The 57,671-nt window shown below is 64.6% G+C and carries 41 protein-coding genes (1 of these 41 only partly in view); 30 read left to right on the top strand and 11 right to left on the bottom strand.

Annotation, left to right across the window (positions count from 1 at the left end; genetic code table 11):
- The 4 genes in view from ACZYX4_RS06355 to ACZYX4_RS06340 are tightly spaced (at most 1 nt apart) and all read right to left on the bottom strand, a layout consistent with a single transcriptional unit that may run on beyond the window.
- A protein-coding gene (locus tag ACZYX4_RS06355; protein ID WP_463874569.1) for a 3'-5' exonuclease crosses the window boundary here: on the bottom strand, window positions 1-142 show its start. The gene continues 2,156 nt to the left of window position 1, outside the view; only the first 142 of its 2,298 coding nucleotides appear in the window; its start codon is at window positions 140-142; its stop codon lies beyond the left edge, outside the window.
- Window position 143: 1 nt separating this feature from the next.
- Window positions 144-6,509: a DEAD/DEAH box helicase gene (locus ACZYX4_RS06350; protein ID WP_463874568.1), complete on the bottom strand. Its 6,366-nt coding sequence runs from the start codon at window positions 6,507-6,509 to the stop codon at window positions 144-146.
- Complete coding sequence (locus tag ACZYX4_RS06345) at window positions 6,509-11,128, bottom strand: Eco57I restriction-modification methylase domain-containing protein (RefSeq protein ID WP_463874566.1); 4,620 nt, start codon at window positions 11,126-11,128, stop codon at window positions 6,509-6,511. The genes ACZYX4_RS06350 and ACZYX4_RS06345 overlap by 1 nt, the downstream gene beginning before the upstream one ends.
- Window positions 11,128-13,989, bottom strand: a complete 2,862-nt coding sequence (locus ACZYX4_RS06340) for a helicase-related protein (RefSeq protein WP_463874564.1) — start codon at window positions 13,987-13,989, stop codon at window positions 11,128-11,130. The genes ACZYX4_RS06345 and ACZYX4_RS06340 overlap by 1 nt, the downstream gene beginning before the upstream one ends.
- A 394-nt stretch (window positions 13,990-14,383) precedes the next feature.
- Between ACZYX4_RS06340 and ACZYX4_RS06335 the strand changes: the two genes are divergently transcribed.
- The 4 genes from ACZYX4_RS06335 to ACZYX4_RS06320 all read left to right on the top strand — a co-directional run bounded on the left by ACZYX4_RS06335 (window position 14,384) and on the right by ACZYX4_RS06320 (window position 16,723).
- Complete coding sequence (locus tag ACZYX4_RS06335; protein ID WP_463874562.1) at window positions 14,384-15,499, top strand: hypothetical protein; 1,116 nt, start codon at window positions 14,384-14,386, stop codon at window positions 15,497-15,499.
- A gap of 77 nt (window positions 15,500-15,576) precedes the next feature.
- On the top strand, window positions 15,577-16,026 hold the full coding sequence (locus ACZYX4_RS06330) for a hypothetical protein (protein ID WP_463874560.1): 450 nt from the start codon (window positions 15,577-15,579) through the stop codon (window positions 16,024-16,026).
- A 172-nt stretch (window positions 16,027-16,198) separates the two neighbouring features.
- Complete coding sequence (locus tag ACZYX4_RS06325; protein WP_463874558.1) at window positions 16,199-16,327, top strand: SIR2 family protein; 129 nt, start codon at window positions 16,199-16,201, stop codon at window positions 16,325-16,327.
- Between the two features lie 48 nt (window positions 16,328-16,375).
- On the top strand, window positions 16,376-16,723 hold the full coding sequence (locus ACZYX4_RS06320; RefSeq protein WP_463874557.1) for a hypothetical protein: 348 nt from the start codon (window positions 16,376-16,378) through the stop codon (window positions 16,721-16,723).
- Between the two features lie 84 nt (window positions 16,724-16,807).
- Here the strand turns inward: ACZYX4_RS06320 and ACZYX4_RS06315 are convergent, their stop codons facing one another.
- Window positions 16,808-17,488: an NUDIX hydrolase gene (locus ACZYX4_RS06315; protein ID WP_463874555.1), complete on the bottom strand. Its 681-nt coding sequence runs from the start codon at window positions 17,486-17,488 to the stop codon at window positions 16,808-16,810.
- Between the two features lie 95 nt (window positions 17,489-17,583).
- On the opposite strand from ACZYX4_RS06315, the gene ACZYX4_RS06310 reads away from it, so the two are divergent.
- From ACZYX4_RS06310 to ACZYX4_RS06295, 4 genes are all read left to right on the top strand, one after another.
- Window positions 17,584-18,549: an ARPP-1 family domain-containing protein gene (locus ACZYX4_RS06310; protein WP_463874554.1), complete on the top strand. Its 966-nt coding sequence runs from the start codon at window positions 17,584-17,586 to the stop codon at window positions 18,547-18,549.
- Window positions 18,546-20,042 (top strand): ADP-ribosylglycohydrolase family protein, encoded by a 1,497-nt coding sequence (locus ACZYX4_RS06305; protein ID WP_463874552.1) that lies wholly within the window; start codon window positions 18,546-18,548, stop codon window positions 20,040-20,042. The genes ACZYX4_RS06310 and ACZYX4_RS06305 overlap by 4 nt, the downstream gene beginning before the upstream one ends.
- A 64-nt stretch (window positions 20,043-20,106) precedes the next feature.
- Complete coding sequence (locus ACZYX4_RS06300; RefSeq protein ID WP_463874550.1) at window positions 20,107-21,108, top strand: sigma factor-like helix-turn-helix DNA-binding protein; 1,002 nt, start codon at window positions 20,107-20,109, stop codon at window positions 21,106-21,108.
- 120 nt (window positions 21,109-21,228) lie between these two features.
- The gene (locus ACZYX4_RS06295) at window positions 21,229-22,932 is read left to right on the top strand and encodes a nuclease-related domain-containing DEAD/DEAH box helicase (RefSeq protein WP_463874548.1); all 1,704 of its coding nucleotides are present in this window, start codon (window positions 21,229-21,231) and stop codon (window positions 22,930-22,932) included.
- A gap of 351 nt (window positions 22,933-23,283) precedes the next feature.
- Here ACZYX4_RS06295 and ACZYX4_RS06290 read toward each other — a convergent pair whose 3' ends face one another.
- Together ACZYX4_RS06290 and ACZYX4_RS06285 are read right to left on the bottom strand one after the other, a co-directional pair.
- A complete protein-coding gene (locus ACZYX4_RS06290; RefSeq protein ID WP_463874547.1) occupies window positions 23,284-26,817 on the bottom strand; it encodes a hypothetical protein in 3,534 nt (1,177 codons plus the stop codon).
- A complete protein-coding gene (locus ACZYX4_RS06285) occupies window positions 26,814-27,428 on the bottom strand; it encodes a hypothetical protein (RefSeq protein WP_463874545.1) in 615 nt (204 codons plus the stop codon). Before ACZYX4_RS06285 ends, ACZYX4_RS06290 begins: the two co-directional genes overlap by 4 nt.
- A 320-nt stretch (window positions 27,429-27,748) precedes the next feature.
- Between ACZYX4_RS06285 and ACZYX4_RS06280 the strand changes: the two genes are divergently transcribed.
- The 5 genes from ACZYX4_RS06280 to ACZYX4_RS06260 all read left to right on the top strand — a co-directional run bounded on the left by ACZYX4_RS06280 (window position 27,749) and on the right by ACZYX4_RS06260 (window position 36,698).
- Window positions 27,749-28,495: a hypothetical protein gene (locus ACZYX4_RS06280; RefSeq protein ID WP_463874543.1), complete on the top strand. Its 747-nt coding sequence runs from the start codon at window positions 27,749-27,751 to the stop codon at window positions 28,493-28,495.
- A gap of 78 nt (window positions 28,496-28,573) precedes the next feature.
- The gene (locus ACZYX4_RS06275) at window positions 28,574-29,599 is read left to right on the top strand and encodes a DUF808 domain-containing protein (protein WP_463874541.1); all 1,026 of its coding nucleotides are present in this window, start codon (window positions 28,574-28,576) and stop codon (window positions 29,597-29,599) included.
- 84 nt (window positions 29,600-29,683) lie between these two features.
- The gene (locus ACZYX4_RS06270; protein WP_463874540.1) at window positions 29,684-32,350 is read left to right on the top strand and encodes a PD-(D/E)XK nuclease family protein; all 2,667 of its coding nucleotides are present in this window, start codon (window positions 29,684-29,686) and stop codon (window positions 32,348-32,350) included.
- Window positions 32,347-35,496, top strand: a complete 3,150-nt coding sequence (locus tag ACZYX4_RS06265; RefSeq protein ID WP_463874539.1) for a UvrD-helicase domain-containing protein — start codon at window positions 32,347-32,349, stop codon at window positions 35,494-35,496. The genes ACZYX4_RS06270 and ACZYX4_RS06265 overlap by 4 nt, the downstream gene beginning before the upstream one ends.
- A gap of 200 nt (window positions 35,497-35,696) precedes the next feature.
- Window positions 35,697-36,698: a bile acid:sodium symporter family protein gene (locus ACZYX4_RS06260; protein ID WP_463874538.1), complete on the top strand. Its 1,002-nt coding sequence runs from the start codon at window positions 35,697-35,699 to the stop codon at window positions 36,696-36,698.
- A gap of 212 nt (window positions 36,699-36,910) precedes the next feature.
- Here ACZYX4_RS06260 and ACZYX4_RS06255 read toward each other — a convergent pair whose 3' ends face one another.
- The gene (locus ACZYX4_RS06255) at window positions 36,911-37,453 is read right to left on the bottom strand and encodes a TM2 domain-containing protein (protein WP_463874537.1); all 543 of its coding nucleotides are present in this window, start codon (window positions 37,451-37,453) and stop codon (window positions 36,911-36,913) included.
- 193 nt (window positions 37,454-37,646) lie between these two features.
- Here ACZYX4_RS06255 and ACZYX4_RS06250 point away from each other — a divergent pair, with 193 nt between their 5' ends.
- The gene (locus tag ACZYX4_RS06250) at window positions 37,647-37,802 is read left to right on the top strand and encodes a hypothetical protein (protein WP_463874536.1); all 156 of its coding nucleotides are present in this window, start codon (window positions 37,647-37,649) and stop codon (window positions 37,800-37,802) included.
- Here ACZYX4_RS06250 and ACZYX4_RS06245 read toward each other — a convergent pair.
- Window positions 37,799-38,119: a hypothetical protein gene (locus ACZYX4_RS06245; protein ID WP_463874534.1), complete on the bottom strand. Its 321-nt coding sequence runs from the start codon at window positions 38,117-38,119 to the stop codon at window positions 37,799-37,801. The two genes, ACZYX4_RS06250 and ACZYX4_RS06245, sit on opposite strands and share 4 nt — an antisense overlap.
- Before the next feature lie 384 nt (window positions 38,120-38,503).
- Between ACZYX4_RS06245 and ACZYX4_RS06240 the strand changes: the two genes are divergently transcribed.
- The 15 genes from ACZYX4_RS06240 (at window position 38,504) to ACZYX4_RS06170 (ending at window position 54,231) form a co-directional block, all read left to right on the top strand.
- Window positions 38,504-39,814, top strand: coding sequence for a GmrSD restriction endonuclease domain-containing protein (locus tag ACZYX4_RS06240; protein WP_463874589.1), 1,311 nt, complete (start codon window positions 38,504-38,506; stop codon window positions 39,812-39,814).
- A gap of 276 nt (window positions 39,815-40,090) precedes the next feature.
- Complete coding sequence (locus tag ACZYX4_RS06235; protein WP_463874532.1) at window positions 40,091-41,203, top strand: DUF475 domain-containing protein; 1,113 nt, start codon at window positions 40,091-40,093, stop codon at window positions 41,201-41,203.
- Between the two features lie 53 nt (window positions 41,204-41,256).
- Window positions 41,257-41,847: a TerD family protein gene (locus ACZYX4_RS06230; RefSeq protein ID WP_463874529.1), complete on the top strand. Its 591-nt coding sequence runs from the start codon at window positions 41,257-41,259 to the stop codon at window positions 41,845-41,847.
- Window positions 41,848-41,907: 60 nt separating this feature from the next.
- A complete protein-coding gene (locus tag ACZYX4_RS06225) occupies window positions 41,908-42,489 on the top strand; it encodes a TerD family protein (RefSeq protein WP_463874527.1) in 582 nt (193 codons plus the stop codon).
- Between the two features lie 70 nt (window positions 42,490-42,559).
- On the top strand, window positions 42,560-43,141 hold the full coding sequence (locus ACZYX4_RS06220; RefSeq protein ID WP_463874524.1) for a TerD family protein: 582 nt from the start codon (window positions 42,560-42,562) through the stop codon (window positions 43,139-43,141).
- A 32-nt stretch (window positions 43,142-43,173) separates the two neighbouring features.
- Complete coding sequence (locus tag ACZYX4_RS06215) at window positions 43,174-44,370, top strand: toxic anion resistance protein (RefSeq protein WP_463874522.1); 1,197 nt, start codon at window positions 43,174-43,176, stop codon at window positions 44,368-44,370.
- Window positions 44,371-44,404: 34 nt separating this feature from the next.
- Complete coding sequence (locus tag ACZYX4_RS06210; protein ID WP_463874520.1) at window positions 44,405-44,923, top strand: hypothetical protein; 519 nt, start codon at window positions 44,405-44,407, stop codon at window positions 44,921-44,923.
- Between the two features lie 8 nt (window positions 44,924-44,931).
- Entirely contained in the window at window positions 44,932-45,474 is a 543-nt protein-coding gene (locus ACZYX4_RS06205) for a TerD family protein (RefSeq protein ID WP_463874587.1), read from the top strand.
- A gap of 2 nt (window positions 45,475-45,476) precedes the next feature.
- The gene (locus tag ACZYX4_RS06200) at window positions 45,477-46,361 is read left to right on the top strand and encodes a hypothetical protein (protein WP_463874518.1); all 885 of its coding nucleotides are present in this window, start codon (window positions 45,477-45,479) and stop codon (window positions 46,359-46,361) included.
- A gap of 35 nt (window positions 46,362-46,396) precedes the next feature.
- A complete protein-coding gene (locus tag ACZYX4_RS06195) occupies window positions 46,397-47,578 on the top strand; it encodes an HpcH/HpaI aldolase/citrate lyase family protein (protein ID WP_463874517.1) in 1,182 nt (393 codons plus the stop codon).
- Window positions 47,575-50,256, top strand: a complete 2,682-nt coding sequence (locus ACZYX4_RS06190; protein WP_463874514.1) for a phosphoribosyltransferase domain-containing protein — start codon at window positions 47,575-47,577, stop codon at window positions 50,254-50,256. Before ACZYX4_RS06195 ends, ACZYX4_RS06190 begins: the two co-directional genes overlap by 4 nt.
- Window positions 50,253-51,128, top strand: coding sequence for an HAD family hydrolase (locus ACZYX4_RS06185; RefSeq protein WP_463874511.1), 876 nt, complete (start codon window positions 50,253-50,255; stop codon window positions 51,126-51,128). The genes ACZYX4_RS06190 and ACZYX4_RS06185 overlap by 4 nt, the downstream gene beginning before the upstream one ends.
- A 138-nt stretch (window positions 51,129-51,266) precedes the next feature.
- Complete coding sequence (locus ACZYX4_RS06180) at window positions 51,267-52,334, top strand: glycerophosphodiester phosphodiesterase family protein (protein WP_463874510.1); 1,068 nt, start codon at window positions 51,267-51,269, stop codon at window positions 52,332-52,334.
- Between the two features lie 124 nt (window positions 52,335-52,458).
- Window positions 52,459-53,262, top strand: a complete 804-nt coding sequence (gene heR / locus ACZYX4_RS06175; RefSeq protein WP_463874508.1) for a heliorhodopsin HeR — start codon at window positions 52,459-52,461, stop codon at window positions 53,260-53,262.
- Window positions 53,263-53,337: 75 nt separating this feature from the next.
- On the top strand, window positions 53,338-54,231 hold the full coding sequence (locus ACZYX4_RS06170; RefSeq protein WP_463874506.1) for a potassium channel family protein: 894 nt from the start codon (window positions 53,338-53,340) through the stop codon (window positions 54,229-54,231).
- 168 nt (window positions 54,232-54,399) lie between these two features.
- Here the strand turns inward: ACZYX4_RS06170 and ACZYX4_RS06165 are convergent, their stop codons facing one another.
- Window positions 54,400-54,819: an ester cyclase gene (locus ACZYX4_RS06165; RefSeq protein ID WP_463874503.1), complete on the bottom strand. Its 420-nt coding sequence runs from the start codon at window positions 54,817-54,819 to the stop codon at window positions 54,400-54,402.
- 306 nt (window positions 54,820-55,125) lie between these two features.
- On the opposite strand from ACZYX4_RS06165, the gene ACZYX4_RS06160 reads away from it, so the two are divergent.
- The gene (locus tag ACZYX4_RS06160) at window positions 55,126-56,220 is read left to right on the top strand and encodes a sigma-70 family RNA polymerase sigma factor (protein WP_463874501.1); all 1,095 of its coding nucleotides are present in this window, start codon (window positions 55,126-55,128) and stop codon (window positions 56,218-56,220) included.
- Here ACZYX4_RS06160 and ACZYX4_RS06155 read toward each other — a convergent pair.
- Window positions 56,156-57,517 (bottom strand): MFS transporter, encoded by a 1,362-nt coding sequence (locus tag ACZYX4_RS06155; protein WP_463874498.1) that lies wholly within the window; start codon window positions 57,515-57,517, stop codon window positions 56,156-56,158. The two genes, ACZYX4_RS06160 and ACZYX4_RS06155, sit on opposite strands and share 65 nt — an antisense overlap.
- Window positions 57,518-57,671: the final 154 nt, after the last annotated feature.

Genomic DNA, 57,671 nt, shown 5'->3' with positions numbered 1-57,671 from the left:
GGTCCGCGGGCGTATGCATGGGTTCGATGTGGAGCCCGGGCGCGGTGTCATCCTTCTGGAGCTTCTCGAAGAAGGAGTACACCTTGTTCTTCATGGTGCCGTCGATCTTGTCTTTCTGCTTGATCCATGTCACCAGCGCCATATCAAGCTCCCTTCGTCTTCAGCAGTTCACGAATATCGTCGACGTCTGTTCCCACGGTGGCCCAGCCGGCGGCTTCAAGTTCAGCGCGCCCGTCGTCGCCGTCGAGCATGACGGCGATCCGGTAGTCCGGCCAGGCGATCGAGACCGGTAGGCCGTCCACCTCGAAGCCGAGTTCCGGCAGGACACTGATGTCCGCATTGGCGATCGCCAGCAGAAGGGTCTTTTCGAACACTGTGGCCTGTCCCAGCAGTTCGTTCCAGGCCGGGCTGAGCCCGTCTGACATCTCCAGCCGCGCGGACTCTTCCTCCACGGATCCGCCGGCGCTGACCGTAGACATCACCGACCCGATCGTCAAGCCGATCGGCTTGAACGCCAGGAGGTTGGAGAGCCGAAGCCAATCGCGCCAGGATGCTTCGTGTGAGGGAGAACCGACCGCTGCGGCTCTGTCGTCCAGACACAGCCCGACGGCGATCGTGGACAGACTCTTGGGCGACCCGGCCGCCGCGAACCCCAGACTCCCCGAGCTGTGCGTCCAGGCCGTCACGGTGCCCGCAGGCAGGGACGGCTTAGTGCCCTGGGAGAGCGCCGCCGCGTGCGCGTACATCGCGTCCGCGTCGCCGGGCTCGGGCCGCTGCGCCATCAGCATGAGCGGCACCAGCTCCGAGAAGTTAGCCCAGGCCTCGGGATCCGGCCGGTTGACCCATTCCCAGAGCATTGCCATCGCGTCCCGGCCCAGCAGATCCATGATCCCGGCATTCACGGGATAGTTGGCCATGAGCTGCGCGTTGAGCTTGGCATTGGCCCAGGAAGGCAGCACCACCGGCGCCGAGGGACCGGCTTCGAATGCTTCCACGTCCTGCCACGTCACGGCCCACGGCACTACGGCCCCGGATAGCTCAGAGCTGTGCCGGAGTTTGTCGCGCTTGTTAGCGTCGTCCGCGATTCTGTTGTGTTCCGGGGACGCATGGAAGGTGAAGCCGTCCGTGTAGATCGCCAGCACGGGGAAGTTCGGGTCCGGCGGTCCCTTAAGCAGGAAGTCGGGGCGGGTTCCGGCGACGTCCACCTGCGGGATGAGCTGCCATTGGAATTGCTGCCCGGGGATCCGGAAGGTGATGGTGTCCGCCAGCGCTCCGGGGGTCACCTTCGTGTGTGCGCCCACCGCTTTCAGCCGGTCCATCCAGGCCTTCCGGAACCGCTTTTCCAGCAGCGACTCGATCGAGGTCTCGGCGTCGGGCGCCTCTTCGGTGACAGCCCAGTCGGAGAACGACGGCGGGACGGCGCCATCTATGGCCGCCTCGCCGGAGCGCAAGAGCAGGCCAAGCAGGCGTTCGGCGCTGGCCCGCGCCACCTTATCCACCGTCCACGGATCGGCGAAGGGAAGCAGGCAGTGCTGGCACGCCAGCCGCTCCTCGAAGCGGCAGCTGCAGTCCCGCACGGTCTGCCACGCGGCGTGCAGCAGTTCCCACACACGCTCGGCATTGGCGAACTCGGCCAGGTAGCCGGTGCCGCCGGGGACTTTGTCGTGCAGCATGAGGGCAATCCGGTTCCCGCCGTGCGACGGATCGTTGATCCGCAGCACACCAAGGTGGTCCGGGGCTCCGCCCAGGACTTTCTGGAGACCCAGCAGCAAGGCTGCCTGGAGACTGGGGACGGAGAAGTCGTCGCCGTAGGTCACGTCGAGGGGCAGATGCAGTACTACGCCCTGGGTGTTCAGTTCTCGGGCCAGCACAACTTCCCTGACGCTTTCTTGGGCTGCCTTGCGGTATTTGCACCAGAACCGGTGCTCGGTGGGCAGATTCTCCTTGGAGGACTGGTCCAGCTGGCCGCAGTAGGAGCATAGCCGGAACATGGGTGTCCGGACGTCGTCGCCGGCGATGGTCCGCACTCCGCCGTTGGAGGCGGTCCGGCCTGTGTTGAGCCACCGGATGTCCACCCGGTTAAAATATTCGGCGCCGAAGTCGTAGCCCTCCACAAACCAGCGCTTCTGCAGGTGCTGCGGGTCGATGTCTGCCGCGGCAACAATCGTGAAGCGTTCCCGCACTCGGTTGTCCCGCCGGTCATTGATCGCGGCCTCGTCCCGGCGGACCTCGGCGGAGACCTTCTTCATGACCACGACGTCGAGGACCTGGCCCAGGTCCGCGATGGCCGAGGTGCCGCAGCGCAGACAGTTCTGCACGGCCGCGGCGGCACCGAGGTTAGTCTTGATCCAGCCGCATTGCGGACATACCTGCCATTTTTGGATATGGCTCTGCTGCGGGCCCAGGTCCACGGCGTCGATCAGGATTTCCATGCCCTGCGCGTAAAACGTGGCGCCGGGCGCAAATTCGCTCAAGGCCACCGAAGCGCCACGGTTGTACGACACAGTGTCCGTAACGAACTCCTGCGTGTCCGCGTCCTTCCAGGACATCCCAACGTCCAGGCTGACCGAGTCATCCAGGAGCGTGTAGTTCGGCAGCACCCCGTAGGCCTCCAGGACCGAAATCCAGTACTGACCGCGGAGCTGCTTGAGCTGGTCCCGGATCATCTTGAGCGTGGCTTTGGCCGTCCGAAGGGCCTGGTGCGCGTCGGAGGTTTTGTCGTCCAACCGTTCCGCCTGGGCGGCCGCTGCCTCCAGCTCGGGCAGGGCGTTGCCGATTTCCTTGCGGCGGGCGTCCAGTTCGTCGACGTCGGCCTTCCACTCCCCCGCCGCCCGGACCAGACGACGGCCGAGGCCGCTGGGCTCGCCGTCGTCGTGCCGTGACGCCCACGCTGCAAGGCGGGCGGCGCTGTCGGGGGAAATCCGTTCGCCGAACTGGTCCAGGAAATCGGTGAGATACCCGGTAGCATTCCCCGTGGCGTCCTCGATCAGGTCCCCGATGAACGATCCAGGCGCAACGCTCCCGAGGGCCTGGATGGCGTCAACCGGGTGCGGCCGGCCCACAGCCCGGGCGAAGCGGTCCGCGACGTGGGCTACATACTGGCGTCCCAGGATTTCTTCGGCGTCCAGGTAGGTCGCGGGCGGCCGGACCTCGCCGTTGATGACGGAGAGCGGTTCGTGGAGTTTGGGCAGGTGCTCGCCGCGGCCACGCACGAAAGCGAGGACGAGGGAGTTGCCGGTCAGACGGCCGGCCCGGCCGACCCGTTGCAGGTAGGAGGCTACGGATGTCGGCAGCGAGGCCAGCATCACGCAGGACAGGTCCCCGATGTCGATGCCCATCTCCAGCGTCGGAGTGGCTACCAGGACATTGGGGGCCTGCGGGTTGTCGGCGCCAGACTTGAACTGCGTTTCGTAGAGGATCCTTGTTGCATCGTCAAGCAGCGACGTGTGTTCCCGGGCCACCACCCGCTTGCTTTCGCGTGAGGAGTACAGGTCCCGGTAGAAGTTCCGGGCGTCGGCGGCGTGCCGCTGCAAGGTTCCGCTGCAGCGGACCAGGGTGCAGGGGCCTCCGACCAGCTGGTCGATGACAGTGAGGCTTCCGGGGGTTATGGCCTGGCAGACCCTGCACTGAACGGTGTGCCGCCCTGCGGCCAGATCCTCGGCGTCCGGGACGGAGAGCACGATCTTCTCCGGGTCGAGCCAGTAGACATCGGCGCCGGAGTTTGTCTTGGAGCTGCCGAGGGTTCCGTCGTCTGCAAGTGCCGTGATGAGGGCCTTGGCAAGGTAGCCGCTGTCGGCGGGGGCGACGCCGAGGCAGCGGGCTGTCCATCGTGCGTACCAGGATGCCGAGGATGTAACGCCGTCCAGGTTGTCGGTGGCTGCGGCGGCGTTGCCGATCCGAGGGAAGGCCGGGGCCGGCCGGCCGGAGGGGAACGCGGGCATGCCTTCGCCCTTGGGCCGTCCGCCCCAGATTTGCCAGCGTTTGCCGTCGGTCGCGATGTAGCCCTTGAGCCATTCGTGGTGGACGCCGCCCTGGAGACGGACTCTTTCCACGGTGCCGCGGATCCACTGCAGGAGCTGCTGCTGCGTGGGCACGGCCTCCCCGACCATGGTCTGGTGAAGGGCCGAGTCATAGGCCTTCCGGGCCACGGAGAGCATGCGGGTGGGGTTGCCGGCGTCGGTTTCGACGGCCAGGGACCCGGTGAGCTCCAGGGTCCGGCCGGTCCGGGACTGGAGGCCGAGCTCCAGGAGGGCGTCGAACTGCAGCCGGCGTTTGGCGAAGCGCCGGGCCCGGACGCGTTCCGCCGGGGAAGCCTTTGGGTCCCAGAACGGGCGGAAGCTTTGCCGGTCCACGAATTCGGGGGCGATCAGCTGGTAGCGCGCCCCGGGTGTATCCGCGCGGGAAATCGCGGCGTCAACGAGTTCCGTTAGCGTAGCCGGCTGCTCGCCGAGGGCGCGCCGCAGGGCGGTGCGGAGCGTCATGGTGTGGGATCGGGACTGGACATACCCCGCCCGGTGCGCGGCGTCCTGGACGCTGTCGGTGAAGACGAGGGCTTTCTTTTCCTCGTCGTTCAGGCCCTCGGCGCCGAACAGGTTGGAGATGCTTACGGAGAGCATGGTGGCGATGGCGCTGCCCATAAAGGCTATGCCGTCCTTGGCCAGGCAGGACGGGCAGACGTCCTTCTTGGACTGGTCGTCCGCGTCCTGCCCGGTGAGCATCAGAACGGGAATGACCCGCCCTTCGGCGAGGTCGGCGCTGTCTGCTTTTGGCGGCGTGGTGGAGAGGCCACGGTTGACAGTGTGCAGCCAGTGCAAGCCCTGCACCTGCTCCGAGCCGTCCTGGTGGAATTCGATGATGTCCGCCTCAGCGGCGGCCGAGATGAGAGTCCGGAAGCGCGGGTTGTTGGTGACGCGTGCTTCCCGGATCTTGGAGTCGTCCAGCTCCAGGTCCAGGCCGGTGGGCGCCAGGACGGCGCCCCAGCCGGAACGGCCACAGTGCCGGCAATAGAGCGCTGGCAGGAACATGTCATGAGACTGGTCCACACCGTCGTCCGCCCAGCGGAAGCGCGGGGACGTGTCCACGGCGGCGTCCACGCGGGACATCTCGCGGATCCACAGGTGCGTTTCCACGGTGAGGGCGGCCCTGCCGTAGCGGGCGCGGATGTGGCTGAGCAGTGCGATGACGTGGGAGATGAATTCCTCCGCGGCGTCCGGCCTCACGCCAGCGGGCAGTGAATGGGACGGGAAGACGGCGTTGGTCAGGTCCGAGAGTGCGACGGCGGTACTCGCATGCGTCAGCAGGGCCGCGGTCAGCGGATGCGTGCGCATCGCGTCCAGAAGGTCTAAGGGACGTTCGTCGAAGAGCGCGTCCAGGACGGGCCCGACGACGACTTCCGGGCCGCCGCCGGCCTCGCGCAGCTTCTCGACGGCTTTGTTGGTGGCGGTGATGCCGCCGGCGACGGCATGCAGGTCCCGGCACTGAACGGTTCCGGTGCCGAGCTGGGTCCAGGCCTCCTGAGTGAGCCGGGATTCGGTGACGACGGAGTCGGGTGGGAAGACCTCGCCGAAGACAGTCTCTGCGAAGCGGAGCATCGCATTTGGGTCGCCTTTGCTGCCCAGCGTTGCGGATGTGGCGACGGGCGTGGCCCGGCCAAGGGGCCGGGCACGGTCTTCTTCGCCCAGCCCGTGGGGACGGTCCGTCAGGTCGTCCGACCAATAACTCTTGAGCGTCAGGCCGAGCCGGCGCAGCAGCATGGCCACGTCGGTGCCCTGGGCGCCGTCGTAGGTGTGGAATTCGTCCAGGACCACGTATTGCAGGCTGGTCGCGGACTTCTGCCACAGCGGTGCGTCGGTGTGGCGGAGCAGGAGCATGTCCAGCATTTTGTAGTTGGTCAGCAGAATGTCCGGCGGGTCCTGGTGGAACACGTCGCGGTCGTTAATCAGTCCGTCCCGGGCCACCTTGGTGCGGTTGGTGTCCTTCTGGCCGGTGTAGATGCCGGCGGTGATCCCAGACAGCTCGGAGTGGGTGGTCAGCAGCTCGGCCAGGCGTTTGGCCTGATCATTGGCCAGGGCGTTCATCGGGTAGAGGATGAGCGCCTTGATCCCGGTGATGCCGTCCCGTTTGGAGCGCAGCACGTGGTCCAGGATCGGGTACAGGAACGCCTCGGTCTTTCCGGAACCGGTACCGGTGGTGACCAGCGTGGGCTCCGGGCGACGGCGTGCCCCACCAGTGCCTTTGCTGCTGAGCCGCTGGAAGGCCTCGGCCTGGTGGCCGTAGGGTTCGAAGCCCTCGTACCAGTCCAGGCAGTCTCGCCAGCCGGGCTCGGCGGTTTCGAACGGAAGTCGCAGCCGGACGTAGGCGCCCTTGAAGAGCCCCTGATCCGGATCCGCGAGGAAGTCCTTGATAGCGGACCGCGCGTTCCCGTCCGTCAGAGCGAACGTGGTGGCGAGGTAGTCGGAGAGCCCGCGGCGCAGATCCCCGGCCTGGGTGGTGGGCAGAAGCTCAGACATCAGGGTTTCTCCTCCAGCATGCTCGAGAAGTGCGCGTAAGCCTTCCGCATGTCTTCCTCGCGGTCAAAACTCTGGAACGGGAACTCGAAGACGTAATCGACGCCGCTCTGCGGGTGGGTCCAGGTCCGTTCCTCGAGATTCAAGTTCTCGCCATCCTTCCGGAATCGCCTATTCAAATCACCAGGAATTTTACGACCGTTTGCGTCATATAGATCCGTGTTCTCATACCCAACAAGAACGGGAAAGTAGACCCGGTAGATCGAGCACAACTGCTCAATATCAATTCCGAGCATCAGGGCGGCCAATGCATCCAACTCGACCAACAGGTTACGGCGACTGGAAGCGATTCGTGCCGCTAACTGTAGCTCGAACGGACTTCCCTGAGTGCTGTTCCAGAGGTCCCGGTAATCTTCGGTTAGGAAGTTCAACTCCGCCGCGCGTCGTCCCTGTTCGTTCCTCAGCCGGAAATTTGGATCGAACGGTAGCTTCTCCAGAGAGTCAGGGTTGATCTTTGACGCCCCCGTCACGCGAATCAGGAAGTCTGCCACAAGAGACGAGAGATACCCTGCTATCTGCAGAAGCAGGCCATCACTTCCCTCCGTTGCAAACCCCAACGCGTTGACGTTGTCAACGTGAGTCGGGCCAGGTGGGATGATTGCGGGCTGGAGACTTCGGGCATTACTAACCCCGGCCATTCGGCGCCACACAAGCCGATAGCGGTCCTGAGCGTTTACGGACCGGGCATCCCCCCATTTCGTGTATTCGTTACGAAATTCGGCGAGGTCGCCGACGGGTTGATAACTGGTACGAGGGATAAAGTGCGGCAGTAGCTCTTCTAGATCGATTTCTGTCCAATCTTGGTTGCTACGCATCGAAGGGTTTGGCTGCTTCACAAACGGGTTAGCCAGCGTGAAATGGGGGCCCATAAGGATCGCCTGGCTCCAGCTCTCGACCACCGCGGATCCCACGTCAAATCGACCGCGACGCCGGTCTGCGCCCTCATCCCACCCCCGCGAAATCTCGAAACCTGCCAGCGCTAGTCTTGGTACGACTGCCACCTGCTTGAGCAACTGTGAGCTCGCACGATTAACTGGGTAAAGCATGCGGGCTTCAATAGGGGGCGTTCCTGAGTCGTCAACCATGTCAGCCCACACAGCGAGGACTGATTCGTCGACGTCAATAATCCGTTCCGCGTGAGGCCGGGTATCCCATTTACCTTCTCCATCTTTAAGACCAGGTAAATCGCCGACACCGCTGTGCATTTCCGATCGTGAGACAGTGTCGGGATGATATAGGGAAGCGGCCATACGGAATTTTGCAGCCGCCTGCTCGATTCCGTACACGTGGACGCCGAAGCTGACACCATCATGGATTTCGGGGAACAGGAACATCGCATTCCTAAATTGCCAGTGTCGACGAAGTCGCCGGTAGCTGGCTGCTCGCAAATCCCCTGCGCGCTTTTCGCTGAAGTGAGATTCGGGGTGGATAAGCGATACAACCCCCTTCTCGGACGCAGACCTCCAGGTCCGCTCCATGAACGATCGGTAGAGGTCTGGCCGAAGACCTGACACGATCGGATACACGCAGGAAGACGAGAGCATCACCCGTAAGCCGATTATTGTTGCCGCTTGGCTACACATGTAGTCGCGTTGGTAGGGGTTGGCCTTGGCTTCGGCCTGCTTCTTGCTCACAAGTGCCTGCGACTGCCGGGCGTTCAACTGCCACCAGGGATCGTACTCCGCGTATATCGCACGCTCATCCCAGTCGGGTCTTACCCAGGGCGGGTTACCCACCTGAAGATCAAATCCTCCGCGTCCAAATACAGGTGCGAAGTCCAGCTCCCAGTGGAAGAACCCCTGATCGGCGGCGATGTTCTCGCACACCTGCAGCCATCCGTGTTGTTTCTTGGCGATGTCAATGTCGGACGCCAGGGCGAAGCCGAGGTCGGACCGTTCGGCGTCGTTCAGTTCTTCCCAGGACGAGGAGGCACCAAAGGTCTGCTGCCCTGCCATCTTGGACTCTTTGCCCTGCAGACCAAGAATCGCTTCCAGCGCGGCGAGCCATTCGTCCAGGGTCGGCGGTGTTGCCCCGCCTGTCGCCCGCTCGGTCAGTGGCCAGAACCACAGCGCATTCCAGGCATCCATGACACGGCGGAGTCGCTGATAGGCGCCGTTCGGGTCGTTGAGGGTCTGCTCAATCTGCTCGCGGGTGACGGCCTGGGCCCGAGTGCCTGCATCGCCGGGCTCGACAACCGAGGGGTGTTTGCCGAAGTAGTCGATGTTCCGGCGGGCCTCGGCCTCGGCGACCTGGAGCCGGCGCAGCGTGAGCTTCCACAGCGATTCCGCGCGGCGGCCGAGGCCGACAAGCCGTTCGACCTGGGTCTTGCTGGGTTTGGACTTGATTTTGGTACGCCAGGCTTTGAGCTCCCGCTGGGCTTCCCCTGCCAGGTCCTTGACCTCCTTGGCGTCGGCGGCCGCGCCCCAGCCCTCGGCCGGGAGCAGGAAGTGGTGGACGCGGCCCACTGCGTTGGGATCGTCAGTCTCGGCGGTCATGGCCTCGACGAGCCCGGTCAAGGGCGCGTCCTGCGGTGGAGTCTTCAGCCACGACTTGTCGTTGACTGACTGCCGTGAGTAGGTGGCCCGGCGGGCGCCGATCAGGGAGTTGCCGCGGCGAAGGCGCAGCCCGAACCACGGCGCCTGGAGGTCCTTCACCATGGTGTCGAGCCAGAGCGAGACTTCGGCGAGTTCCACCGCTGTCGAGTTCAGGTCCACGCCGTGGACCTGGTGCAGGGCGATCTGAGCCTTGACCTTCTGGAGCTCCTGTGGGTATTCGTCCGCGGGGATCCGGACGTCCAGCTCATCCTGCTTGCGCTTCAGGTACTCGTCGGCGAGCTGTCGGACAGCTTCCAGGGCGAACGCGCCGGACCCCAGGGCCGGCTCGCAGACCGTCAGGTTCAGGATGTCGTCGGCTGCGGTCTTTTGCTCGTTCTGGTCCAGCAGTTCTTCGAGGGCCTGGGACACGACGAACTTGGTCAGCACTTCGGGGGTGTAATAGGAGGCGGATTGCTGGCGTTCGCGGCCGGCGAGTCGGAAAACAAAGGAACCCGCGGGGTGCAGCACCGGGCGCCGTTCCCCCGTTCGTTCGTCCACTTCCACCACGAAGTGCTTGGCGTCAATGGACTCGGAACGGTCCACCGGGACTACCCAGGAACCCTTGTCCGGGTTCCCGTCTTTGGCCACCTCGTGCAGGGGCTCGGCAGCGATGAACCCCGTATAGGACATCAGGCCCTCGTAGACGGCCCCGAGCTGGTTGATGCCCAGTTCCGCGTATGAAATGAAGCCGCGATCTTTGCCCTTGGTTTCCTTGCTGAGCAAGAGGTGTTGCAGGACTCGCTGTAGCTCTGCGTTGCTGAGCCTGGTGTCGTTGATGAGGGACGTTGCGGCGTCGTGGAAGAGGTCGGCCTTGAGCGGCTGGAAGACCAGGCCTTCGTTCTCGCCGGAGGCATCCTCGGAGGGGCTTGCCCCTCCCGGAGCGTGGCCGTTGTCCACCAAGTGAAAAAGCTGCGCTAGCGATTCGTAAATGTGGGTGCCGCGACGGGACTCCGGGGACTGGATGTTGACCAGGGTCAGTTCCCGCAGTCGGTCGAGACCGTAGCCCTCGTTGTATTCGCCGGCTCCGACCGGGAGGACGCCCATCTCCGGGGAGGCCTCCGCGTAGAGCAGAAAGAGGATCCGGTAGAGGAAACGCAGGGACTGGCGGGCCAAGACCTGACCGTCCACGTCTTCGACACCCAGACCCGCTGCACGGCGGCGGTCCAGGACATCGTTGGCGATGATTTCGATGGAGCGGCGGATGCCTTCACGCAGGTCCTGGGAGACGCCCACGGTGTGTTTGACGGAGGCCTCGAGAACACCGTCCCACCAGATGGAGCCGTCCGGCGTCGGCATGAGGGAGTCGCGGCCGAAGATCGCCACGAAACGGTCCGTCTCGGCGTCCTTCTTGGTGTCGTTGCGGTCCGCGACCAGAAGCGCGTCCGCGGCCAGGTAGCGGCCCTCGGCCCAGCGTTCCTGTTCCGTCAGCACCAGCCAGCGGCCGGCCATAATCACCACGAACTTCGGGGCTTTGTCCGAAAGGTAGGCCTCGGACACGGCCTTCGCCACCGAGAGCGCTGGGGACGGCTCCTTGCCGTCCACCAGAACGCGCCCGAGCGGAAGCACAGTGGAGAGCACGTCTTCTAGCGCGTCAGCGGGAGCGGCCTCGACGAGCAGGACCTCGGAGCTCTCCGTCGTCCACACGCCGGGGACGAGCGTCTCGGTACCGCTGCGCTCGAAGGTGACGGACGCCGTCGGGCCCTTAAAACCGAGGGCGCCGCGCAGGATTGCGTAGGCCTCGGACGCAGCCGCCGGGTCTTCCGAGAGCCCGGCCAGCACGATCTGGAGGCGTCCGCGGACCTCGGCGAAGCGGGTCGGGGTGGTGGAGTGGCCATCCTTGGCTGCCTGGTCCCAGTTCTTGCGGAGTTTGACGACTTCGGCCTGGAAGGATTCCTTGGTGGAGGCCGTGGTGAAGAAGTGTTCGCTAATCCAGTCTTCGCCTACAACGATTGAATCAAAGGACGGCATTACTGGTCAGCACCTTCCGGGACGGCGGCAGGGGTTGCGCGGGGAACGACGATCAGGAGGGGGCGGACCAGGCGTTGGGCGGGGGCGAGCGACTCCGCGATGCGCTGCTCCTCGCTGACACGCTCGCGTTGCTTTTTCACTTCCGCCCGCTGAGCGAAGTCGAAGGACAGCTGGGTCCAGCCCGTGGCCCGGTCCTTCCAGGCCTGCAGGCGCTGGTTGGCAGAGTTGGCGGCTGCCTCGAACGTTAGCTGCATGGTCTGCCGGGCGCTCTCCACCGCCTGCGGCAACAGTGCCTGCAGCCCGTTAACCGTGACCGGTCCAGGGTTGGTCGCCTTGGCGTCGACGCCGATGCTGCTCAGGTGCGCACCCAGATCCTCGAGGGGTTCGGAGAGACAAAACGTCGGGTTGGCGGGGTCGGGGAAGTCCACCGCGATGAAGGCTTTGGAGACCACCTGCCCGCGGCGGTTCATCAACGTTCCCATGAGCAGGACTTGGGCGGCGTCCACGTCGCCGCGTACCACGAGGACTTCGCTGCGTGACATCGAGGACAGGGCCCGGTCGCTGGCCCAGTCCAGGACGGGGTGGAGCGGGCCCAGGTAGTGGGCCTCGGGCCAGCTCATGTCATCGGATTCGCGGGCGCGGTTCAGTTCCCGGGTGCCAGCGTCGACGGTCGTGGCGAGTTTAAGGCGCTCGGTGACGCGCCGCTCCGACAGGTAGTCCTGCGGGAGGTAGCCGAGGCGGTGCTGGAGGTCGACCGGCGGGTTGAGCTCGGCGAGGCCGTGGCCGGCGTGGACCGTCCAGCCGAGGACCTTGTGCGGGTCACCGAAGGCCTCGTTGAGGGCCTCGTCAAGGAAATCCAGGTCCGTGGAGTAGAGACCGAGCGGTTTCTCCACCGGGATGGCCTCCGTTTCCCCAGCTTCCTGCAAGGCCTCGAAGTCGAGGAAGTCCCAGAGGTCGCCCGAGTCCGGATCGGCGTCGGGCACTCCGACAACGTCCTCGAAGTTCTTCTTGCCGAGCAGGACGTCGCGGATGGCGTCTTCCTCTTGCTTGACGCTGTATTGCCCCATTAGGGAGGCGACGTCGTTGAGGACGGCGTGGGCCTCGTACTCGCGTTCCATCAGGCGCGTCAGGACCTTGATGTCGCCGGAAAAACGGGTGTTGTGCGGGTTCAGGAGCAGTGTAGTGATCTGCGGCTTCTGGCGCTGGCCGAACCGGTCAATGCGGCCGTTCCGCTGTTCGATCCGGATCAGGCTCCAGGGGATGTCGAAGTGGATCAGGTGATGGCATTCGGAGTGCAGGTTCACGCCCTCGGATGCGACGTCGCCGGTGACCAGGACGCGCAGCGGGCTGTTTCCGCGCTTGAACTGGTCCACGATGCTTTGCTGCTCGACGTCGCTGAGGCCGCCGTGCAGGAGGCCGAGGTTTTCCGGCTTGAGGCCGAGGGCCTTGGGCAGTGCTTCCTGGAGCCATTTGAGGGTGGCGACGCGCTCGGCGAAGACAACTGCCCGCATCGGGGAGCCTTTGCCGACGCCGATCTTCTTCAGGTAGCTGACGAGCTCGGTGTACTTGGCGGAGTCGCCGGTGTTGGCGGACTCGGTGAGCTTGGTGAGGCGTTTGAGGGCTCCGGTTTCCTTGGCCTCGGACGGTGAATCGGCGTCGAGCTTCCTGAGTCGCTCGGTGACGGTTTCGAGAAGCGCAGCGGGGCTGGAGAGGAACGCCTTGGCAAGGATCCAGGAGAACAACGCACCGTTCTGGCCCGAATACGGTGCCGGCTTGCCTTCCGGGTAGAGCCAGACGTCGGAGAGCTCCTCGGCGATAGCGTTCTCCGCGGCGGAGGCGGAGACGAGCCTGTTGTCCGGTTCTTCGCGCTCGGCCCAATCCGCGCCGACTTCCTGAGCGACCTCGGGGCTGTGCCGGTGCCGGCGGATGATGAGGTTCTCCACGTGATTGGGGTCGAAGGTGCCGTCCGGGCGGACAGCGGTGGGGTCCAGCAGACGCAGGATTTCCGCGAACGATTTGTTGCGTCCGTTGTGCGGGGTGGCGGAGGCCAGGATGAGGGCTTCGGTGTTCGGAGCGAGTACTTGCGCGAGCTCCCCTGCCAGCGCCTGGGTGTTGGTGACGTTATGGGCCTCGTCGATGACCACAGCGTCCCAGTGCAGTTTGCCGAGTTGGGCCCGGTAGCGGGGGCTCTTCAACGTGTCCATCGAGATGATGGCCCGCTTGTAATAGGTGAAGGGGTTGCGCGTGGCCGGGAGCTTCTGCCGGACCTTCTGGATGCCGGCAGAGTCGAGGCGGACGAACGGCAGAGCGAAGCGGCACCAGAGCTCGTGCTGCATCTGCTCCAGCACGTGGCGCGGGGTGACGATCAGGATGCGTTCGCCGCGGCCGCGCTTGACCAGCTCGCTGAGGATCATGCCGATCTCGAGGGTCTTGCCTAGGCCGACGGCGTCGGCGATCAGGATGCGCGGGCGGATGTTCTTGGTGTCCAGGGCCTTCGCGACGGCGATCTGCTGGTACTTGAGGTTCCGCGACAGCATGCGGGTGGAGACAGTCAGGTACTCCGCCGACTGCGGCGTCGGCGTCTTGCGGAGGGTGGTCTCCAGGAACAGGCGGGCCCGGCGGTAGTTGGGGGTGTCATCGGCCACAACCTTGGACTTGGCTGGGTCCACAACTTCGATGGTGTCCAGCGCGGAGTAAAAGGCGGCCGTAGTGTCCCTGACAAGCTCGCTGAGGCCCTGGACCCTTATGAGGGTGCCATCTACCGATTTCTCGACGCTGGTGACGAGCCAGTCCTCGTCCCGGACACGGACCACCGAACCGGGTGCGACGTTGAGTTCCCGGTGTGTGGCTGTAACTGTCAAGACCTGCTCCTGTACTTCGTGGTTCCCCAATACCATCAACAGAGCTTATGCGGGCCGCTAAGAGGCTGGTGGTCAACCAAACATACTAGAGGCACGGCAACCGCTTGCCTGCCCTGCCGTGATTCGCGATCGGGCTGTCCGCACGATGTCATCCCTGCATGGGACACTTTTCTCAATTCGATAACGAAAGCAGGTCTAGGTGCAGCACGGAGGTAACGACTTTGTGCCGGAAACCAATGCAGGTGCGGAAAACGATCAGAAGTGGCAACTTCAATTTGTCAAGTGCCCTCGCCCCGACGGGGATGACGAGCTCTTTCTCGTCCGCTACATCATTGGTGGGTCCGCTAGCTGCCAGTACCGTACAGACGGCCAGTGGCTCAACACTTCTCAGCCCATGGATGAGGACGCCTGGTTCTTTCTAAACGCACCGGGCGACGAATGGTCTCTATTCGATTTATCTCAATCTGATGAGTCCGGCATCGGCGTAGAGGTAGGCTACCTAACCGAACAAGCCGTGGCGTGGTACGACCATGAAGGCGAAAGATCTGCTATCGCCTACGAGATTTTTGGCACGAAAGAACAGCAGTTGTTCGTTCGCCGCCTGGCTGGGAGCTCTTATCTCGAAGTTGAGCTCGCTACTCAAGGCCTCCTGTGGAACCGCAGTTCGGAAGGCCAATGGACGCTCAAGGACGACCTCGCGTTGGGTAAGCGTTTCCAGCGATCTGTCCTAGTCGAACACGCCCGAAATTTACTTCAAGAGTCTTCGTCTCACTTTCCACGGGCCAGTGAAGGAGCGGCCCGCGACTTTCGAATTGCGGCCGCCCTAGCTCTTGGCGCTCCCTTTCGGGTTATCCCAACTTTTGATGCACTGCTGTTTCGCTTGGTTGACGAGAGCAAGCTCACCTGGGAATCTGTTCGTCCAATTCTGACCTGCTCTGCTGAAGCTTCGCTGATAAGTAATGAAAAAAATGACGAGGTTAGCGGAATCGCACTGCAGTCCGGCTCCCGCACGTGGCTTCGACACAGAGAATCTTGGGTGCGAGTCGAAGGGAGGCCCTCTTTCGGACGACTCCTCCTGCCGCTTGCCATCGATAATCTAGCTGAAGCGGTCGACTGGTGGGACTGCGTTGAAAGCGTTGATGGAACGCGGTCCACGCCACCACACTTCTCCAGTTCTTCAGTCCAGTTCGTCTCAGACGACGATCCCGGTCGGGTGCCCAACTTTTCCATACGGGACCTTGTACGTGGGTCCATGGACACCGGGTACGGCGAAGCCCGCCGCGCCGGGGTTTGGGAGCACGGATACTGGCCTGTTCTCGACTACGAGAATCACCTACCTGCTGACGAAGGCGATCCAACCCCCTGGGGCGGCGAGTATCTCTACAGTGTCGACAAAAATTTTGAGCTTTTTGCGACCAAGTTCTGGGACTTGTATAGCGACGACAGTTCAAAGGAAGGTCAGCAGGTGACCGCGTACGATTTCGCGCAGTGGATTGCGAGCCAAACGTAAGTTACTGGAATCGCACGCCGCGAACGACAGAATCTGTAGAGCAGTAAAGGGAAGGGAAAATTATGCTATCGAGATTTGTGACGTGGGGCGACATGAAAGCAACGCATCGGCATTTTCTTGGCACTGACTTCATTGTGTCTATCGATCACTTGACCAAGCGTAGCATTCTGAAATCGGGATACTTCAAGCATGATGACGAGTTCTACTACGATTTGGCCCCAGACTCGGTAGTCGAAGCCAGACTGGAGCGATGGCCTCGACTCCCACGACCTGGAGATCATGAAGAATACTTCGTCACCATGAGTACTAGCGCGACAGTACTCCTGGTGCTAGTACTCGTAAATGACGAAAGTTTCTACTATCGGAACGACGCCAAATGGGTTTATGTCGGACCGGGAGATAACGTCACGGGCTTCGACGAGGGCACACTCGTGCCCGTTTCCGAACGGATAGTGGACTTTTTCGATTACGCGGAGTCAAACGAGTTCGGTCTTATCGAGGAAAGCATTGAGATTCTCAAGATCTGACTTAAGCCCGCGGCGTTGCCCGACCTCGCGGCAACGAGCGCGCTGTTAGCCTGATCGAGCGATAAGTTCGATCTACATGGGGGAAAATAATGAAAGCCGGCGACGTTACTCTGGGGCATGTCTTCGCAGCTGACCACCACCTGGTAGTGCCGCTATTTCAGCGCCCCTACGTGTGGTCCCAGGATGCCAACTGGGAACCATTGCCGCCCTGGTAAAGGCCCATCTCATAACTCATCACTTACTCTTCGTGGGCTTCGGACAAACCGATGATCACTTCCATGAGATTGTTCACGATGTTTGACGGGCGCTGCCGGCCAAAAAAGGAGGGGATCGATTCGGATCAGCCCTAATGCTGGAGCAGGATGGGATGCGGGAGAAGCTTTGGGGAAAGCACCTCAATTTGATCAATATGAAGAATCCGGATGCATCGGAGTTCGGCACCGACGAACCAGCCAGACGGCTTGAGATTTTCTTGGACGCACTCGTCGCGCACTCTTCACACAGCCACTCATTCCTTTTGGCTCCGCACTATGGCGAGGGCCTCACGGAGGAAGAGTCGGGACTCAGGGATGCTTTGCTCAAAGTCGCCAGGGTCTCCGCTGCCGGCGAGGCCAGCAGTGTCACGCCGGTCGTCCATCGGATGCTTCGGGAGCTCGGCTGGGAAGGTCCGAATTTGACGGCCCAAACAGACGAATAGCGGGTCCGGCTGCTCGTTATTGTCACTCAAAACCTGCCCCCCGCCCCGTACGCAAACGGCATCCTGCCAATGCACTCAGTCCAGCTACTGGACGGTTACGATCCCCCGCACCCACAACCGCGAAGGCCTCCCCCGCGTCCCGTCCGACATGTCCCCGGTCCCCGTGAGCTTCGGCTCCATGAACCGCCGGAACGTGTCGCGCATCAAAGTGTCGCCAGCCACCGCCTCATGCAGCTCACGGAGATCCTTCAGGGTAAACGGCTCATCCAGCAGCGCCCCCGGGTCCGGCTCCTCCGCGTAGGCGGCCTGCAGCCACTCCACCGCCTTCGCCACCATCTCCGCATGGCCGTACGGCAGCCCGGCGATCAGCTCCGGTTCCCCGGTCACCGAAGCCAGCCGGACGCCGTCGGACGCCAGGGCCTCTTCCAAGGCCGCCAGGGGCACCACATCCACGTGCGCCACGGACAGCACCCAGCCGCGGTCATCGCGCCCGGGCTCGTCGAAGACCTGCAGCTGGCGCGGCACGCGTCCGGAGATGCCGGCCTTCTCCCGGAGGGACCGCAGCACCGCGTCCGCGAGCGTCTCGCGTTCGCGCAGGAACGTGCCGGGCAGCGCCCACCGTCCGTGCTGGTCCGGTTCCTCCCGCTTCACGAGCAGCACACACACGCTGCCCCCGGACACTGTGAGCACCGCCGTATCCACCGCCACCGAGGGGCGCGGGTAGTCGCGCAGGGACATGCCGGGGCCTTTCGTTGAATCCTTCACACGATCATTTATCGCAGTCTTGCGCTAAAGATGCAAGCCGTGCATACTGAAGTCAATTAGCGCAGAAATGCATTAAATCAATCTGGAGTTCCATCATGAAGGTTCCACAGCTCCACGTCGGCGCCGGCAGCAGGCTCGGCCCGCTGAGCATCTTCCCCGTCTGGACCTCCGGGTCCGGCAGCCTGGGCATCAGCACCGGCACCCACGCCGACGTCGCCGTCACCGAGCTCGCCAGCGGCGCCCAGGTCGCCCGGCTCACGGTCACCAACAACGGCCCGCACCCGGCGCTGCTGCTGGAAGGCGAGCTGCTCGAGGGCGGGCAGCAGCACCGGACCTGCGCCCGCGACGTCGTCCTGGGCCCCGGGGAAACCCGCGACATCGACACCTTCTGCGTCGAGGCCGGCCGCTGGGAAGCCGGGGAAACCAGCCACCGCCGGCAGGCACGGCGCGCCCCGCTGAACGTCTGGTCCGAGCTGGCCATCGGCCCCGGCGGCCAGCGCGGAGCCAACCGTCAGGCCCGCATCTGGGAGCGGGTCCGACGCTTCGACGCCGCCCGCGGCGCCTCGGTGACCAGCTCCCTGCTCGAGCACCTGGACCAGTTCAAGGAGGGCCGGAACGTGCGCAACCGCTTCGACGCGGCGGACGCTCCGGATGCACTGGACGGCCAGCGCGGCGTCGTGCTCGGGCTGGGCCAGCAGCCGCTGCTCCTGGAGGTCTTCGGCACCGGCACGCTCTTCCGCCGGCACTACCGCCAGCTGATCGATTCCGCGCTGCTGGACCTGGAGCTCCTCCCACCCCAGGCGCTGGCATCCGGTCCCCTGCCGGGCCAGCGGGCCCGCGACTTCGCCGCCCACGTCCAGGCGATGGACTTCGGAACGTTCGACGGCGGCGCCGCGGCCCTCGAGGTCCGGAACCACGGCGCCCTCCGGAGCCGCAATGTCTCCCGTGCCGCCGGCGCGGTGTCCGCCGCGGGGATCGCCGTCGAGCTTCCCAACCGCCGCCCCCAGCTGGCCCACCTGACCGGCTGGAACACCACACACCCCCTGATGGAGATGGCATGAAACTGACCCCTGTGCAGAATGACCGCGCGGCCGGCGTCCTCGTCGCCCTGGCCGCCGGTGATGCCCTCGGCGCCGGCTACGAGTTCGGCGCGCCGCTGCCGGACGGCTCCGAAGTCACCATGAAGGGCGGCGGGCCGTTCGGGTTCGCGCCGGCCGAATGGACCGACGACACGTCCATGGCCATCCCGATCGCCCAGGCATCGCTGGAGGCGGCGTCCGACGCCGGATCCTCCTCCCCCGCGGCGCTCACCATGATCGTCCGCGCCTGGACGGCCTGGGCCGCCGAGGCCAAGGACGTGGGGGACCAGACGAGGTCCGTCATCGCGGCCGCCCGCCGGCTCGCCGCGGCTGCCGGCCGGGGCACGGTCCACGCGGCCGACTTCAGCGCCGCGGCCGCGGAGTTCCATGCCCGCACCGGCCGCAGCGCCGGCAACGGCTCGCTGATGCGCACCGCGCCGCTGGCCCTGGCGTACCTGGACCGGGACCCGGCAGAGCTCATGGCCCAGGCCGGGGTGCTCAGCGCGCTGACCCACGCCGATCCTGACGCGCAGGAAGCCTGCGGCCTCTGGTGCGTGGCCATCCGCGCGGCCGTCCTGACCGGGCAGGTCGATGTCCGGGCCGGGCTGCCCCTGCTGTCCGCCGACCGGGCTGCGGTGTGGCTGGAGCGGATTGAGGTGGCCGAGCGCTGCCAGCCGCGGGACTTCGCCAACAACGGCTGGGTGGTCGAGTCGTTCCAGGGCGCCTGGAGCGCCATTCACTTTGCGGGCTTGTCTGCGGCGGGCCCGGCGCACCTGCGGGCTGCGGTGGAGGACGCCGTGCGCGGCGGACGGGACACGGACACTGTGGCGGCGATTGCGGGCGGCCTGCTGGGTGCCGCCTACGGTTACACGGCCGTGCCGTTCGAATGGCGGCGGCGCCTGCACGGCTGGCCCGGGCTCCGAGTCCGCGAGCTGATGATGCTCGGCATGGAACTAGGCCGCGGCGAGGGCCGCCGGCCCGCGTCCTGGCCGCGCGTCGAGCGCCAGGACTACAGCAGGTGGGGCCGCACCGATGCTTTGGTCCGGCACCCGCACGACGCCGGCGTCTGGCTGGGCGGCGTGGGTTCGCTGGGTCGGGTGGCCGAGTTCGGCATCGACGCCGTGGTGTCCTTGTGCCGGCTCGGAACCGGGGATGCGCCGGCCGTTGCGCTGGAAGACCACGCCACGTTCTGGATCGCCGACTCCCCCGTCGAGGAGGACAACGCCCACGCCGCGTTCGTGCTGCGGGACGCCGCGGCCGCCGTCGAACGCTTCCGCGCGGAGGGCAAGACGGTGCTGCTGCACTGTGTCCGGGCCGAGTCCCGGACGCCGACCGTGGCCGCGCTGTACGGTGCGCAGGCTGCGGGGATCACGCCGCGGGAAGCACTGGCGGATCTGCGGCGGGTGCTGCCGGGGGCGAACCCGAACCCGTTGTTTCTTCGGGTCCTGGAGGAAGCCGAACCAGCCCGGCGATGAAGACGGATGGGGCCACGGCCGCGGATGCCCAATAATGTCCGACGCTACTGGTAGGAATGTGATCATGACTACAACTCCTGAACTCAGTCGGGAGCAGCGCGATGCCGCCATGGTGGAGCGCTACTCGGACGGCGAGACCCTCGATGCGATCGGCCAGAGCTTCGGCGTCACCCGCGAGCGAGTCCGGCAGATCATTGGGAAGGTCGGGGGTGCGAACGCCGAGGAGTCGCGCCAGAAGCGCGTTGCGTCGCGGGAAGCGGCGTTGAAGGCCGCACGCGAAGCATTTCTGCTGGCTTACGGCGCCTTGGCCAGGGAGATGGCCAAGCGCGGGGTCACCCGCGCAGACGCGGTCCTGAAACTGCAGGCGCTCTACCCGGCCATCGACGTCGACCTGGCTGAAGATGCCCTGCGGGAGTCGAGTATCCTCTTCGACAAGAGCCAGATCGATGACATCTTCTCCAAGGAAGCTGTGGCCGCAGGCGTGTGGTATCTGCTCGGTTCCGACCTCCGGCTGGCCCCGGACCGGGAATGGGCAGCAGTCAATCTGGATCTTTCACTGATGAGCGAACTGAGGGCCGCACTCGGGTCCGCGGAAGCGACCCTCGATGACATCGCCACGATTCTCGGTGTCATCGGCGCGGCGCAGAAGCACCTCGCCAGCAACCCCACATCCAGCATCACCGGCAAGCGATACCAGGAACTCCGCGACGATCTGGTGGTTGCTCTTGGTCGCGTATCCCGGCAGGGCGCGTTCCCTTGGCCACCGACTCGCCAGACTGTCACGAAGCGCTTCGGCGGCTGGAACGAAGCACTGGAAGCCATGGGCGTCGGCACAACGACTCAGGGCAGACCGAAGGGTCTGTTGAAGTTCACCCGCGAAGACTACGACGATGCCGTGCGCGATTATTGTTCCTTTGCGTCCGCAGCAGAGACGAAGACAACCTTCTCCGGATACGACGTTTGGGTGAAGCAGGAGATTTCCTGTAGTCGTGAGCGGCCTTCCGGGGCATCAGTCCGCAACATCTACGGCACCTGGATGGACGCCGTCCGCTCGGTGCAGGAGTAGACGACCGCGTTCCGGACGGTTCCGGCCCAGCCAGCGGCGTCACGCTCAGCGATGCTCTGCGCGGCACCGTGCAATCTTTGGCAAACGCGACACAGCCATGAGTCTCACTGAGGAGCACCGATGAAATGCATTCCGGAACACCCCGAATTCGGCGACGGCCTGCTGGCCGAGAAAGCGGTCTGGGATGCGCTGAAAAACAGCCTCCCGGACGACGTCGTGCTAGCCCACTCGGTCCAGGTGCGGGACGGGCGGGCAGAACACGAAATCGACATCCTTGTTCTGTGGCCTGGCGTCGGCATGGCTGCCATTGAGGTGAAGGGAGGGCGCGTCTCTGTCGAAAACGGGCAGTGGCTGCAGTCCGACAGGTCCGGAGTGCACAAGATTCAGAGTCCTGTTGCGCAGTCGCAGGGTTCGCTCCACGCCTTCAAGCACTGGATTGGCCGCCAGCTGGGGACACCGCTGACGAGCCGCTTCGCCTACATGGTCAGCCTCCCCTACACCAACGTGCCCCGGAATTGGGAGATGGCGGGCTGCCCGCGATCGCTGGTCCTCGACAAGGAAGACACGACGTCGGCGGCCGAGCTGGTCCGGACCGCCATCGAGCGCGAAGGCGGCGGCGCTTCGTCGCTGGCGCCGGCGTTCATGGAACGCATCGTGCGCGTGCTCAACGGCACTCTGGGTGATGAAATCACCAAGCCACTGGACCCGAAAGAGCTGGAAGACGTCCAGGATCATCTCACCGAGCGGCAGTCGGTGCTGTTGAAGGCCACGCGGTCTCTGCCAAGGATCCGTTTCACCGGCGGCGCGGGAAGCGGGAAGACCTGGCTGGCCGTGGAAAAAGCCCGGCTGCTCTGCAAACAGGGCAAACGGGTCGGCCTGTTCAGCTACAACAAGGGCATCAGCCAGTACCTGCAGGACAGGGTTTCGACCTGGCGTCATGCCCAGCCGGCCTTCACCGGTGAATTCCACGAATATGCCCGGAGCCTCGGCGTGCCGGACGGCACGGGGCCCGCCTACTTCGAGGAGGAACTGCCGCAGCTGCTCAAGGAGCTTGCGGTCAGTCTCCAGCCCCAGCAGCGGCTGGATGCCATCATCGTTGATGAAGCCCAGGACTTCGCCCCGCTCTGGTGGGAAGCGCTGCTTGCCACCACCACGGGCGGCGCCGAGATCTACGCCTTCCTGGACGACCACCAGGACGTTTACCGGCGCTGGAGCAATCCCTCGCAGGATGGCGCGAGCCCGCTGGAGGACCTGGTGACGATCCACATCGACGAGAACCTGCGCAACACGAGGAAGATCGCCGACACTTTCAGATCCTTTGCGGGCGACCACTTCACTCCCCGGGGCAGCACCGGACTGCCTGTCCGGCGGGTTCAATGCGCCACCGGGGACGCCCTCGACGTCGCAGGAGACTGCATCGATGCCCTGATCGAGGAGGGATGGGCCAACAACCAGATCGCCCTGCTGACGACGAAGGACCGCCACCCAATCCACAAGGAATTCTTCGAGAACGGCACCACCGCTGACTACTGGCGCGAGTTCCACGCCAACGAAAACGAGTTCTACGGCCACGTTCTGGGCTTCAAGGGCCTGGAACGGTCCGTGATCGTCCTCTGCGTCAACGGCTTCAAGGACCTCAGCCGCGCAGCCGAGCAGCTCTATGTTGGCCTGTCCCGGGCTCGAAGCCTCCTCGTGGTTGTCGGAGACTCTGAGTTGCTGGAGGAGGCCGGCGGGCGGGAACTGAAGATGGCTCTGTCCCGCGCCCAGGCTTGGGCGCCGGCTGCGCCCGTCGACGGGCTGAGAATGTGCACGTGGTCTTCTTGAACGTGCCGCCAATTGAGCGCCGAAGCTGTCTCGGCATTTAGTTGTCGGTGCGGCAGGTCATGCTTCTTCAACTTCAAAGCGTTCCGGAGTGTCTTTTGGTATTGATTTGCTTGGTCGCTACCAATTCAAAGCGACCCTGACCTCTTTCCCGCCAAACCACGCCGCGCCGGAAACCGGTTCCGACGCGGCGCCAGTCTCAAACCGCCCGGACCACGCTCACGTGAAAAGGGCCAGATTCCCCCACCACACAGGTCGGCTTCCAAGAGCCAGCAACGGCGAAGATGCTGTCCGACGAATTCCACTTGAGCCGGGGCTCTTGCGTGAATCCTTCGGCGGTGTTGAAGTCGCCAACTACGACAGCGATGACTTCCCTCCAGTCACAGCTCTGCCTCTGGGCGCGGCGGCGGAGGCCACCGAATTCCGCCGCAGCAACCACCAAATGACGACAAAGGCAAAGGGACCTGCTGCGCCAAGCCCCACTGCAATCCAATTCACGCCCGCTTCGGTCGCGGAAGAACCGGGAAACCCGGGAATAGCCGATAATACGCCGATGGCGACGAGGCCGCTGACGAGCAAGAAGGACTTCAACTTTTTCGAGGCCTGTCCGAACAAGGCGAGGAGTCCCGCAATGGAAAAAACCGTCCGACCAGGGAGATTGGCGCCTTCCGGAGTCAGCAGCAGGAAACATGCCCACGCGAGGACCGCGGCGACGAGGACGGCCGGAAAGACTAGACCGGGCACCCGCTTCTTCTGGGTGGATGGCTGTGATTCCGGAGACGGCGGCACTACCGGCGGTACCCAGTGGTCAGGGACGCTAGGTGACGTTTGCCGGGCAGGTGCAGGCTCCGAGGTCGGAGCTCGTCCATCTTTCTGCGCCAGCTGCTGGGACCGGTCAGCATCAACTGTTCCTTCCTTCGCCGAAGCAACCTTCGCCGGAACAACCTTGGCCACAGACGGCTTCGGCGAAGCACGCGTTTTGTTGACTGGCCGCGCTCCGCCCTGACCCACGCCCGATCCTGAGACCGTCCGCCGATTCAGGTCCTCCGCTGAATTCGATCCCGTCGCGGCCTCGAGCCCAGCCGCGGTTATTGATGCAAAATGCTCTTTCATGAGCTTCGATCTCATCGCTTCTGAGGTGGGTTCTGGGGGTGCACCTTCCAAACTTGCGTATATCTTCCCCGCCTGCATGATGGTTTCCGCAGTTACCGGCTTCCACCCCTCGCGGTGGCCGGTAGCCCTGTTCTTAAACCGCATCTGGCCATCAAGGGCCGGCGCTTTGGGCCGAGCGTGGCTCTGCGCGTTCTTGAAGATCTGGTTGAAGTAGTAGTACGGGCCAGACTTCGGGCCATAAATCTCCCGTGCGAGACTAACGATTTGCTCCGCTTCCTGCACCCCACGCTCCTGCAGGTCGCTGCGCGAGAAATAGATAGAGCGGGCAGCGCGCGCATCGAGTGCAGCGAACGAGCTAGGTCCGCGGTACGTCGCAGAGTCCACGATCAGGTCCTCGATGACAGGAAGCAGACCCTTGCGCTGCGCCGGCGTTCTCAAGCGCCAGAAGATTTCTTGGCGGCGGACATCAATGGTCCGGAAATCAGCATCGCCAAACTCTGATCGGAGGTCCCTCAGCAGGTTCTGAACAAACGGCAGCATCTCGGTGCTTGAGGCATCACGACCCGTGGCCATGACAAATTCTGCTTTCGCATTCAAGGTTCGGTAGTCCAAAGCTCCGAACTTTTGCTCCATGGGAACGAGGAAACTCCGGAATGCCTCCACGGCAGCAACGCGATCACCAACATCGAGCAAAGCCATGGCGTAGTTCTGTGATGCCAGAAGGTGCTGTTCGGAATCACGCCCTAAGGCTGATGCCACGTCGCCGATGAGGCGGCGATGGTCATGAAGGACCCCACTGGCAGCCTCCGCATCGGGCCTTTTCGCTTTGGTGCTGACCGCCGACAGCGTCCGCAGTTCCAAGTCCTCAATGAGCATGTCCCAGTATTCGGGGGCAGCCTTTCCGTAAACGCCGGAGGCTCCTGTTACGCGGCGCGCCGAGACCTCGACCGCAGAACGAAGATCCTCCGGAGCGACGCTTTCTGCGTACAGGCCCAGACACGCCAAACCCAGCGCGGTAGTCTCAACGCCGGTCCAGCCGAGTACCGGCTCCAGCATCAACGCTGCCCGGGAGTCCTCGCCGGCAGACAGCGCCGCGGTTGCAAGTACGCGCCTCGCAGAGACGGTCTTAGCCGTCTCATTGCGGCTGGTTCCGTGCTGCTCCAGCACCGAGCGCGCCATAAGCATCCGTGATTCCTCGGTGGCAGAACCCTGTCGCGCGTCGGGTGAGCGCTCTGCAAGCAGACGGGCGGACTCCTCACTTACATGATCACGAAACCTCGCGAGCTCCGAATCCGTGACAGTTACCATTTCCCGGCCTTCACGGGCGACTTGGGTCATGAGCTCCTCGCGGAGGACCTCGGCAGCCCCTTCCATGACACACCAGCTGTGAGGCTCGACGGCATCGTCCAGTGCGCCCTGCGTGGCTTTCCGATCATGCCCAATGCGCTCTGCCGCGCGGGCTACAACCCGGGGGACGAACCTGGCGAGCGGTTCGTCTATTGCCGAGGCGCTTGTGGCCAACACCAGAGCTTGCCGAACCGAAGGCGGCAACTCACGCCATCTGTTTACATAAATTTCCTTGATGTCCCGCGGCACTGGCATGCCGAGCAGTTTTTGGGCAAGATCTGCCGATCCGTGAGAATCGTCAGTGGACAGCGTTGCTGCAGCCAGCTCACGCTCCACGCTAGGCATGGTCATCCAGAGTTTCGCTATATAAGGACTCTCCATACGCGAAGCTAGGGCGTGTGCGCTCTCGACGCTGATGAGGTCAGGGCTGAAGGATCGTATGATGCCTGCAATTTCCGATAAGCCAAGGTTAGGCACTGGAACCTCAACGAGAATTCCGGCCTCCGTTCCCTCATCCACCCACTGCGAATACATGGGGTTGTTCACCCCTTCCGGCCACGCCGTAGCAAGCACCATTAGCGGACGTTCGGGGTCCGAAGCGCGAAGACTCTGAAGGAACCCCAGAAATTCCTCGCTGAGACGATGCGCGTCCTCGATCACTATGATCGCAGGGAGCTTAGGGGCGCTGAGGTCGAAGACCAAGTCGGCCAGTTCCTTGCCCTTCTCCTTCGCGGCGGCGCTGACTTCAGCCCCGACGTCGATTTGCGCACGCAGACGACGTTTTCTCGTCAAACCTTGCCGGGCCGTTGTGATGCCCCACGCCGACATGTCGACCCAGATGCCGAGTCCGGGAACTGAACCGACCACCTCCTCGATCAAGTCACCGATTTCACCGTTGGCTTCACCGTTCAGCGCATCATGGAATCCCTGGACGAATTTCGAAAGAACGGGGCCGGTCAGTTTTCCCTTCGCGCCGAGGTTATGGTCTTGCGAGATCCGCAGCGGCACGGAGTGGGCAGTCAGCTGTGGGGCAGCCGCACCGACCAGGTCCATGGCGCGGCCGGTGGCTAAGAGTTCACAGTTGAAGTTCCACCAGCCAAACTGTGGAAGGGCGCCCTCCTCCCACACAAAGGTTTCCGGCGCCGGTCCCAGCACCTTTCTGTCCGGCAGAGGATCAACCCCAAGGGACCGCGTGTTTGTGCGTTGTTCCCTCTCAAGTGAAGGCCAGTACGGCTTACCTGCCAGGGGAACGCGAATCTGCTCGTAAAACTCACGTATGATGCGTGACTTCCCGTAGCCTGATGGGGCCTTGAGCACGAAGACTGACGGGCCGGGTGTACCGCTCCTGATGCGCCCGTACTCCTCTAGGAGCCAATCGACAATCTTGGTGTGTTCCCCTACGTGCTGGTCCTCAGACACGGCCGTCATTTGACTTCCTCCTGCTTCAGCGCGGACATCGGCGCCGTGCGGTGGCCCTTTACCGCTGCTTTAACCGCCAGGTACCCGAGAGTATCGGGACGCACCTCCGTCGGAGCAAACCATCCGTGCAGACAGGATTTGAGGTCGGCCAACGGTACGGCAACATAGTCCAAGGAATGGCCCCATAGGGGTCCCATGATGTCAGTGAAGTCCCGGAAGACGTTTTTCTGTTGTGCAACCGCAGCAGGCGCCTTTGTTGTTGTGACGAGACTTACCCATCGTCCAGGGCCCGCTTCAGCCAGTGCGATTTCTTTCACGGTGCTGCCGCCAACGAAGTGCGACGTCATGGCAGATAGGAATGCAATGCCACGCGCCCCACCGGGTTTTTGCAGCATTTCCAATGCAAACTCGCTTTTGACGTTCGACGAGTCCGGCAGCGCGGGTCCAGTGAGGAGGAATGCCGCGAGGGTTTTGTGGTTTGCTGCGGGCAGAGTGCGAATGTGCACGCTTCGTAAATCCGGATCCGTGCTCGATACCAGCATCTGGCATAATTCGTCAAGAAAAAAGTCGATATCCGAAAAGTCGTTGGTCAGCACGGATTTATCCCCCATCGTCAGCATGCTCTATACGGAAAGCATATATGCGAGGATGCGCGACGACGACGTGAAAGCTGTCTCACAATCAGCGGCCGCAGGGAACATGCTGCCCCATGAACGGCGTCATCGAAATCACCCGCGGAGTTCCGGCCGGAATATCCCGCTTGTCGTAAACGCAGTGCCAGGACTCGAGCTACTCGTCGGCAGCGAAAGGTTGAGTGCCTAGGTCCGGACAACCCTGGTCATACTTCACCGCTCGGTCGCCCCAACGCGTAGCACCGTCCATTGTCCGGCCCCGCCCATATGATCTAGGAACTGCCCCCCAACACGTCAAGGGGGATGATGTGAACGTTTTGTTTGGCTTGTATCTGGACCGGGCTCCGTGGGCCGACCGCGATTCCGCACTCGGCGAAGTACGTCTCGGTCCGCTGGGCTTGCCCCAACTCCTGCAGACCCGGCTCGGGCTGACCGGACCCGATGCCCGCCACTCGACACGGATCCGGCAGTACATGGCCCGCCGCGCGGAACACAACACCCCGGCGGCCTGGTCCCATGGATCCTTCGCCGTTGACCCCTGGTCCACGGCCATCGATCTGTTGAACCTGCGCGACAAGCTCGTCGTCAACGGCTTGACCGGCCTGGCCCCGGATGAACCAAGCGCCAAGCTGAAGGCCCTCGCTTCCTTGGAACAGAGCCAGGTTCCCCTCGACCGGGCATTTGCCGACTATCCACTGGAACTCCTTCACGAGCTCGAGAGCGACGCCACGTCGAACTGGCCGCTCGGAATCACCCGGCTTGAACTCCAGCACCCCGCAACTCCCGCCAGCGGCAGTTCCCTGTCCGGTGGCGAAGCCACGCCCTGGGTCACGCTGCGCAGCCTCGCGGAGATCTGCGACGACCTCGACACCGTCATCTGGTGGGGGTGCCAGGATGACGGCCAGGCCCGCTCCAGACTCTGGTCTCCTTTGACCGCACCGCCAAGTGAACGCAAGAAAACTGTCCTGGCACCAGATTGTAGGTGGGGCAGGTCATGTCGCCACTGGCCCTCCCGGTCAGCAACGCCCGTCAACGGGCTGCCCGCCACCGTATAATCTGAGCATGCCAATCACGCGCCTCAACCGAGGCCTCCATGCCATGCAGTCCGCCCTCAAGCAGTGCGGGAGCGATCTGTGAGCGGCGGTCTCGTCGCCCTGCTGGACGACATCGCAGCCTTGGCCCGCATAGCGGCCGCCTCGGTGGACGACGTCGCTGCCGGAGCCGCCAAGGCGGGGGCCAAGGCCGCCGGCGTGGTGATCGACGACGCCGCCGTCACCCCGCAGTACGTGTCCGGGGCGGACCCGTCCCGCGAACTGCCGATGATCAAGCGGATCTTCTGGGGCTCGCTCCGGAACAAGCTTTTGATCATCCTGCCGGCGCTGCTGCTCATCAGTGCCTTCATCCCGGGGGTCATCCCGTTCATCCTCATGGCGGGCGGCACCTACCTCTGCTACGAGGGTGCCGAAAAGGTCTGGCACAAGCTCCGCGGCCACCACACGGCCGAAGAAGAGAAGCCGGCAGTCGACCGGGGCCCGGAGGCGGAGGCTAAGGTCACCAAGGGTGCCATCACCACCGACTTCATCCTGTCCTGCGAGATCATGGTCATCTCGATGAATGAGGTGGCCAATGAGTCCTTGTGGGTCCGGGCGCTCATCCTGGTCGTCGTCGCGGTCCTGATCACGGTGCTCGTCTACGGGGCCGTCGCCCTAATCGTCAAGATGGACGACATCGGCCTGCACCTGACCACCAAGGACTCCGCGGGCTCCCAGCGCTTCGGCGAACTGCTCGTCAAGGGGATGCCCGCCGTGCTGGCCGCCATCACACTTATCGGGACGATCGCCATGCTGTGGGTGGGTGGTCACATCATGCTGCAGGGGGCCTACGACCTCGGTTGGCACCTGCCGTATGACTTGGTCCATGTCCTCGAGGCACCTTTCGCCGGGATCCCGGTGGTGGGCGGCTTCCTGGTCTGGCTCGTGAACACCCTGAGCTCGGCCGTCCTCGGACTCGTCTGGGGCCTCCTCGTTATGGCTGTCGTGCACCCGCTGCTGAAAGTGCTGCCGTTCGGCAAGAAGAAGGGCGGGCACGAGGAGGGCGACATCCGCGCCGAACTCGCTGGCTATCGGCCGACGAAACATGACGTCGATCCCGCCTCTTAGGACCGCAACGCGTCGCACCGTCCATTGTCCGGCCCCGCCCATATGATCTAGGAACTGCCGCTCCAACACGTCCAGGGGGATGATGTGAACGTTTTGTTTGGCCTGTATCTGGACCGCGCTCCGTGGGCCTACCGCGATTCCGCACTCGGTGAAGTGCGCCTCGGTCCGCTGGGCTTGACCCAGCTCCTGCAGACCCGGCTGGGGCTGACCGGGCCTGACGCCCGCCACTCGACACGGATCCGCCAGTACATGGCCCGGCTCGCGGAACAGAACACCCCGGCGGCCTGGTTCCATGGATCGTTCGCCGTCGACCCCTGGTCCACGGCCATCGACCTGCTGAACCTGCGCGACGAGCTCGTCGTCAACGGCTGGACCGGCGTGGCACCGGCGGAACCAAACGCCAAGCTGACAGCCCTCGCCTCCCTGGAACAGAGCCCGCTCCCCCTCGACCGGGCGTTCGCCGACTATCCACTGGAACTCATTCACGAGCTCGAGAGCGACGCCACGTCGAACTGGCCGCTCGGAATTACCCGGCTGGAACTCCAGCACCCCCGCAGCTCGTTTCCCGCCATCTGGGGCCGTCTCATCAGCGCCCTCGAACGGCACGGCGTGAACGTCATGGAGCCGGCTCCCCGTCCCGGGCCGGTGGGCGACGTGACCGTCCTCGTCGCCAAAACCGAATGGGAAGCGGCCGAGCATACGGCCCGCTGGCTCGCGTGCGACGACGGTTCCGGCGCGGACCGCTCCGCCGTCGTCGCTTCCTCAAGCACGGCGTTGCTGGACCAGGAACTGCAGCAGCGCGGACTGCCACGGATCGGCGTCAGCAACCGCTCCCGGTGGCGCGCCGTGGACCAGATCATCCCGCTGTTCTTCAACGTGATCTGGGCGCCGGTGGACGTGCAGCTGCTGGGCGAGTTCCTGAACCTCCCGGTGGGCCCCGTCCGGCGCGCGGCCGGACGGCATCTGCTGCGCGCCCTCGCCGCCCAGCCGGGCACAGGCGGCGAGGAGTGGCTCGGTGCGCTGCAGAAGATCAGCAGCGACGAGGCCCTCGGCCCCGACGTGGCCTCCGAGCTGGACCTTCTGCTCAGCACCGGGCTGCTGCCTGACGACGGGACCGTCAGCGGCAGCGCCGTCGTCGAACGCGCGCAGTGGCTGCGCACCCAGCTCAGCCGCCGCGTGCAGCTCTACCCCCAGCTGGAGTCCGTGCTCAGTCAGCTCAACGAATTCACGGCCCTGATCGACGGCCCGGAGCCTGTGACCCGCAAAACCATTGCGCGGATCCTGGAATCCGTCATTCCCGCCAGCGGCAGTCCCCTATCCGGCGGCGAGGCCGCGCCCTGGGTCACGCTGCGCAGCCTCGCGGAACTCTGCGACGACGTCGACACCCTTATCTGGTGGGGGTGCCAGGATGACGGCCAGGCCCGGGCCCGCCACTGGGACGCCTCGGAACTCCGGTCACTGCAGAGCATGGGCGTCGAACTGCCGGATCCCGCGGCACTTGCCGAACTGGAACTCGCCGTAGCGGTGGAAGCAGCCAAGCGCTGCCGGCGGCTGCTGCTCGTGCGCGCCGCCGAAATCAGCGGGGAGCCGACGAAGGCACACCCTGTCCTGTCCTCACTCGCTTTCAGTGTCCTTCCCGTCCCCCTGCCCGGAACCCCGGAGGAGAACAAAAAGGCCGTGGAACACGCCATCAAGGCGTTCAGCGTTACTCCCGCCCAACTGGTGCACGACGGCGTCTGGCACCTCGCCGGCCGGACCGCGGCGCTGACGCCGGTGCAGCCCTCCCCCGCCCGGCTTTTCCCGGCCTCCCACGAGCTGGGCCCCCGCCCGGCCTTTATGCCCGACAAGCTCTCCTACTCGCAGCTCAGCACCCTGATCGGCTGTTCCCTGAAGTGGGTGCTGGAAAAGAAGGGCCGGCTGACGGTGGGCTCCGCGCAATCCGTCCCCACCGGGAACACCATGATCGGCACCCTGGTCCACCGGGTCGTGGAGGAACTTTTCGGCGAGCTCCACGCCGCCAACAGGGCGGTGCCCGAGCCGGCGGAAGTCCAGGCCAAACTGGACCAGCTCGTGCCGCACTATGCCTCTGAGCTGCTGTTGCCGGGCAAAGGAAGCAAACTCGCCGGCCTCCGGCCCGTCGTCGAGAACTCCGTCATCAAACTGTTCCAGACCCTGCAGACCCAAGGCGTGTACATCCGCGCCACCGAGCATAAGTTCGACAAGCCTGCCTCGTTCACCGTCAACGGCGCCCCGACCGAAGTGCAGGTTTCCGGCTACATCGATGTCCTGGCCGCTGACCAACAGGCTGAGCCCGTCGTGATCGACCTCAAATGGACCAACCGCTCGAAGTACCGGCGGGACGAGATCACCGAGGGCAACGCGCTGCAGCTCGCTCTGTACCACTGGGCCCTGGACGACGGGCCGGACCCCATGTCCACCGTTGCCGAGGACGCCGCGATGTCCTACTACATGCTCAAACAAGGCGAGTTCGCCTCAACCAGCACACTCTTCGGACCCGCGCTGGCCAGCCCGGCTTCCAGCCGGAGCACCTGGCAACGGTCCGTCCGCGCCGCCGAATTCTCCATCTCGGAAGTCGTCGGCGGACGCGTCCTGGCAGCCGGGCGGCAGGAGCTGGGATCCTCCGATGAGCAGCGGGAGACGGCGACGGCGGACGGAAGGCTGTACCAGAAGCCGCCCTGCAACTTCTGCGACTTCTCCGCACTCTGCGGCCTCAAGGGGGACCTGTCATGAACCACGCACTGAGCAACGTCACGATGATCACCGCAAGTGCCGGGACCGGCAAGACGTACAGCCTGATGGGCGAAATCGCCCGCGCCATCAACGCCGGCACCCGGCCCAGCCAGATCCTGGCCACCACCTTCACGAAGAAGGCCGCCGCGGAACTCATTGACCGGGTGCAGGCCGAACTCTTCGGCCAGGAACGTCCCGTTGCCGCCCGGCAGATGTCCGTCAGCATGGTGGGCACGGTCAACAGTGTGTGCAGCCGCCTGCTGCAGGAATACGCGGTCGACGCCGGGCTCTCGCCCGCGCTGCAGGTCATCGCCGAAGACGAACAACTCCGGATTTTCCAGCTGGCCACCGACGATGTGTTCGCCGAGTTCACGCCGCGAATCCAGCCGCTGGCGCGGCGCCTTGGGTACGACGGCGAATCGGACATCCGGGGCAGCGACCCCGACTGGCGCACGATCGTCCGTGACATCACGGATGCCGCGCGCGGCAACACCATCAATCCCGCGGATCTGGCGCACTCCGCGTCATCCTCATGGCAGGGACTGCATCAGGTCCTGGGCCCGGTGGGTCTTGACGACCGAGCATCCTGGTCCAACCAGCTCCTTCAGGGCCTCATGAGCTTGCGCGGGATGGCCGCTGACATCATCGACGGCGGCAACACCCCGCCCAAGAACCTGCTCGCCTCCATCGCCCTGCTGGAGCCTGTCCTGTCCTATGCCTCGCCGGAGGACGCTCCGTGGCGCTTCTGGATCGACGCGGCCGGGGTCTCCAACGCGGGGGCCAAGCGGCAGCTGGAGAGCTACATTTCGGCGGTCAACATGGATCTGGTGGCCAACCCCGCCTTCCAGACCGAGCTGAGGGAATTCACCGAACTCGTGTTCGCCTGCGCCGCTTCCTGCCTGGTCAGGTTCGCGGAATTCAAGCGGGAATACGGGCTCATCGACTTCGCCGACCAGGAAACCCTGGTCCTGGACCTGCTGGAGAACAACCCGGAATTCCGGGCCTCCATCGCAGGGCGGATCAAGTTCATGGTGGTGGACGAGTTCCAGGACACGAGCCCGCTGCAGCTCCAGCTGTTCACCAAGTTCGCCGGGCTGGTGGAAAAGGTTGTCTGGGTCGGCGACTCCAAACAGGCCATCTACGAATTCCGCGGCACGGACCCGGAACTGATGAAAGCCGTCGCCGCCCACATCGAGCACAAGACCCACCTGACAGAGTCCTGGCGGTCCAAAGAAGCTGTCATCGAGCTCTCCAACGAGATCAGCCTCGCCATGTTCCCGGAGCTGAGCGAGGATGAGGTGAAGCTGGCGCCCCCGGAGGCCCGCCTGGACGCCGCCCATCCCAAGAACGCCCTCGGCGGTTCCCGGGAGGCCTGGACTTTGGCGGCAAAAACGGTTCCCGAACAGCGCCGGGCCATCGCCGCCGGCGTCGTTGACCTGATCCAGCGGCGCGGATTCAAGCCGTCCGACGTCGCTGTCCTTGCCCGGTCCAACGCCGCCGTGGAGGCTATCGCCGCTGAACTGACCGCGCTCGGGCTCAAGGCAACAACCAACACCTCCCCGCTGTTCGCCGCGCGGGAAGTCCAGCTGGTACGCGCCGGGATGGCCTTTGTCGCCTCCGACGACGACACGGTAGCTTTGGCCGAGCTGGCGCACCTTCACCCCGGGCACGCCGAATTCGGCCGCTGGGTGCCCGCCTTGTTCGACGCCGCCGAGCCGCACGAAGAACTCACCCGCTGGGCAAGCGACCCGCTCGTGTCCGGACTGGTCGAGCTTCGCGACCTGGCCAAGTTCTGCACCCCCACAGAAATCATGGAGGAAGTCACGTCCCGGCTCGGCGTTGCCCGCCTCATCAAATCGTGGAGCAACCCCGGAACGCGCCTGAAGAATCTGGATGCGCTGCGCGCCCTGCTGGAGCGGTACTACGAATCGTGTGCCGCGCTCAGCAAGCCCGTCACCCTGAGCGGCTCACTCAAATTCCTTGCCGACGCCGACAGCGCCGGCAGCGAAAACTTCGGCGACGACGTCGTCAATGTGCTGACCTATCACAAGGCCAAGGGGCTGGAATGGCCGGCCGTGGTCCTGGCCAGCCTCGACACCGATGTTGTGGCAAAGCCGTGGGGTGTGGCTGTCGAGGGCGTCGCCGAGATCGACGTCCGGAACCCCCTCGCCGGGCGGTGGATCCGCTTCTGGGCGTGGCCGTTTGGTGGCAAGGGCTTCAAACCGCTCTCCACGGCCGCGGACGCGTCCGCCATCGCCCGGCAAGTTCTGGCCCGGCGCCAGGCCGACTCCGCGCGGGTGCTCTACGTGGGCCTCACCCGCTCAGTCAGCGTGACCTGCCTGGCAGCGGCCAAACCGGCCCCGGCATCGCTGAACACCCTCGCGTCCGGACCGATCGTGGAATGGACTTCGGGAGCCGGCAACGACGGAACGCTGCTCGTCCAGGGCCGCGACGGCGAACGCAGACTGTCCGTGGAAGCCTTCAGCTACGAGCCCGCGGATGGGCCGGCAGCCGGTGATGAGAGCGCCGGCCGGGAATTCGCCGACGGACTGTCCGTGTCCAGCCCGGTGCCCCAGGAGCCTGCGCGGGTGACAGCGAGTTCGATGGAGAGTTTTGGCTTCGTCGCCGAAGTCACGGAGGCCGCAACCCTCGGGGCGCAGCTGATTCCGCGCGGAGCCGCCAACTGGGACCAAGTGGGCTCTGCCATCCATGGTTATTTCGCGCTGCCGCTGGCCGGGATGGACAGCGAGGTCAGGCTCTTGGCGGCGCAACGGCTCCTGGACCGCTGGGACGCTGCGTCCGCCGTCGACGCGGCCGTGGTGGTGGAAGCCGGCGACCGGATGCTCGCGTTTTTCGCCGAGCAGTTCCCCGGCGCGACAGTCATCACGGAACAATCCGTCGCCTGGCGCAACGCAGACAACCAGCTGATGGAAGGATGGATCGACCTACTGCTGGAGACACCTGCCGGATACGTGTTGGTGGATCACAAGTCCTATCCGGGCACGGACCCGGTCGGCCATATCAAGGACAAGTACGTTGGCCAGATGCGTGGCTATGCCGAAGCGATCCAGTCCATCACCGGGCGGCCCGTCGTCGAGACCCTGATCCACATGCCCGCGCTGGGGAAGATGTTCCGGATCAGCTGAACGTCACCACCAGCGGTGTCCGCGACTCGGATCGAGTCTCAAATCATTACCGAAAACGATGGCACCGCGGAGTCCTGGACCCACCTTTATTCGAAGTGGTTTCTTCTCTTACGTAATATTGACGACGATCATCGCCCCGCCTACGTCATCAGTACACGCTGATTCCGAAACCCAACCCTCACTGTGCTAATCCGGTAGGTATGTCTTCCTTATCCGAATCTTCAAAGACGTCATCAGCCGCCGAAGAACGCAGCGCCCGTGTCGCAGTCACTCTTTTTCCCGTGCTTATCCTGGCCGGAGGAGCCGTAGCGCTTGCCGCCCCAACAGCCTTCACAGGGCTGGCCCCCTGGATTAACCCTCTCTTGGGACTGATCATGTTCGGCATGGGGCTAACCCTCACGCCCCCTGACTTCGCCGTCATTGCCAGACGCCCTATCCCGGTGGTGATCGGAGTTGTTGCGCAATATGCCATCATGCCGTTCCTGGGCTGGTTGATCGCAGCGGCGCTGGGGCTACCCCCTGCCCTGGCTGCGGGCGTCATCCTGGTGGGCTGCTGCCCCGGCGGAACGGCTTCCAACGTCGTTTCCTACCTGGCCAGGGGTGACGTCGCTTTGTCCGTCGCCATGACGACCGTTTCAACTCTGCTTGCTCCGCTGCTGACCCCGGTGCTGGCATTGTGGCTGGCCGGTCAGTACATGCCGGTGGACGCCGGTTCGATGGCGTGGTCCATCGTCCAGATCGTGCTGTTCCCAGTGTTGCTGGGACTCGTAGCCCGATTCTTCCTGCCGCGGCTCGTCAACCGTGCGCTGCCTGCCCTCCCCTGGATTTCGGTACTCGCTATCACCGCTGTGGTGATTGCGGTAGTTGCCGGAAGCGCAAAAGCCATTTTCGCAGCCGGACTTCTGGTTCTCGCGGCCGTTATTCTGCACAATGGCTTGGGGTATGCCCTCGGCTACGCTGCGGCCCGCTTGTTCCGGCTACCGATTCCCTCCAGGCGTACCACTGCGATTGAGGTCGGCATGCAGAATTCAGGCCTTGCCGCAGGGCTGGCACGGCAGTATCTGACTCCCGAAGCGGCTCTGCCTGGCGCTATTTTCTCAGTCTGGCATAACGTTTCCGGTGCGGTTCTCGCAGCTTACTGGCGCCGCAGCAGCACTCCTGCCTTACGGGACAGCGAGCCTGTTCCGGCGGCTGCCAGCTAACCCTGGCAGACCGGGCCGAAATCCACCGGCGTGGCAGCCCGGGCCGCGGTGGAGGAGCTGGTCTCGCTGTGCGCCTCGGTCGACAGCCCCCTGCTGCACGCCCAGGATTGCGGCCAGGGCCAGGCCCGGCTCGTCACCACCCGCGCTCCGCAGCCCGCAGCGGAGGTCGAAGCGATTCCCCTATTCGGAGGGGTGGAGGATCCGGGCCGCAGTCAGTCGCGGAGCGGGACGCCCTGGGCGTCGGTCCGGAATTGGGCCGAGCCAGCGATGATCATGATGCCCTCGACGACGCCCCACAGACCGACGATGAACCCGAGGCCGAGCGTGAAGATGCCCAGGACGAGGGTGAGGACGAGCTGGATGACCGCCACTTTGGTGTAGCCGAGGTAGAAGCGGTGGATACCCAGTCCGCCCAGGAAGATGCCCAGCAGACCGGCGACGAGCTTTGATTTCGGCTGCGAGTAGCCATAAGCCGGGTACGGCATCGGCGGCTGCTGCTGGTACTGCGGCTGCTGGTACTGCGGCTGCTGGGGCGCAGGCGGGTAAGCCTGGTACTGAGGTTGTCCCGCGTACGGCTCGTGGGTCCCGGCCTGGTGGCCCTGGTACTGGGGCTGCTGGTACGGCTGCTGCGGTCCGGCGTAGGGCTGCTGCGGCTGAGGTCCCGTCGGGTTCACTCCACCCTGGTACGGCGGGGCTACTGGCTGGTCGTAGCCTTCCGGAGGGACAGCGTTCGCGTCGGGATGGGGCTGTGTCATGATGGCGCCTTTCGAGGAGTGATGATGCAGCCACGGCGTTGGGGCGGCAGCAGTCGACGACGGCATCCCCCAAGAATCCATGTGCCGAGATTAGTCTGACGGAACAACTCACTAATTGCGCTGATTGGCGCAGTATGTCCTCTGCCAGCAATATCCGCGTCCGTCAGCGTCCGCAGGATGCCAGAGTTGAACAATGAACGAGGCGACCGGGAATGAAGATACTGGCGGGCTGGTCCTGAACCTCGAATGCATGCTTCCGTTCCTGACGGAAGAGCGGCTAGCCCTGCACCGCAGCGGATGGACCGAGTCGTTCGAGAAATTGCAGGCGGTATTGAGGAGTCGCACTTAAAACCGGCCGTCAAGCCAGGACACCAAAACCTCCATCACAGCAGCCAGGCTGAGAACCTGGCTATCCTTCGGCCCCTTGTGGGGATTGTTGCCGGCATCGTCGGACGCCGCCCCAGACGACTGCGCCAGTTGCGCGTGATGTCGCCGTCGACCTGGACAACCTCCAGCAGATAGCCCGTTCCGGTATTCGCGGCCTGTGGGTATCGACCGGACGGCGGTTCGTGAAGGTTCTTCGTCTGCGCAGTCCAGGGGTTCCTCCGGCTCAACGCAGAGCATCAGTTCAAGTTTTGCCTCGGGCAACGCCAGCGTGGTGACCATTCCTCGCACCTTTCCTGCCTGGTGTACAGGACCATGATGGGTCCTGCCACTGACATTCTTGGATCCACGCCAAGAATGCCGAAACGGCGATCGAGGGAACTCCCCCGCATTCCTGGGATTTTTCAAAACAACAAAATCGTAAGGGTGCCATATACTCCCCTTGACGCAGGTTCGCGTTATTGGTCGGGCGCCCAGCGACGTAGCTGAGGGGTCCGCAAACATGGGGATTTCAAATTGAATAGTCACCAATCTTTCTCGTCTTTTTTTGATAAGCGCGAGGAGCCCTCGCCGTGGCGGTCACCGGGCTCATCCTTCGACGCACCCGAGCCACCGAAGAAGCCAAAAGTCTCCACTTTTGTGGTCGGAGCGCTTGTTCTTTTGGCCATGTGGCTGGGCTTCGCCAGCAGCGGGTGGGGTGGGGCACTGATTTTCCTCGCCATCTTTGCGGCACTGACCGGCCTTTACGTTGCGGTCACCGGCCGCGGCTCCTGGGCGCGGCTGCCGGGCAGGCGAAAAGTTGGCGGCATCGTCCTGGCCGCGTCTTTGGTCGTATTGGTCGTCGGCGCGGTAATCCTGCCGCCTCCGTCTGCAGAAAGCATTGCCGCTCAAGCGGCTTCTGAAAATGCGCAGAGGGCAGAAGAAGCGTCCCGTGCCGCCGCCGCATTACACACCCCATCGGCCACTCCGTCCCCCACGCCCTCGCCGACAAACACGGGAGAACCGCTCGACCCTGACAGGGTCACAGAACTTGCCAAAAGCGTCAATTACGCAGCCCCGAAAAGCCAACCAGCCTTCGCAACCAAGGCAATAGATCTTCTCGCCCTTCTCCCCATCAAAGGCACTGCTTCGGCACCCGGTTACAGCGCCCGAGCCATTTACGGTCAGGCCTGGGCAGATATTGACCGGAACGGGTGCGACACCCGGAATGACATACTCAAGCGGGACCTGACCAAGGTCGTATTTGTCGACAACTCGACCTGCAAGGTGGACAGCGGGATGCTCGCCCCCGACCCCTACACGGCAACGCCGATCAATTTTAAGCGCGGACCCGAAACCAGCAGCGCCGTGCAGATAGACCACGTGGTCGCGCTGGGAGACGCATGGAAAAAGGGGGCCCAGCAGCTCACCGGAGTTCAGCGCATGGCGTTCGCCAACGATCCCCTGAACCTCCTGGCCACTGACGGCCCGACCGATGTCAAGAAGGGCGAAAGCGACGCAGCGGCCTGGCTGCCGCCGAACAAGGGCTTCCGCTGCGAATACGTTGCCCGGCAGATCGCCGTCAAAGCGACGTATGACCTGTGGGTAACGCAGGCTGAACACGACGCGATGGCAGTCGTCCTGAAGGATTGCTCCGACCAGTTGGTTCCGACCAATGAAACTGAAGCTCAAGTCGCCGCGTCTGCGGAAAAGGAGGCAGACCCCGTAGTCGAAGCGGCGGTCGTAGCCCCTGTGCCCGCGGCCCCCGCACCGAAGGTTCCCGCGGCCCCGGCCCCGGCTCCCACTCCCGCACCCGCACCGGCACCCGCACCCGCACCCGCGCCCGCGCCGGCACCCTACGTTCCGCCGGCACCGGCTGCGGCCTACTACGCGAACTGCGCAGCGGTTAGGGCTGCCGGGGCAGCCCCGATCCGTGCCGGCCAGCCCGGCTACAGCCGAAAATTGGACAAAGATGGCGACGGCGTCGCCTGCGAGTAGAAGCGGGAAACCCTCGTCAGTCATAGCGACTGACGAGGGTTTCTGGCGAGCAAGCTATGCCTCACCACCAGCGGCGCCGGACCTTGAAAACGGCCCGGCGGGCAAAAGTTCCGGTTTCATCCCATAGCAAAAATGCGGTCGTCGCAGGACAAAGCGAAGCAGCCTGCGGATAAGATGGGTGCCACGAAGTCTTGGGGGGATAGCTTCCGGGATGTTTTTTCGCCGTCCTGCCGTCGTTGACGTGACAGGACCTGTCGTTCCAGGAGTTGTTACAGCTTGATCTTCAAGACTTTCGGGTGGTCGTTCGCGGTCACCATCATCGCGCTAGTGATCGCGTTTCTCTATGGCGGCCCTGAGGCGCTCATTCTCTGCATCATCCTGGGCATCCTTGAAGTCAGCCTGAGTTTCGACAACGCTGTTGTCAACGCACGGATTCTGGAACGCATGAACGAGTTCTGGCAGAAGATGTTCCTCAGCGTGGGCATCATCATCGCTGTCTTCGGCATGCGAATCCTCTTCCCCCTGCTCATCGTGGGGGTCACCGCCAGCCTCAACCCGGTTGAAGCCGTCACTCTGGCGATGGAAAAGGGTGACCCGAACACCCCCGGCAGCTACGGCTACCTGCTCCACGAAGCCCACCCGCAGATCGCCGCATTCGGTGGAATGTTCCTCCTGATGCTGTTCCTGGACTTCATCCTCGCCCACCGTGACATCAAGTGGATCAAGTTCCTCGAAATCCCGCTGGCCCGGCTGGGCAAACTCGATGGCGCAGCCTTGATCATCGGCATGGCCGCACTGGCCTTCGCCGGTGCCGTATCCGGAGAGAAGCAGGGCATCGTCCTCCTCTCGGGTCTGCTGGGCATGATCACCTACTTCCTGGTGAACGGCCTCGGAAATCTCTTCGACGTGGATCAGGACGGCGACGTCGACGAAGTGGACGCGCAACTCATGGCTCATACAGGACCCTCCGGTACCGCCAAGCTGGCAGGCAAGGCCGCCTTTATGCTCTTCCTCTACCTGGAAGTCATCGACGCCTCCTTCTCGTTCGACGGCGTCATCGGCGCCTTCGCCATTACCTCTGACCCGATCATCATTGCCCTCGGACTGGGCTTCATCGGCGCCATGTTCGTCCGCTCCCTGACCGTCTTCCTGGTCCGGGAAGGAACGCTGGACGAATTCGAGTACCTCGACCACGGCGCACACTGGGCAATCGGCGCCCTGGCGGTTATCCTGCTGATCACCATCGTGGTCCCCATCAACGAAATCATTACCGGCCTCATCGGCATGGTCTTCATCGGTGCCGCCTTTACAGGTTCGATCCTCCGCAACAAGAAAAAACGCGCCGCCGAGCCGGTCGACGTGCTTGAATCTGCGGACGCCAACAAATAGCTCACTAGCATTCAAAGAAGCAGCATCCACCACTAAGAAATGCGAGTAAATCAATGGGTTTGAGTTTGCAAAAAGGCCAGTCACTGTCACTCACGAAGCAGAACGGTGAGTCCCTGACTACCGTCCGCCTGGGCTTGGGGTGGGACTCTGCAGTCCCGGCCAAGAAGGGCTTTTTCGGCGGCACGAAGACTGTTGAGATCGACCTGGACGCCTCGGCCATCATGTTCGACGCCGAAGGCAAGCACCTGGACACGGTCTTCTTCAACCAGCTCACCAGCAAGGACGGTGCGGTCCGCCACGCCGGGGACAATCTGACCGGCGCCGGCGACGGTGATGACGAGACCATGATGGTCAACCTGCCCGCCGTCTCACCCGCGGTCCAGAACATCGTGTTTGTCATCACCAGCTACAGCCAGCAGACCTTCGACATGGTCCAGAACGCGTTCTGCCGGGTCATCGACGACTCAGTCGCGGGCAGCCCGGAGGTCGCCCGCTACTCCCTGACCGAGTCAGGCCGCAACACGGCCATGGTCATGTCAAAGCTGTCGCGGACCGGCAACGCCTGGACTTTCCAGGCGATCGGCACTCCGGCCAACGGCCGCACGGCCGGGGAAGTCCTCGGCGCCGCGGCAGCTGCCCTCTAGCCCGACGGGACTATCGTTCTCTGGCTCTGCTGAACGTACACCGAACTGAAGGAGCACCTCTTGGCTAGCCTGACTTTGAGCAAGGGCAGCAACCTGTCCCTGACAAAAGCCGACCCCGGACTTCGCAAGGCCATGATTGGCCTCGGCTGGGATCCCCGGACCACTGCCGGGGAACAGTTCGACCTCGACGCCTCGGCGCTCCTGGTCCGCGCCGACGGCAAGGTCCGATCGAATGACGACTTCATCTTCTACAACCAGCTGTCCTCTCCGGACGGCTCGGTGGTCCACCAGGGCGATAACCGCACTGGAGACGGTGACGGCGACGACGAGCAGATCCTGATCGACCTCGACACCGTTGCCCTGGACATCGAGAAGATTGTCATCGTTGTCTCGATCGATCAGGCAGACGCCCGCCGTCAGAACTTCGGCCAGATCCGTGACGCGTTCTGCCGGGTTGTGAACCAGGAGACCGACAACGAAGTGGTCCGCTACGACCTCACCGAGGACGCAGCAGCCGAAACGTGCATGATTTTCGCCGAAATCTACCGCCACAACGAAGAATGGAAGTTCCGTGCCGTCGGCCAGGGCTACGCCTCAGGCCTCCGCGGCGTTGCATCGGACTTCGGTATCGCACTGGATTAGGTGCTGAGTGGCCCGGGGAATCCCGGGCCACTCCTTCACAAATCCCCCAGACTTAACAAGGAGAATAACCATGGCTGGCTTGACGCTCACCAAAGGCAGTAACCTCTCGCTCACCAAGACCGATCCGGGACTGAACAAGGTTCTCGTCGGGCTGGGCTGGGATCCCCGCACCACCACCGGCGACGCCTTCGACCTGGATGCCTCGGCACTCATGCTCGGCGCCGACGGCAAGGTCCGCAGCTCCGCGGACTTCATCTTCTATAACCAGCCCGCCGCCGCCGACGGTTCGGTCGTCCACAAGGGTGACAACCGCTCCGGTGACGGCGACGGCGACGACGAAGTGGTCGCCGTCGAGCTTTCTGCTGTCGGTGCCGATGTTGAGCGGATCGTCTTCGTGGTGTCGATCGACCAGGCGGACACCCGCCGGCAGAACTTCGGCCAGGTGCGCGGCGCCTACTGCCGCATCGTCAACCAGGAAAGCGACGCGGAAATCGTCCGCTACGACCTGAGCGAGGACTCGGCGCCGGAGACCTGCATGATCTTCTCCGAGCTCTACCGTCACAACGGCGAGTGGAAGTTCAAGGCCGTCGGCCAGGGCTACGCCACCGGCCTCGCGGGAATTGCCGCGGACTTCGGCGTCCAGCTCGGCTAAGAGCCCGAGACCTAAGAAAGAGAGAAGCAATAATGAGCATGCAACTCACCCCGCCTGAGACCTCGGCATCGAGCCCCCTCGTGCTGGACGCGCCGGCGTCCGTCGAGATCGTCAAGGTGGACGACGCCCCCGGGATGGTGCCGGTTCCTGCGGAACGCCAGCAGGAGATCAACGCCCAGGCGCGTGCATTCGTCAGCGAAGTGTCGGCGATGAGCCCGTTCAGCCCCGAGTACTCCACCAAGATCGATGGCATCAACCGGCTGGCCGGCGAGCAGCTCGTGGCCTCCGCCAGCACGTCAAGCCGGCTGCTGGAGCGCTCCTCCACGTCGCTGGCCGGTGCGAAGAAGTCCGGCAGCAACGCGCAGGTGCAGGTTGCCTCTACGCTCGGTGAGTTGCGTTCCACCGTGGAAGACCTGACACCCAGCAACGCCGACTTGAGCGTGGGCCGGAAGATCCTGGGCATCATTCCGGGCGGCAACAAGCTCGCCAAGTATTTCCAGAAATACGAGAGTGCGCAGACCCAGCTCGACAAGATCATCAAGTCCCTGATGGCGGGCCAGGACGCGCTGCTCAAGGACAACGCCTCCCTTGCGCAGGAAAAGACCCAGTTGTGGGAGACCATGCAGGCGCTGAGCGAATACGCAGTATTTGCCAAGGCCCTGGACACCGCAACAGCCAGCAAGATCGATGAGATGAAGCTGCAGGGCCAGATCGAGGAGGCCGGCAAGCTCGACTCGGACGTGCTCTATCCGATCCGCCAGCGCCACCAGGACATCCTGACCCAACTGGCCGTCTCGGTTCAGGGCTACCTGGCCATCGACATGATCCGCAAGAACAACACCGAACTGATCAAGGGCGTTGAACGGGCACGCACGACGACGATCTCCGCGCTGCGGACCGCCGTCATTGTGGCCCAGGCACTGGCGAACCAGAAGATGGTGCTGGATCAGATCGACGCCATCAACACGACGACGAACAACATGATCCTCAAGACTTCCGAGATGCTCAAGGATCAGACCGCGCGGATCCACCAGCAGGCGGCGAGCTCCGGTGTCAGCGTGGAAACGCTGCAGAAGGCGTTCGACAACGTGTTCCAGACCATGGACGCCATCGACACCTTCCGTTCCGAGGCCAACAAGAGCATGGAAGGCACCGTGCAGGCCCTCGAAACCGGGCTGGAACGGGCCCGCCCGTACCTGGACAGGGTGCGGAAGCAGGAAGGGAATTAGTGGCCGTCAGTCCTGAGCAATAGGCTTACGGGCTATGGTCGCAAAATTCTTAGGTTCGCTGTTTGGCGGCGGAGCGGAATCCCGCTCCGCCGCCGTCCCCGGTGCCGAATCTCCCGCCATCGATCCGGCTGCGGACGAGCTGACAGTCACCGCCGCCGCGCTCGAGGAGCTGCGGCGGATGGTACTGGCCAACGGCGTCGAGCTGCCTCCCCTCGTGGTGTCACAGGTGCTGCAGTTGGCCGACATACTGCGCGCCCTTATCGGCTACATCGGCCGGTCCGGGGCGTCGACCGAGCAGCGTGTCCTGCTGAATGCCGTCATCACCGACTATCTGCCGTCCCCGCTGCGGGCCTATCTGATGCTGGCCGCCGGGTCGTGGCGGGACGATTCGGTCGAGACAACGGGGTTGCTGGAACAGTTCGACGTGCTCTACTCCACCGTCAAGAACCTGGACAACCAGGTCCGTACGGGGGCCATTACCGAACTGGCAGTCCACGGCCAGTTCCTCCGGGACAAATTTGATATTGATGGTCTTCATCTGGAAGGACGCTAGTGGCTTCTATGGTCGCGGGCAGCAACGCCCCCCTCACTGCTGAGAACCCCGGACTGGAGAAAGTGCTGCTGGGAATCGGCTGGGACATGGTCCCAAGCCGGGGCCCGCAAGCCGAGCTGGTGCCCATGGTGATCATGTGCGGGACCGACGGCCGCGCCATTTCGGATGACCATCTGGTGTTCTTCAACCAGATCGCCAGCCCTGATGGCAGCATTTCCTTCGCCGGAGCGGACGACCAGGAACAGATCGACGTCGACCTCAGCCGGGTGCCCGACGCGGTCCACAAAATCGCCGTGCTGCTGTACGTGGATCCGGAAGTGCGGGGCCCCGGTACGTTCGCCGCGGTCAAAGACGCCTACCTGCGGGTCGCCACCGAACAAAACCGGGAGCTGGTGCGCTTCACGGTTCCGCGGGGGAACCTCGACAAGATCAACGCCATGATTCTCGGGGAGCTTTACCGGCACTCGGGGGGCTGGAAGTTCCGTGCCCTCGGTCAAGGCTATGAGGCCGGGCTCGCAGCCGTTGCCGCCGACTTCAAGTTGAAGCTCTGAGCATGGCGTTGAATCGAACCGCGCTGCGGACCGACCTCCCCTACCTCAGCCGGCGCCGAAAGGCGGCGGTGCAACCGGAGCCCACCCGGCCCCCTTCGGCCAGCACCGCCCCGTCCCCAAACCCCGGTGCCAGCCCGGCGGGTTCCGGCGGACTCACCCTCGGTACCAGCCGGCCGTCCACACCGTCCACGCCGCCCGCGGGTTCCGGCGGACTCACCCTCGGTACCAGCCGGCCGTCCACACCGTCCGCGCCGCCCGCGGGTTCCGGCGGACTCACTCTCGGTACCAGCCGGCCGTCCACACCGTCCACGCCGCCTGCGAAGGCCTCAGCGGCTTCAACGCCGGGGCCCCGGCCCGCTCCGGCGGGGTCGGACCGGCTGTTCCCGGCCCCGGAATTTGGCAGCGTCCGCGAGTTGGGGGAAGCCAACCCGGTGGTGCGCCTGAACGCCAGGCAATCCGCGATTGGCTCACTCCTGGTGGCCGGGGCTCGCTCGGTGGCCTGGGAGGACCAGAAGCTCACCACAGGTGCCCACCACGAGGAAGGGCACAAGGCCGGCACCGCCGTCCTCACTCCCGGAAACCGGCCCCTGGCCGGCGTGCAGGACGGGGCCGGCATCGTGTCCCTGCGCCACGTCGGGCTCATTCGGCGCCTCCTGTTCGTCGCGGGAGAAACCCCGCTGACAGTCGGAGTCTTCGACGGCGCGGCCGCTACGGTTGCTGCCCGGAACGATGCCGGGTTGCGGAGCGTTCTGTACGTCGTGCGGGTTGGCGCGGTTCTGGAAATCCGCGCCGAGTTCGTCCCTGCAGACGCCTCCGACGCAGCCATCTGGGCTATCTTCGGTTTCACCATGACCATTCCACTGGACCAACGGGTCCTCCAGCGCTGATCCGGCAGCACACTACTGATACCAGCTAAGGGACGATGCAGCACTTCAATGTCTTGGCCGAATCCGTCAGGGATCGGCTCTTCCACCTGCGCCCCGAACTCCTTCACCGCACCTCGGACCCCGGCCTGCTGGCCGTCGCACTGGGTGCCACCCTCTACTCGCCGGCCACGAGAAGCTCACTGGCAGCCGGAATCCGGAAACAAGCCGAGGCAGGTTGCCTCAGCACCGTCATCTGCCTCGAAGACGCCGTGCCCGACGAGGACGTGCCCGCCGCGGAGGAGAACCTGCTCGCTGCCCTGGAGGAACTGTCGCTGGACGATCCTGACGGGCTCCCTCTGATTTTCATCCGGTGCCGTACGCCCGAACAGCTGCTCGACGTCGGACGCCGGGCAGGTGCCGCTCTCGGCGTCGTCTACGGCTTCGTCCTGCCCAAGTTCGAGAACGAGACAGGCCGCGGGCGCGCCTTCCTGACGGCACTGCAGCTGTTGAACTTCGAAGCCGGACGCACCGGGGACTCCAAGGAACACCCCCTCAGGGCGATGCCGATCATCGAGGACCTTTCGACAACCCATCTGGAGTCACGCGTCCGTGTCCTGACGGACAACCTGGCCCTCATCGAGGAGTTCCGTGACCTGGTGCTGTGCGTCCGGATCGGTGCCACGGACATGTCCAGTGCCTTCGGCCTGCGGCGTTCCCGCGACCTGACCATCTACAACGTCAAGGTGGTCGCGAACATTATTGGCGACATTGTGAACATCTTCGGCCGCCCGCAGGACGGCTGGGTCATCTCCGGCCCCGTCTGGGAACACTTCGTCAACACAGAACGGATCCTGCGGCCCCAACTGCGGTCCACCCCGTTCGAAGCCGTCAACGAGGGCCGGCTCCGCAAGCGCATCCTGCTGGACAATCTGGACGGCCTGATTCGGGAGATCGAACTGGATCTCGCGAACGGACTGCTGGGCAAGACGGTCATCCATCCCAGCCACGTGCCCGTGGTGCACGCCATGTGCGTCGTGAGCCACGAGGAATACCTCGATGCCCTGGACATTACCGGGAGCTCAGGGGGAGGCGTGAAGGCGTCGTCCTATGGGAACAAGATGAATGAAGCGAAGCCCCACCGTGCCTGGGCGGAGCGCACCCTGCTGCGTGCCAGGGCCTTCGGGGTCGCGAGGCCCGGCGTCAATTTTGTCGAACTACTGGAAGCGAGCATGCGGTGAAGCAACTCTTGACGGATGCCCCCTGGAGCGGCGGTTACGTGCGCGACGCCCTCGGCGTCGACGTGGCCTCAGATCCCGGCCGCAGCGTGCTGCCGGTGAAGGCCCTGGTCGGGCTGGCGCTGCGGCGCAATCCCAAACGGGCCCATCTGCTGGTCTCCCGGGTGCTCGCCAAGCACGTCCCCACCGAACCCGGGATCGCGACGTCGGCGGGCCAGCTGCTGGGGCTCCTGGTCATCCGGGAACTCCAGGTCCCCACAGCCTCCGGTCCCGACGCCTCCGGCCTGAACGCGCCCGGCCCGGACACACCCGCAGGATCGCTGAGCGCCGAATCGCTGGGCGCCGTCATCGACGAGGCCGTGGACCGGCTGGGGCGCCTGCTGGACGGGAAATCATGCCCGGACGGCGGGACCGCCCCGGACCAGGACGAACGGCGCACCCGGATGGCCGCCGTGACAGACCTGTGCGACCTGCTCGCCCGACACCAGACAGAACTGCCCGGCGTCGTGACCATCGGTTACGCGGAAACCGCGACCGGGCTGGGCCAGCTGGTGGCCGGTCAACTGGGCACCTACTACATCCACTCCACCCGGCAGAGCAGCAGCGGGGTGGAGCCGTACGGCGCGTTCGAGGAAGTGCATTCGCATGCAACCTCCCATCAGCTGCTGCCGACCAGCCGTGCCGCCCTGGACCTGGCCGGCACCGTGGTCCTCGTGGATGACGAATTGAGCACCGGCGCCACAATCATCAACACCATCCGCGAACTGCACCGCACAGCCCCGCACCGCCAGTACGTTGTCGCCTCCCTGGTGGACCTGCGCTCCGCGGCAGACCGGAGCCGCCTGGATGACCTGGCACACGAACTCGGCACCACAATCAGCGCCGTGGCACTGGCGCAGGGCAGCATCGACCTGCCGGAAACGCTCGCTGCGGACGCCGCGGACCTGATCAGCAGCCTCCCGCTCCCCCTCCCCGGCTCAGCGGTCCCCGGCCCCGGCCGGATCCAGGTGGTCGACCTGAACGGAATCGTGCCGCCAATCCGCAGCGCCCGCTTCGGCGTGGCCGGGCGTCCCGATCCGGACCAGGCGGCCCTCATCGCAGACGCCCTGGCCGCGGACCTCGGCAGCAGCGCCGGGGCGGGAGCCCGGGTGCTGGTCCTCGCCACGGAGGAATTCATGGCCCTGCCCCTGGCGGTCGCCGCCCGGCTGCAGGACCTGCGCCCTGACGCCGACATCCGCTATTCCACCAGTACCCGCTCACCGATCGCCGCGTTGGATGAACCGGGCTACGCGATCCGTTCCGCGATTTCCTTTGACAGCGACGACGACGCCCCGGACGGGCTCGGGCCGCGGTTTGCCTACAACTTCATGCACCCCGAAGGGCGCTTCGACACTGTGGTGATCATGGCGGAACCCGGCACCGCGGAGTCCGGGCTCCTGTCCCCCGGCAGGATCGCCGAGGCCGTTGCCGGCAGCACCGACGACGTCCGGCTTGTTCTGCTGCCGGTCCAGTCAACGTTCCCGCCGCCGCTGACCGGGCCCGCGTTTGGCTCCTATCTGCCGGAGGACGTGGAGTGGCTGCTGAAGGACCTGAGTTCTGCGCAGCTGGAAGCGCCCAAGGCCGAGCGTGAAGCCGCGATCCAGTCCGGGAAGGCCAGTTACGCCGAATCGCTGCCGCAGGAATTCGAACCCTCGCCCGAGTACAGCGCCTTGTTCCAGGACGCGCTGGAAGGCTCGGCCGGCCGGATCGCCCACGCCGTCGGGACGCTCACCGAGCAGGTCCTGAAGCTGCGCGGCGACGCGCCCGTGCTGGTGTCCCTCGCCCGCGCCGGAACCCCCGTGGGAATTCTGATGAAGCGGTGGGCCTGGGAAGTCCACGGACTGAAGCTGCCGCACTATGCCATCAGCATCGTTCGCGGGCTCGGCATCGACCAGACCGCACTCGGCTATCTCGCCTCCCGGCACCGCCCGGAGGATGTTATGTTCGTCGACGGCTGGACCGGGAAGGGAGCGATCGCCCGCGAGCTCGCCGCCGCCGTCGACCTCTTCCGGCAGACCGACGGGCCGGCGTTCCGGCCGGACCTTGCGGTCCTCGCGGACCCGGGGCACTGCGTGCGGATCTTCGGCACGCGGGAGGATTATCTGGTCCCCTCGGCCTGCCTGAACTCGACTGTCTCCGGTCTCGTCTCACGCACCGTGTACAACAAGGCGCTGATCGGGCCCGGCGATTTCCACGGGGCCAAGTTCTACTCGGAGCTCTCCGGCAGCGACGTCTCCAACGACTTCCTGTCAGCGGTCACGGCCCAGTTCCCCGGCGTTCGCGACGACGTCCTCCGGGCAGCAGCCCACTCCCCCTCAAACATCGCGGAGCTCCCGGAAGCAGACTGGTCCGGATGGTCCGCCGTCGAGGAGATCAGCCGCAGTTTCGGGATTAATAACGTGAACCTCGTCAAACCTGGCGTCGGCGAAACCACGAGGGTCCTCCTGCGGCGCGTGCCCTGGAAAGTGCTGGTGCACCCTGACGCCATGCCGGAGCTCGCCCACGTGCTGCACCTGGCCGAACAGCGCGGCGTCGAGGTGCTGGAGGTTCCGGGCCTGGCCTACAGCTGTGTCGGACTGATCCACCCGATCCACACACCGGGAGCGACCGGCGCAGACGGCAAGGCGGTGGCCGACGTATGAGCGTTCACCCAAGCGCCGCCCCGGTGATGGTGGCCAGCGACCTGGACCGGACCTTGATCTACTCGGCGAACTCCATGGCCCTGGTGGGAAGCGACCACCAGGCGCCCCGGATGGTGGTCGCCGAAGTCTATGACGCGGCACCGCTGTCCTTCATGACCCGGGCCGCGGAGGAATTGCTGGAAGGGATCGTGGGGCGGAGCGTCTTCGTGCCCGTCACCACCCGCACCCAGGCCCAGTTCACCCGCGTGCGGCTGCCTGGCTTCGGCCAGGGGTACGCCGTGACGACGAACGGCGCCGTGCTCCTGCACGACGGCGAGCCGGACCGCGACTGGTCGCGCCACATCCAGCGGTCCCTGGGGGCAGATTGTGCGCCCCTGGACGACGTGCTGGGCCATCTGACGGGCAGCGGGGCAAACCCCGCAATCCTGAGGGTCCGCACCGCCGAAGACGTCTTTGTGTACTCGATCGTGGACCGTCAGGCGATGCCCGACGCGTACCTGGACGAGCTCGGCGCCTGGTGCAACGCCCGCGGCTGGACCATTTCCTTGCAGGGACGGAAGCTCTACTGCGTGCCGGCCCCCATCACCAAGGAAGCCGCGGTGGATGAGGTCCGGCGGCGGAGCGGGGCAGGTCTTCTTGTAGCCGCGGGCGACTCGCGGCTGGATGCGGGCATTCTTGAGCTGGCCGACATCGCCATCCGCCCGTCGCACGGCGAACTCGACAGCGACGGCTTCTCCCGGCCGAACCTGACGGTGACGTCGGCGTCCGGTGTCCTGGCGGGCGAGGAGATACTGCGTTTCGTCAGCGGCATCCTGGCGGAAGCCGTAACCCCGCGCCCCTCTGCTCTGGCGTCGAGTGGAGGGCGGCCCTAAGCCGTCTCCGCCGGACGCCGTCGATGAAGTATTCACCCGGGGTCCAGTTCCCTGAACACAGCAGTCCATCTCGCCTCCCTAGGGTTGTCGGGTTGCCGGCGCAGCGCCGGTAACCGTCACCCAGGAGGAACCACCACCATGCGCACAGTCCTGACTGCCGCGGCCACCGCCGCGCTCATCGCCTCCCTGGCGGGCCCCGCCGTCGCCGCTTCACACGCCGAAGCCGGCCCCGCGCCGTCGTCGAACACTTCAGCAACGGCTGCCGTCCAGGCAAAAACCGGCATCAAGACCAACGAGAGCAACGGTTCCTTTGACCTCCAGTCACACCGGGGAGGCCGCGGCGAGTGGACCGAGGAGTCCCTGGCCGCCTTCGCCAACTCCCTGAAGCTGGGCGTGACCACCCTGGAACTGGACACCCACCTGACCTCGGACGGCAAGACCATCGTCTGGCACGACGACACCATCCAGGCCGACAAGTGCGTGGACACTGCGCCGGCTGCACCGGGCGACGCCGCCTTCCCGTATGTCGGCGACCGGGTTGCCGAGCTGTCGCTGGCCCAGGTCAAGACGCTGGACTGCGGGTTCATCCAGTTGAAGGGGTACCCGGAGCAGGACGTGATCGAGGGAAACCGGATCGCTGAGCTCAAGGACGTGTTCGCGCTGGTGCGCGACTCCGGCGCCAAGAAGGTCCGCCTCAACATCGAGACCAAGGTGGAAAGCAGCCAGATCGGCGGCGAGGGCATGGTGGCGCTGACCAAGGCCGTGGTCTCCGAAATCCAGGCCTCCGGCATGGCGGACCGCACCACGGTGCAGTCGTTCGACTGGTCATCGCTGAACCTGACCAAGGAGATCGCCCCGGAGCTGCCGCTCGTTGCCCTGTCCAGCGGCGACGCCTGGCTTGCGGTCGGCCAGCCCGGCGCCAGCCCCAACCTCGGCGGCATCGACATCGACACCTACGGCGGATCCCTCGCCAAGGCCGCGGCAGCCCAGGGCTACGACGTCATCTCCCCCGCCTTCCGCTCCGTCACCCCCGGCATGATCGCGGAGGCCCACGAACTCGGCCTGCCGGTCATCCCCTGGACCGTGAACACCACGGCGGACATGCACCGCCTGATGGATCTCGGCGTGGACGGCATCATCAGTGACTACCCCACCCGCCTGCGCACCGTTATGGAAGAGCGCGGACTGAAGCTGCCCAAGGCATAGTCACCGAAGGTCTAAACGCACGACGACGGCGGGAGGCGCCCGCTCCCGGGACACGACCACGCGCGGGCGCCTAACTGCTATCGTGGGCAACACGTACTGTTCGCAGGCTCATCGAGGAGCACCCATGGCGCGCACAACCCGGACCGCCGATGACAGCATCCGCCGTCTTCGCCCTTACAACCTTGTGGCTGGCACTCTTCACCTCGTCCAGGCCATCGGCTTTGCGATCGTCCTCACCATGCTGAGCACCCAGGTCACTTTTGGTGTGACCGCGGACTACCTGGCGGGTCCTCCCGGCTTCCCGGTACCACCTGAGCGCGTGGAACTCTTTGCCGTCAACGTGGGTGCGGGTGTTGTCGTGTTCCTCGCCCTTTCAGCGCTGTTCCACTTCGCCGTGGCGTCGCCCCTGTTCTTCCCGCGCTACGGTGCCGGGCTCAGGGCGAACCACAACTACTTCCGCTGGGTCGAGTACTCGCTCAGTTCGTCCGTGATGATCTGGCTCATCGCCCAGACCACAGGGATCTCCGATATCGCCGCCCTGCTCTCACTCTTCGCCGCCAATGCCGCGATGATCGGTTTCGGTGCACTGCAGGAAAAATACGAGAAACCTGGCAGCGGCAATTTCCTGCCCTTCATTTTGGGGTCCCTGGCCGGGGTGGTGCCCTGGATCGCGATCCTGATCTATTTCCTTTCCCCCGGGTCGACGAGCACGGTAGGGCCGCCCGCCTTCGTCTACGGCATCATCATCTCGCTGTTCCTGTTCTTCAACACCTTCGCGATCAACCAGTGGCTCCAATACCGCCAGGTGGGTCCGTGGCGCGACTACCTCTACGGCGAACGGGTCTACATCACTCTCAGCCTCTTCGCCAAGACCGCCCTCGCCTGGCAGGTGTTCTCGGGCGCCATCATCCCGGCCTTGACCAGCTGACCGCCCCGCGGAGGCGTCAGCCAGTCCCGTGATGTCCATGGCGGTTTCGAAGCAGTGCCGCCCGTAAGATGAGGCATGGACTTCGAGGGCACGCTCTGGACAATTTTGGGGGCCGGGCTGGTTCTGCTGATGCTCGTTGACGTATTTCGTACGCTCCTCTACCCGCACGGTTCTGGGCCTGTAGGGCGGGCGATCATGCGCGGATTCTGGCTGGTGGCCAGAAAACTGCGGGGCCGGGGCTCGTTCATCGCAGCACCTTTGGCCATGGCCGCCGTCATTGGCGCCTGGGCAGCCCTGGCAGCTCTGGGGTGGGCCCTGCTGTACTTGCCCCATTTGCCGGACGGTTTTATTCACGGTGCCGGGGTGCCGCAGCGGGCCGACTTCGCCGAAGCGCTCTACATCTCCCTGGTCACGCTTTCCACTGTGGGGTTCGGCGAAATCGTGCCGGCGGGACCGCTGCTCAGGCTGGTGGTGGCCCTGCAGGCCGTCACCGGTTTCGGCTTGCTGACAGCAACGGTCACCTGGATCCTGCAGATGTACCCGGCCCTCAACCGCCGCAGGGCCCTCGCCCACGAGCTGAACCTGTTCAGGGAGGCTGCAGGTCCTGCAGGGGTGCTGTCTTTGGAACCCCGGCATGCTGCCGGGCTGCTGGAGTCTATGGCCGGAAACGTGGCTTTGGTGAGCATCGACCTGCTCGCGTTCCATGAAACCTACTATTTCCGTGAAGTCGACCAGCGCGGCTCCCTGCCGGCCACAGTTGCCTACGCCCAGGAGCTGGCATCCCAGGCCCAGCGAAGCGACAACTCTGAACTCCAGTTCGCCGGCCGGATGCTTCACGCAGCGCTGGACGGACTCGCGGAGGTCCTTCGCGGCAACTTCGGCCATTCAGGAACCACCTCCTCCGATGTGTTCGACAGCTACAAGCTGCACCACCGGCACCTGCGGCCTGGGGATCCGGACACGAACTAGCGTCACGGCTTTTGCTGTGCCTTGAGGTCCGGGCACATCACAGGCCGCCTGATGCAACGGAGCAAACAGAGCAATCGAAAGGCTGTCCGCGTTTCCAGCTGGAACGTGGACAGCCTCTGTCCGTGCCCGGCGGCGGTCTTGCCGGCCGCCGTCGCGCGTCGTTTTGACTCAGGCCATAGCCATGGCGCCGATCTGCTGCATGAGGGCCATGTTGTCCGTGGTGCCCCAGTGCTCGGCCACCCGGCCCTCCTCGACACGGATGATGTCAGTGCAGTCGAACTCGACGCTCCTGCCCGTTGCCGGGATGCCGGCAAATTCTCCACGATGGGTGCCCGTCAGGACGACGTGGCCCGCCTCCATGTTTCCGGCGCTCATGGAGGGCGCGATCTCCTTGACCTTGATATCCGGGAAAGCCGACCGCATCGTGGTCACGAAGAATTTCACCCCCTCTTTGCCGGCGGGTTGTCCCGGGAGGCCCTCTTCGTGATCGACGTAGCTTTCCGTCGCCATCTCATCGATGAGAGCGAGATTTCCGTTCTCCATGACATCCCTGTAGAACCGCTCTAACAGACCAATACCTTCAGACATTTCCGACTCCTTATGGGCGAGAGACCGAATGGGATCCCCCAGCGCGTTGATCGGGCACGCCGCACAAACCCACGCCGTCAGGCTGCCATTCCTGGCAGTGTGCCCCGCGCGGAGCGCCGACAATGACTGTGGAAAAGTGGTGTGGAACGGGCGAAATGCCCTGTTAAGGCAGAACCTATGCCGGGTTTTCGAGCCTGTCAAGATGCCTTGGCTACCGCCTTTGCAGGGTCCGCCCGTGCCCCGGATATTGTCACACCGGCCACGTAGTCTGCGTTCAAGAGCTTGAACCGTCCGACAGGGGCTGACATGGCTGACCGGATCCACGAGGCAATCGTCACCACTACTTCCTCGCCCAGCGGCGGGGTCACCGACGACGCCGTCGGGGACTACCTGCGCCGGCTCGGCCACTACGGCCTGCTCACCGCCGGGCAGGAAGTGGAACTGGCGCAACAGATCGAGGCCGGGCTTTTCGCGGAACATCTCCTGGCGAATACACCGCGGCCCGGTCAGGACGAACGGGAGCTTCGGGCCATGGTCCTTCTGGGCAAGCGTGCCGTCGAGGCGCTGCTCCTCGCCAACCTCCGGCTCGTGGTGTCGATCGCCAAGCACCACACCCACCGGGGCCTTGATTTTGAGGACGTGATCCAGGAAGGAAACCTTGGGCTGCACAAGGCCGTCCGCACGTTCGACTTCACCAGGGGTTTCAGATTCTCCACCCACGCCACGTGGCACATCCGGAGCGCCATCACCCGGGCGCTGGCTGACCAGGCCCGACTGATCCGGCTGCCTGGTGACGTCGTCAATCAGCTGCAGAAAGTCCGGTCAGCACAACGGACGGCCGCCATGACAGGGACCGTGTGCAGCACGGAAGACCTCAGCCAGCTGACCCACAATTCGATCGAAAAGATTGAGTGTCTGCTGACCCTGGACCAGCCAGTTTGTTCGTTGGACTGGCAGGTGCCTGACGGCAAGGGTGGAACCGAAGCCTTGGCCGAGCAGTTGTGGGATTCCTCCGCGCCCGACGCGGCCGATGCGCTCTTCCATCAACAGATGCAGGCGCAGCTACAGGCCGCACTCGGCACGCTCGAGGACCGGGAGGCCCGGGTCATTGCGATGCGCTTCGGCCTGGCGGGCGGCGGAGCGGAAACCCTGGACGCGGTGGCGAAAGTTTTTGGGATGACCCGAGACCGCGTCCGCCGGATCGAGGCCGCAGCGATGGAGAAGCTCAAGGACCCGTCCCGGTCCAACGTCCTGCGGCAGTATCACGTTGACGGCGAGCGCCCATCCGGCGGGGAGACGGAGTCTGAGACGGCGTCGGAGTCCGCGCCGGCGGCCCTCAGCCTCGTCGCTCCCGCCAGAGCAGCGACACCACGAACACCACCGCGCCGAGTCCCAGCATGACAAACACCATGAGCCCCCAGTTGGCCTGGTTCACGCCGGTGCCGTAGAAGATGCCGATCAGCACGGTGGCCGTGATCGCCCCGAGATACCGGCAGGTCTGGAAGATCCCGGCGGCCACGCCCCGCTCCTCCGGCCGGGTGGAGAGGTACATGCCCTGGTTGTAGGCGATGCTGGCCACCCCGTACGGCACGCCCAGGAACGCGGTCAGCGCCAGCACCAGCGGGATGGCGAACGAGGCGGTCAGCAGCCACATGGTCGCGGAGGCCATCATGAGCAGAACGACGCCGGAGACCAGCACCCGTTTGACCCCGATCCGGTCGATGGCACGGACCGCGACCGGCGTCACCACCACCGACATCGCGGCCAGCGGCAGCATCAGCAGGCCGACGACGGCGGGCTCGTAGCCGCCGGCTTCCTGCAGCAGCTGCGGCAGGCCGAAGAAGGCGAAGTAGTAGACGGCGCTGAACAGGGCGAACCCCAGATAGACCAGCAGCAGCGGCCGGTTCCTGCCCAGCAGCCGCAGGTCCAGGAACGGCGGGGCGAAGCGCAGTTCGCGCCACACGAAGAGCACGGCCAGCAGGGTGCCTCCGCCGAGCAGCCACCAGCGGAAGGCCGGCAGCACGTTGAGCAGTGCCATCATCACCAAAACCATGGAACCGATGAAGGCCAGGATGCCGGGGATGTCCGAGTCCCGCAGCAGCTCCGAGGCCCGGCCGTGTTCCCGGTCCTGGTCTGCCGGGGCGAAGCGGCGGACCAGGAGAATCGCGGCCAGGGCCAGCGGGACGTTGATAAGGAACAGGGCCTCCCAGCCGACGAAGCCCACCAGCAGGCCGCCCACCACCGGCCCGACGGCCGCCGCGGAGGTGTTGGCCATCTGGATCCGGCCCAGCGGCCGCGTGGACTTCACGTTCGCCTGCTTCGCCAGCACGCCGACCATCACCACGGCGCTCGGGTAGGCGGCGGCCGTGCCGAGGGCCATGACGGCGCGGGCCACGCAGAGCACGGCGAAGTTCGGCGCGAACGGGGCCAGAGCGCAGGTCACGGCCACCAGCGCCATGCCGATCATGAACAGCCGCCGCGGGCCGAAGCGGTCCGCGAACCGGCCCATGAGCGGCTGGCCCGCCGCGGAGGTGAGGTAGAAGGAGGTGATCACCCAGGTGACGGTGGCGACGTCGAGCCCGAAATCAGCGCGCAGCACCACCAGGGCGACAGCGATCATCGAGGAGTTCAGCGGGTTCAGGGCCGTGCCCAGGCTGAGTCCGGCGACGGCGAGGCCCGTCCGGGGAGAGTTGCTCACGGCAACAGTCTGTCCCACGGTGCCGGCCAAAATCGAACCGGACACCAGATTCCGCCGCGCCGGACCGGCTGACGCGTCACGCAGGGCAGGCTTTTGGCCCTGCGTGACGCGGGGAACCCCCGGAATTCCGGGGAGCTCCCCACGACGGCAACCG

This window comes from Pseudarthrobacter leeuwenhoeki (assembly GCF_055412885.1).
This window is presented reverse-complemented; position numbering and strand designations above follow the sequence as displayed.

Bases quoted from the DNA above. Each gene is read 5' to 3' on its own strand.
- ACZYX4_RS06230 (WP_463874529.1), top strand. From the start codon at position 41,257: ATGGGTTTGAGTTTGCAAAAAGGCCAGTCACTGTCACTCACGAAGCAG.
- ACZYX4_RS06185 (WP_463874511.1), top strand. From the start codon at position 50,253: ATGAGCGTTCACCCAAGCGCCGCCCCGGTGATGGTGGCCAGCGACCTG.
- ACZYX4_RS06240 (WP_463874589.1), top strand. From the start codon at position 38,504: ATGTGGCTGGGCTTCGCCAGCAGCGGGTGGGGTGGGGCACTGATTTTC.
- ACZYX4_RS06305 (WP_463874552.1), top strand. From the start codon at position 18,546: ATGAAACTGACCCCTGTGCAGAATGACCGCGCGGCCGGCGTCCTCGTC.
- ACZYX4_RS06220 (WP_463874524.1), top strand. From the start codon at position 42,560: ATGGCTGGCTTGACGCTCACCAAAGGCAGTAACCTCTCGCTCACCAAG.
- ACZYX4_RS06300 (WP_463874550.1), top strand. From the start codon at position 20,107: ATGACTACAACTCCTGAACTCAGTCGGGAGCAGCGCGATGCCGCCATG.
- ACZYX4_RS06250 (WP_463874536.1), top strand. From the start codon at position 37,647: ATGAACGAGGCGACCGGGAATGAAGATACTGGCGGGCTGGTCCTGAAC.
- ACZYX4_RS06215 (WP_463874522.1), top strand. From the start codon at position 43,174: ATGAGCATGCAACTCACCCCGCCTGAGACCTCGGCATCGAGCCCCCTC.
- ACZYX4_RS06345 (WP_463874566.1), bottom strand. From the start codon at position 11,128: ATGCCGTCCTTTGATTCAATCGTTGTAGGCGAAGACTGGATTAGCGAA.
- ACZYX4_RS06290 (WP_463874547.1), bottom strand. From the start codon at position 26,817: ATGACGGCCGTGTCTGAGGACCAGCACGTAGGGGAACACACCAAGATT.
- ACZYX4_RS06260 (WP_463874538.1), top strand. From the start codon at position 35,697: ATGTCTTCCTTATCCGAATCTTCAAAGACGTCATCAGCCGCCGAAGAA.
- ACZYX4_RS06295 (WP_463874548.1), top strand. From the start codon at position 21,229: ATGAAATGCATTCCGGAACACCCCGAATTCGGCGACGGCCTGCTGGCC.
- ACZYX4_RS06160 (WP_463874501.1), top strand. From the start codon at position 55,126: ATGGCTGACCGGATCCACGAGGCAATCGTCACCACTACTTCCTCGCCC.
- ACZYX4_RS06285 (WP_463874545.1), bottom strand. From the start codon at position 27,428: ATGCTGACGATGGGGGATAAATCCGTGCTGACCAACGACTTTTCGGAT.
- ACZYX4_RS06320 (WP_463874557.1), top strand. From the start codon at position 16,376: ATGCTGGAGCAGGATGGGATGCGGGAGAAGCTTTGGGGAAAGCACCTC.
- ACZYX4_RS06335 (WP_463874562.1), top strand. From the start codon at position 14,384: ATGGATGAGGACGCCTGGTTCTTTCTAAACGCACCGGGCGACGAATGG.
- ACZYX4_RS06255 (WP_463874537.1), bottom strand. From the start codon at position 37,453: ATGACACAGCCCCATCCCGACGCGAACGCTGTCCCTCCGGAAGGCTAC.
- ACZYX4_RS06195 (WP_463874517.1), top strand. From the start codon at position 46,397: ATGCAGCACTTCAATGTCTTGGCCGAATCCGTCAGGGATCGGCTCTTC.
- ACZYX4_RS06205 (WP_463874587.1), top strand. From the start codon at position 44,932: ATGGTCGCGGGCAGCAACGCCCCCCTCACTGCTGAGAACCCCGGACTG.
- ACZYX4_RS06310 (WP_463874554.1), top strand. From the start codon at position 17,584: ATGAAGGTTCCACAGCTCCACGTCGGCGCCGGCAGCAGGCTCGGCCCG.
- ACZYX4_RS06170 (WP_463874506.1), top strand. From the start codon at position 53,338: ATGGACTTCGAGGGCACGCTCTGGACAATTTTGGGGGCCGGGCTGGTT.
- ACZYX4_RS06200 (WP_463874518.1), top strand. From the start codon at position 45,477: ATGGCGTTGAATCGAACCGCGCTGCGGACCGACCTCCCCTACCTCAGC.
- ACZYX4_RS06265 (WP_463874539.1), top strand. From the start codon at position 32,347: ATGAACCACGCACTGAGCAACGTCACGATGATCACCGCAAGTGCCGGG.
- ACZYX4_RS06245 (WP_463874534.1), bottom strand. From the start codon at position 38,119: ATGGTCACCACGCTGGCGTTGCCCGAGGCAAAACTTGAACTGATGCTC.
- heR (WP_463874508.1), top strand. From the start codon at position 52,459: ATGGCGCGCACAACCCGGACCGCCGATGACAGCATCCGCCGTCTTCGC.
- ACZYX4_RS06210 (WP_463874520.1), top strand. From the start codon at position 44,405: ATGGTCGCAAAATTCTTAGGTTCGCTGTTTGGCGGCGGAGCGGAATCC.
- ACZYX4_RS06165 (WP_463874503.1), bottom strand. From the start codon at position 54,819: ATGTCTGAAGGTATTGGTCTGTTAGAGCGGTTCTACAGGGATGTCATG.
- ACZYX4_RS06180 (WP_463874510.1), top strand. From the start codon at position 51,267: ATGCGCACAGTCCTGACTGCCGCGGCCACCGCCGCGCTCATCGCCTCC.
- ACZYX4_RS06350 (WP_463874568.1), bottom strand. From the start codon at position 6,509: ATGTCTGAGCTTCTGCCCACCACCCAGGCCGGGGATCTGCGCCGCGGG.